The organism is Spirosoma agri, assembly GCF_010747415.1.
Lineage (GTDB): Bacteria > Bacteroidota > Bacteroidia > Cytophagales > Spirosomataceae > Spirosoma > Spirosoma agri.
Genome location: NZ_JAAGNZ010000010.1, coordinates 1 through 47,451 on the forward strand (window position 1 = coordinate 1; position 47,451 = coordinate 47,451).

Annotated in this window: 39 protein-coding genes; 26 read left to right on the forward strand and 13 right to left on the reverse strand. The window is 51.8% G+C overall.

Annotation, left to right across the window (positions count from 1 at the left end; translation table 11 throughout):
* The first annotated feature begins 659 nt into the window (after nt 1–659).
* The 4 genes from GK091_RS28450 (at nt 660) to GK091_RS28465 (ending at nt 4,245) form a co-directional block, all read left to right on the forward strand.
* Nucleotides 660–959, forward strand: coding sequence for an ArsR/SmtB family transcription factor (locus GK091_RS28450; protein ID WP_164044143.1), 300 nt, complete (start codon nt 660–662; stop codon nt 957–959).
* Between the two features lie 15 nt (nt 960–974).
* Nucleotides 975–2,081, forward strand: coding sequence for an NADH:flavin oxidoreductase (locus GK091_RS28455; protein WP_164044144.1), 1,107 nt, complete (start codon nt 975–977; stop codon nt 2,079–2,081).
* Nucleotides 2,082–2,332: 251 nt separating this feature from the next.
* Complete coding sequence (locus tag GK091_RS28460; RefSeq protein ID WP_164044145.1) at nt 2,333–3,286, forward strand: ParA family protein; 954 nt, start codon at nt 2,333–2,335, stop codon at nt 3,284–3,286.
* Between the two features lie 14 nt (nt 3,287–3,300).
* A complete protein-coding gene (locus GK091_RS28465) occupies nt 3,301–4,245 on the forward strand; it encodes a ParB N-terminal domain-containing protein (RefSeq protein ID WP_164044146.1) in 945 nt (314 codons plus the stop codon).
* Nucleotides 4,246–4,838: 593 nt separating this feature from the next.
* Here GK091_RS28465 and GK091_RS28470 read toward each other — a convergent pair.
* Nucleotides 4,839–7,070 carry a B12-binding domain-containing radical SAM protein gene (locus GK091_RS28470; RefSeq protein WP_164044179.1) on the reverse strand — a complete coding sequence of 744 codons (2,232 nt, stop codon included), beginning with the start codon at nt 7,068–7,070 and terminating at the stop codon, nt 4,839–4,841.
* 462 nt (nt 7,071–7,532) lie between these two features.
* Between GK091_RS28470 and GK091_RS28475 the strand changes: the two genes are divergently transcribed.
* A complete protein-coding gene (locus GK091_RS28475) occupies nt 7,533–8,474 on the forward strand; it encodes a hypothetical protein (protein ID WP_164044147.1) in 942 nt (313 codons plus the stop codon).
* Between the two features lie 174 nt (nt 8,475–8,648).
* Here the strand turns inward: GK091_RS28475 and GK091_RS28480 are convergent, their stop codons facing one another.
* From GK091_RS28480 to GK091_RS28495, 4 genes are all read right to left on the reverse strand, one after another.
* A complete protein-coding gene (locus GK091_RS28480; protein WP_164044148.1) occupies nt 8,649–10,667 on the reverse strand; it encodes a M13 family metallopeptidase in 2,019 nt (672 codons plus the stop codon).
* Between the two features lie 681 nt (nt 10,668–11,348).
* Nucleotides 11,349–11,723, reverse strand: coding sequence for a hypothetical protein (locus GK091_RS28485; protein WP_164044149.1), 375 nt, complete (start codon nt 11,721–11,723; stop codon nt 11,349–11,351).
* A gap of 179 nt (nt 11,724–11,902) precedes the next feature.
* Nucleotides 11,903–14,200, reverse strand: coding sequence for an FdhF/YdeP family oxidoreductase (locus GK091_RS28490; RefSeq protein ID WP_164044150.1), 2,298 nt, complete (start codon nt 14,198–14,200; stop codon nt 11,903–11,905).
* Between the two features lie 345 nt (nt 14,201–14,545).
* A complete protein-coding gene (locus GK091_RS28495; protein ID WP_164044151.1) occupies nt 14,546–15,640 on the reverse strand; it encodes a catalase family protein in 1,095 nt (364 codons plus the stop codon).
* Nucleotides 15,641–16,363: 723 nt separating this feature from the next.
* Here GK091_RS28495 and GK091_RS28500 point away from each other — a divergent pair.
* The 3 genes from GK091_RS28500 (at nt 16,364) to GK091_RS28510 (ending at nt 18,630) form a co-directional block, all read left to right on the forward strand.
* Nucleotides 16,364–17,059, forward strand: a complete 696-nt coding sequence (locus GK091_RS28500) for a recombinase family protein (RefSeq protein WP_164044152.1) — start codon at nt 16,364–16,366, stop codon at nt 17,057–17,059.
* Nucleotides 17,060–17,371: 312 nt separating this feature from the next.
* Nucleotides 17,372–17,893: a hypothetical protein gene (locus tag GK091_RS28505; protein ID WP_164044153.1), complete on the forward strand. Its 522-nt coding sequence runs from the start codon at nt 17,372–17,374 to the stop codon at nt 17,891–17,893.
* Between the two features lie 317 nt (nt 17,894–18,210).
* On the forward strand, nt 18,211–18,630 hold the full coding sequence (locus GK091_RS28510) for a hypothetical protein (RefSeq protein ID WP_164044154.1): 420 nt from the start codon (nt 18,211–18,213) through the stop codon (nt 18,628–18,630).
* Nucleotides 18,631–18,892: 262 nt separating this feature from the next.
* Here GK091_RS28510 and GK091_RS28515 read toward each other — a convergent pair whose 3' ends face one another.
* The 3 genes from GK091_RS28515 to GK091_RS28525 all read right to left on the reverse strand — a co-directional run bounded on the left by GK091_RS28515 (nt 18,893) and on the right by GK091_RS28525 (nt 23,261).
* Nucleotides 18,893–20,092 carry a DUF3800 domain-containing protein gene (locus GK091_RS28515; RefSeq protein WP_164044155.1) on the reverse strand — a complete coding sequence of 400 codons (1,200 nt, stop codon included), beginning with the start codon at nt 20,090–20,092 and terminating at the stop codon, nt 18,893–18,895.
* A gap of 306 nt (nt 20,093–20,398) precedes the next feature.
* On the reverse strand, nt 20,399–22,054 hold the full coding sequence (locus GK091_RS28520) for a S41 family peptidase (protein ID WP_164044156.1): 1,656 nt from the start codon (nt 22,052–22,054) through the stop codon (nt 20,399–20,401).
* Nucleotides 22,055–22,415: 361 nt separating this feature from the next.
* Nucleotides 22,416–23,261, reverse strand: coding sequence for a S41 family peptidase (locus tag GK091_RS28525; protein ID WP_164044157.1), 846 nt, complete (start codon nt 23,259–23,261; stop codon nt 22,416–22,418).
* 1,100 nt (nt 23,262–24,361) lie between these two features.
* Between GK091_RS28525 and GK091_RS28530 the strand changes: the two genes are divergently transcribed.
* Nucleotides 24,362–25,468 carry a replication initiation protein gene (locus GK091_RS28530; protein ID WP_164044158.1) on the forward strand — a complete coding sequence of 369 codons (1,107 nt, stop codon included), beginning with the start codon at nt 24,362–24,364 and terminating at the stop codon, nt 25,466–25,468.
* A 95-nt stretch (nt 25,469–25,563) separates the two neighbouring features.
* On the opposite strand, the gene GK091_RS28535 is transcribed toward GK091_RS28530, so the two are convergent.
* On the reverse strand, nt 25,564–25,830 hold the full coding sequence (locus GK091_RS28535) for a hypothetical protein (protein ID WP_164044159.1): 267 nt from the start codon (nt 25,828–25,830) through the stop codon (nt 25,564–25,566).
* A 424-nt stretch (nt 25,831–26,254) separates the two neighbouring features.
* Nucleotides 26,255–28,048, reverse strand: coding sequence for a 7TM diverse intracellular signaling domain-containing protein (locus GK091_RS28540; protein WP_164044160.1), 1,794 nt, complete (start codon nt 28,046–28,048; stop codon nt 26,255–26,257).
* Nucleotides 28,049–28,290: 242 nt separating this feature from the next.
* Here GK091_RS28540 and GK091_RS28545 point away from each other — a divergent pair, with 242 nt between their 5' ends.
* From GK091_RS28545 to GK091_RS28580, 8 genes are all read left to right on the forward strand, one after another.
* Entirely contained in the window at nt 28,291–28,452 is a 162-nt protein-coding gene (locus tag GK091_RS28545) for a hypothetical protein (protein ID WP_164044161.1), read from the forward strand.
* A 158-nt stretch (nt 28,453–28,610) separates the two neighbouring features.
* On the forward strand, nt 28,611–29,300 hold the full coding sequence (locus GK091_RS28550) for a hypothetical protein (RefSeq protein ID WP_164044162.1): 690 nt from the start codon (nt 28,611–28,613) through the stop codon (nt 29,298–29,300).
* Nucleotides 29,301–29,639: 339 nt separating this feature from the next.
* A complete protein-coding gene (locus tag GK091_RS28555; RefSeq protein WP_164044163.1) occupies nt 29,640–29,804 on the forward strand; it encodes a hypothetical protein in 165 nt (54 codons plus the stop codon).
* Between the two features lie 150 nt (nt 29,805–29,954).
* Nucleotides 29,955–30,740, forward strand: a complete 786-nt coding sequence (locus GK091_RS28560) for a bestrophin-like domain (protein WP_164044164.1) — start codon at nt 29,955–29,957, stop codon at nt 30,738–30,740.
* Nucleotides 30,741–30,753: 13 nt separating this feature from the next.
* Nucleotides 30,754–31,149 (forward strand): SLC13 family permease, encoded by a 396-nt coding sequence (locus GK091_RS28565; RefSeq protein WP_164044165.1) that lies wholly within the window; start codon nt 30,754–30,756, stop codon nt 31,147–31,149.
* Between the two features lie 523 nt (nt 31,150–31,672).
* A complete protein-coding gene (locus GK091_RS28570) occupies nt 31,673–32,932 on the forward strand; it encodes an MFS transporter (RefSeq protein ID WP_164044166.1) in 1,260 nt (419 codons plus the stop codon).
* 59 nt (nt 32,933–32,991) lie between these two features.
* Entirely contained in the window at nt 32,992–33,777 is a 786-nt protein-coding gene (locus tag GK091_RS28575; RefSeq protein ID WP_164044167.1) for a bestrophin-like domain, read from the forward strand.
* An 87-nt stretch (nt 33,778–33,864) separates the two neighbouring features.
* The gene (locus GK091_RS28580; RefSeq protein WP_164044168.1) at nt 33,865–34,857 is read left to right on the forward strand and encodes a hypothetical protein; all 993 of its coding nucleotides are present in this window, start codon (nt 33,865–33,867) and stop codon (nt 34,855–34,857) included.
* A 128-nt stretch (nt 34,858–34,985) separates the two neighbouring features.
* Here GK091_RS28580 and GK091_RS28585 read toward each other — a convergent pair whose 3' ends face one another.
* Nucleotides 34,986–35,993, reverse strand: coding sequence for an AraC family transcriptional regulator (locus tag GK091_RS28585; RefSeq protein ID WP_164044169.1), 1,008 nt, complete (start codon nt 35,991–35,993; stop codon nt 34,986–34,988).
* Nucleotides 35,994–36,270: 277 nt separating this feature from the next.
* Between GK091_RS28585 and GK091_RS28590 the strand changes: the two genes are divergently transcribed.
* The 7 genes from GK091_RS28590 (at nt 36,271) to GK091_RS29490 (ending at nt 43,567) form a co-directional block, all read left to right on the forward strand.
* Nucleotides 36,271–37,314: an NAD(P)-dependent alcohol dehydrogenase gene (locus tag GK091_RS28590; protein ID WP_164044170.1), complete on the forward strand. Its 1,044-nt coding sequence runs from the start codon at nt 36,271–36,273 to the stop codon at nt 37,312–37,314.
* Between the two features lie 88 nt (nt 37,315–37,402).
* Nucleotides 37,403–38,062 (forward strand): (2Fe-2S)-binding protein, encoded by a 660-nt coding sequence (locus GK091_RS28595; protein WP_164044171.1) that lies wholly within the window; start codon nt 37,403–37,405, stop codon nt 38,060–38,062.
* Nucleotides 38,059–39,078, forward strand: a complete 1,020-nt coding sequence (locus GK091_RS28600; RefSeq protein ID WP_164044172.1) for an FAD binding domain-containing protein — start codon at nt 38,059–38,061, stop codon at nt 39,076–39,078. The genes GK091_RS28595 and GK091_RS28600 overlap by 4 nt, the downstream gene beginning before the upstream one ends.
* 2 nt (nt 39,079–39,080) lie before the next feature.
* Entirely contained in the window at nt 39,081–41,318 is a 2,238-nt protein-coding gene (locus tag GK091_RS28605; protein ID WP_164044173.1) for a xanthine dehydrogenase family protein molybdopterin-binding subunit, read from the forward strand.
* Nucleotides 41,319–41,378: 60 nt separating this feature from the next.
* Entirely contained in the window at nt 41,379–41,939 is a 561-nt protein-coding gene (locus GK091_RS28610) for a sugar O-acetyltransferase (protein WP_164044174.1), read from the forward strand.
* Nucleotides 41,940–41,968: 29 nt separating this feature from the next.
* The gene (locus tag GK091_RS28615) at nt 41,969–42,490 is read left to right on the forward strand and encodes a (R)-mandelonitrile lyase (RefSeq protein ID WP_246202463.1); all 522 of its coding nucleotides are present in this window, start codon (nt 41,969–41,971) and stop codon (nt 42,488–42,490) included.
* A 75-nt stretch (nt 42,491–42,565) separates the two neighbouring features.
* Nucleotides 42,566–43,567, forward strand: a complete 1,002-nt coding sequence (locus tag GK091_RS29490; RefSeq protein WP_212593024.1) for a carboxymuconolactone decarboxylase family protein — start codon at nt 42,566–42,568, stop codon at nt 43,565–43,567.
* 118 nt (nt 43,568–43,685) lie between these two features.
* Here GK091_RS29490 and GK091_RS28625 read toward each other — a convergent pair whose 3' ends face one another.
* Both GK091_RS28625 and GK091_RS28630 read right to left on the reverse strand, forming a co-directional pair.
* The gene (locus tag GK091_RS28625; RefSeq protein WP_164044176.1) at nt 43,686–44,279 is read right to left on the reverse strand and encodes a phosphatase PAP2 family protein; all 594 of its coding nucleotides are present in this window, start codon (nt 44,277–44,279) and stop codon (nt 43,686–43,688) included.
* 280 nt (nt 44,280–44,559) lie between these two features.
* Nucleotides 44,560–44,961 (reverse strand): hypothetical protein, encoded by a 402-nt coding sequence (locus GK091_RS28630; protein ID WP_164044177.1) that lies wholly within the window; start codon nt 44,959–44,961, stop codon nt 44,560–44,562.
* A gap of 674 nt (nt 44,962–45,635) precedes the next feature.
* Here GK091_RS28630 and GK091_RS28635 point away from each other — a divergent pair.
* Both GK091_RS28635 and GK091_RS28640 read left to right on the forward strand, forming a co-directional pair.
* The gene (locus GK091_RS28635; protein ID WP_164044178.1) at nt 45,636–46,382 is read left to right on the forward strand and encodes a hypothetical protein; all 747 of its coding nucleotides are present in this window, start codon (nt 45,636–45,638) and stop codon (nt 46,380–46,382) included.
* Nucleotides 46,383–46,407: 25 nt separating this feature from the next.
* Nucleotides 46,408–47,058: a hypothetical protein gene (locus GK091_RS28640; RefSeq protein ID WP_246202465.1), complete on the forward strand. Its 651-nt coding sequence runs from the start codon at nt 46,408–46,410 to the stop codon at nt 47,056–47,058.
* Nucleotides 47,059–47,451 lie beyond the last annotated feature (393 nt).

A 47,451-nucleotide genomic window follows, 5' to 3' on the forward strand; every position in this document is an offset into this window, starting at 1 on the left:
TTCGACCCGTTGGTCGAAGCGTTGTAGCGATAGCTTGTGAAGCCTGCCCGGCAAAAGTAGAGAATCGAGAACCACGTCGGTTTGTCGATCTTACTCACTGTTGGTTGGTGATTACCCTACTTTTTCTAGGGAGCCTATCAAATAACAACCCAATCGGCGTTCATCGTTCCCGATTAATAAACTTTTTTTGAGTATTATCTAACGGGCTGACTGTCTGACTACTTACGTTTGCGGGCGGATTTTCATCACTGTTGAGCCCACAAAACGCACAGGGAAGCAACCCGTGGAAACCGGGTAGGGTTCCTTTATCGCAAAAAAAAGATTGGGATTTATCTACATCGTTCGGTTAACCGACTGAGGTGTCGGATCAATGCTCGACCAGCCCATTATGAGTCACACCAATCCTTGACACTGAAGCAAGGCGGGTCGATTCGATTCGGTAGTTTCTACCCAATGCTACTAGTATCGTACGCGTCTTTAGCGTATGTTTTCCATTCCGGGGTAGCGGTTGAACTAGGTTGGTCCAGCCAGCCATTTTCCGAGCAAAACCACCTGATGGGTTGAGCGCAGGACACATTGTGACTGTCTTGCGATCAACCTGTTTTTCGTAAAGAGGCTGAATAGTTCTATATATCGGGAAAAGTCGATATCTTTGCCACATGGAACAGGTTGACATCTTCAAAGCGCTGTCCAACAAGACGCGGCTGCAAATGCTGGAATGGCTGAAAGAGCCCGAAATCAACTTTCCGGGTCAGAAAGAATACGGATATGAACAGGGCGTCTGTGTCGGACAATTACAGGCGAAGGCCAACCTCACCCAGTCAACCGTTTCCGAATACCTCTCAATCCTGCAACGGGCCGGACTTGTTCAGGCGACCCGCAAGGGGCAATGGACCTATTACAGGCGTGATGAAGCGGCCTTTGAGCGGTTAAGTAAACTTATTTCTTCATCGTTATAATACAACCACAAAAAAATGAATACTCAACGTTTGTTCAGTCCCTTTCAGTTAAAAACACTGAACCTAAGGAACCGTATTGTCATGGCGCCGATGACGCGATCGTTTTCGCCCGATGGGATTCCCACCGAACAGGTAGCCGCTTATTATCAGAAGAGAGCGGAAGGGGAAGTAGGCCTGATTCTGTCAGAGGGTACTGTCATCGACCGACCTTCGGCTTCCAATGATGCCAACGTACCGCATTTCTATGGTCAGCAGGCGATGGCGGGCTGGAAGCATGTTATTGATGAAGTCCATGCGAAAGGCGGGCAGATGGGACCGCAGATCTGGCACATGGGCATTATGGACAATCACCGGTCGGGATGGGTGCCACCTGTTCCTTTCGAAGGACCGTCGGGGCTCAACCGACCCGGTTTTACCAATGGCTCGACCATGTCTCAAAAGGACATCGATGACACGATCCTGGCCTTTGGCAAAGCCGCAGCCGATGCCAAAGCAGCGGGGTTCGATTGTGTTGAACTTCACGGGGCGCATGGTTATCTGATCGACCAGTTCTTTTGGGATGCCACCAATTTGCGTACTGACAGTTATGGCGGTAAAACCCTGGCCGAGCGTACCCGCTTTGCTACGGATGTGATACAGGAAGTCCGGAAACAGGTCGGCGAAGATTTTGCCGTGATCATCCGGCTGTCGCAGTTTAAACCCGCTGAATACACCCATAAGCTAGCCAAAACACCGCAGGAAATGGAAGCCTGGCTTCAGCCGCTGGTGGACGCTGGTGTTGACGTGCTGCACTGCTCACAACGTCGTTTCTGGGAACCCGAATTCGACGATTCTGATCTCAACTTTGCGGGTTGGGCTAAAAAGTTGACCGGCAAAACCACCATCACGGTGGGTTCTGTGGGCCTGACGGGTGAATTTTTCGGGGCTTTTGCGGGCGAAAGTTCCCAGCCAGCCTCCCTCGACGAGCTGAACAGACGGATGGACCGGGGCGATTTTGACCTGGTAGCCGTGGGCAGACCGATCTTGGCAGACCCTAATTGGGTAACCAAAATACGAACAGGCCGCACCGACGAGCTGAAAGGCTTCACCAAGGAGGCTTTCGCGGAACTGGTACTCGATTAAGGGCATGCCAAATCACGCGTGGCTCGTTCGCCACCAGTACAGAAAAAGCTCCTGACGGGGCTTTTTCCGTTTACCGGTTTTCCCGCTTGTGGTTGGCAGTAACCAGAACTGACTTTGTTTCGAAACGCCCGTAGATGCGACATTTACGGTTGACTCCGGCAGCCAGGTCAGTACCATTGTCTAATTACATTGACCATATTGTTGATTTAGTGCGAAATATGTCAGATTTTTAGGACAAATCGTACCTCCTCATGATCACGAATCAAGAAGTCATTGATTTCTTAAGCGCTAAGGCAGCCCTCTCCCTGGCAGCGATCGAAAAAGAAGCAAATCTGTCGGCCAGTACGCTTACCAAGGCAATCTCCGGTCAGCGGGTACTCAACAGCAAACACCTCCAAGCCCTGGAACCGGTCCTTATTCAATATGGATTGAATGAATACAAAAACCGGAAAGCGCGCGTTATCTCCATCGTCAATCACAAGGGCGGTGTTGGCAAAACCACCACGACGATCAATTTTGGCCGGGCGCTTAATTTACTCGGCTACCGAATCCTGATGATCGACATGGATTCTCAGGGGAACCTCTCGCAGAGCCTGGGGGTCGACAGCCCCGAACAGCAGCTGTTAGAGTCACTTGTTCATAACCAGCCGCTTCCCATCACGGCCATCAGCCCCAACTTCGATTTGGTCCCGAGCAATCTTCAGCTAGCCAAGTATGAGCGTGATTTAACGCATTCGCCAAGTGGAGCCCTTCGGCTCAAAACAGCCCTCAATGCGGTCCTGAGTCAATACGATTTCATTCTCATTGACTGCCCGCCCGCCCTCAACATCTTCACGAATTCAGCCCTGATCGCGTCTACGTCCGCTCTTGTTGTCCTCGAACCGGAGACATCCGCCGTGAAAGGGGTCAATAATCTGTTTGAACTGATCGAGGAAATTCGCCAGTTTTTCAACGAACGCTTAGCGATCGATGGCATTTTGATGACGCGCGTGGATCGCCGGTTGTTATTGCATAAAGAGATCATTCAATCTGTCCGGAAGGATTTGGCCGCCTTCACCGTTTTCACGACGGAGATTCGACTCAATGCTGCCCTGAAGGAATCACAGTACGCGCAGGAAGACATATTCCGCTACAATAATTCCTCGCCGGGTGCCCAGGATTACAAACAACTGGCTGCTGAATACCTGGCCATTCACGCTCATTAAGCTACCGACCACGAATGAAAAAGCGATTCGATCAAATTGGGCCGAAAACATTAATCCGTAAAGAGGCCGGGTCATTGGTCCAGCAGGAAGAAATAAAGGGGCTCATCAAAATACTTCCCGAATTTGAGGCTCTCATTCCACCGCTGCTGAGCGAAGAGTATGCTCAGTTGGCACTCAATGTGCAGAAAGAAGGGTGCCGGGAACCGCTGCTTATCTGGCACACGACCCAAGCAACGCTCGATGGATCCGACGATTTATCGCCGGCCTATGTATTGATCGACGGGCACAACCGCTATGCCATTTGCCAGACCTTTCATCTGGATTTCAAAATTTTACTCCGTGAGTTTCCGGGCAAAGAGAATGTCCGGGATTTCATGATCGATAATCAACTGGGAAGACGAAATTTAACGCCTGAACAAACCGCCTACTTACGTGGCTTGCGCTACTTACAAACTAAACGACAGACCGGTCGTCCCGCTAGTTCAACTGAACACGAACTGGTAGATAGCCCACCGGCAATTGATCTAACAACCGATTCGCCAAAAACAGCGAATCGTACTGAAACTACGTTGGCGAAGCAGTTCAATGTTAGTGCCAAAACGATTCGGCTGGATGCCAGCTACGCTAAAGGTCTTGATAAACTGGCCGAGCCACTGAAAAAACAGGTCTTAAGTCGTCAGGTAAAACTTGGTAAGGGGCTCCTCATTCGATTGGGTGACCTACCGCAGCCGGTTCCTCCCGTAGAATCAGTTGATCAACTCAATCGTCTGCTTGCAGAACCGCCAACACCGAACGGCGAGCCTTATACACAGCCTGTTATACCAGAAAAAACGCAGGAGCACATTACTCAGGTACTACAGCTGGCAGCCAATCTGAACGATCCAGACGCTGATATCAGGGCTACCTGTTTGCAGTTAATCGATCAATTACAACGTATCGTATCACGTATGGATCAATGAGAGAAACGGAGCCCGGCGATAATGTGGTAAAATTTACCACATTATCGCCGGGCTTTCCAAATCGTGTCTTTCATAGATTGTCCGATTTTTTGTTTCGAGATCATCTTTGTCTTTCCCTACGTAAAATTTAGACAGCCTCTTATCGATTAGCAAAAACAGCCTCGTACTTAATGTGGTAAAATTTACCACATTAAGTACGAGGCTGTCGACGTTTTGTCTTTCGTTGACCAGTACAGGCGGTAGCGCAATTAATGTGGTAAAATTTACCACATTAATTGCGGGCCTCCAGAATCGTGCTCTTGTTATTTGGGAAAAACAGTGTTGCGATTAATGTGGTAAAATTTACCACATTAATCGCCGGGCTTTCCAAATCGTGCCTCTTGCTAACTGGTAAAAGTGATGTACTCATAAATGTGGTAAAATTTACCACATTTATGACGGGCTTTCGGAATCGTGGTCTTGCTGTTCAGTACAACGGTATCGTCGTTAATGTGGTAAATTTTACCACATTTATGAGTAAGCGCTCAAGCCGGATAATCAGTCGAACTGAAGTAGGAGCTATCGGCAGGAATCCCTGGAGATAAATAGCTGGTTTACAGTACCAATAACCCATATTCCCGCCAGTCGGACCAGCCTTCGGTCTGTTGAAACGCGACGAAACTGCCCAACCCAGCCTGCTCAAAAGCAGCTCCTACCTGTTGGATGGTTAGGGGCGTTGTTGCTTTCAGGCTAAGCTGGGGCCATTGTTGAACCACCCATTGACCCAGTGTCAGGGGTAGGTCCATCACCAGATCATCCTGCCGCCGGGCAAACGTCAGTTCGGCCTGCGGCACCGCGCGAACCCGTTGGGATGACCGCCGTTCCCGCCGTGGTTCTACCATCGATAGCGTCGGCGCGTGACCTGGCCAGACCACCAGCGCGTGGCTGCGCACTACGTCGTCGGTGGTGTCGGCGATGGCCTCTTCAATGTAATCGGGCGGCACAGTAGTAGGTGGCACCCGAAACGTGAACCAACTGGCCAATGGACTGTCCAGCCCTACGCCGTGCATGTAATTGAATAATGATCGGCGCAATCCCTCGGCAAACCGGTCATGATCGGCCCCCAGCGGATCGGCGTGGTCCAGATCATTATCGGCGAAGAGACCATCGGCGGGACCTATGCGCTGCACGTCGAAACCAGCCGGGTGAAGGCCCACGGGACTATGAGCGGTCATGGCGAATCGATGCCAGAAGCCGGATTGTACCGCGCCGATGGCAAACAACTGGCGCACCATTTCCAGTGAGTCGATGGTCTCCTGGGTAGTCTGCGTCGGAAAACCATACATCAGATACGCATGGACCATGATACCCGCCGTGGTGAAATGGTCGGCCACGCGGGCCACCTGAGCGACCGTCACCCCTTTCTTCATTCGCTCCAGCAAGCGATCCGAAGCCACTTCCAGCCCACCCGAAACGGCAATACAACCGGACAGTTTGAGCAGTTGGCACAAGTCAGCCGTAAAAGCTTTCTCGAAACGGATGTTGGTCCACCAGACAACCGTCAGCCCCCGGCGCAGAATTTCCAGCGCTACGTCCCGCATCAGGGCCGGTGGAGCGGCTTCGTCCACAAAATGGAATCCGTTTTGTCCCGTCTGTGCCATAATGGTTTCGATCCGGTCGCAGAGCAGCCCAGCGGTTAGGGGTTCGTAGCGGGCAATATAATCGAGTGATATGTCGCAGAACGAGCATTTTCCCCAGTAGCAGCCGTGGGCCAGGGTGAGTTTATTCCAGCGGCCATCGCTCCACAGCCGATGCATGGGGTTGGTCACCTCGATCACCGACAGATAGTCGTTGAGCGGCAAATCGGCGTAATCGGGTGTGCCGGTGTCGCGCTGGGCTACATCCCGGTCGGTAGCACCGTTCTGGTACACCACCTGCCCGTCAACTCGCATGAATGTCCGCTTCAGGAAGGCCGCCTGCCGGTGACCGCGCAAATGGTCGATTAGGGAGCGCAGTGGGGCTTCTCCGTCGTCCAGACTTACAAAGTCCACGTAATCGAACAGCCGCGGTTCCCGCAGACTACGAAGCTCGGTATTGGCATACCCACCGCCCAGCACTACCCGAACCGTTGGATAGTGTTGCTTCAAATGCCGCCCGCATAGTAAGGCCCCGAACAGATTTCCCGGAAAGGGCACGGTCAGGCAAACCACGTCGGGTTGAAACTGAACCATTTTCTGGTCCAGCAGACGCAGTAGCGTTTGACCGACCAGGGTATCGGGTGCCGTCAGTGCCGCCTGTAGTTCGTCAAAATGCGTAGCACTTCTGCCAAGGCGCTCGGCGTATCGGCTAAAGCCAAAGTGAGGGTCAATAGCTTCCGCCAATAGATCGCCAATATCCTCCAGATAGAGGGTTGCCAGATGCCGTGCTTTATCATGGAGACCCATGGTTCCGAAAGCCCAATCCAGTTCATCGACTTCGGCAAAGCGGGAGGCTTCGGGCAGGTAGCTCCGGTCGGCAATGGCGTGGGCAAGGGTAGGGTTTCGGTGCTGCAAAAACCGGATTGTCGGCTCAATCGTGGCTATATAATCGGCCTGTAGTCGCAGGATTCGCTGGCTGTTCTGGCTCAGATTCCCCACCGTGGACGCGGTGGCAAACAGGGCCGCCATTCCCTGGGTCGAGAAAAGGCTCAGAATCGTTTCGATACCCAGGTCTGCCTGATTAGCCACCACCGAACCACCATCAGCAAGAGCCAGCGTGTTCAGGTAGCCTTTCAGGTAGGCGGTAGCGGGGTAGGGTGTATTGAGTTGGGTAAATGGCGGAGTCAGCAGCAGCAGGCGGGTGGTCATGAGCGTCTCGTAGATTGGCATTCCAGGCGTAAAGGAACAACTCCCCAACGAATACGACCGGCATATCATTCCAGCAGGCAGGTTGATCCCTGTACGGGTACAGATACACGAAAGCAGAAGGGTTCGATTCGACTTCCTTCAACTCAATGGGCGATTGCGGTATCTTTTTTTCTTAGCCGTTGACTTTTCAGTACGTGCCGGGACTTAGTTCTGGCACTTCGGGTAAACGAACGGAAACCGGCACCAGGCACCTTTTCCGGGTAAGTCGCCCTATATGATGCCTTTGTTCAACGTCTGTCGGTTTGTCCGCTCCAGAAACAGGTCGGCAACTACCTCACGACCCAGTACTCAATCGACCTGCTACAGAAAATGAATCCTGCTGGTGGGAACCCTACTGGAACGACAAGTCGTAACGCGGCCTGTGTCGTATCTTTCCGGGCGTAAGCCCGATATTCGTGTCGTATGAAACTAAGTAAAAAAATAAGACAGTTCCTCATTGAACCGCTGCAAGCGCAATTCCAGCAGCAAATCCAACAAGTGCAGGACCAGCTTAGCCAGGCTAAAGCCGATAACGCGGCTACAAAATTAGTGATGGGGGCCGCGCTGGCCAAACTGGTGAAGCAGGCTACATCCATACAGGAAGCGGAATTTAAGGTGTTCTCCCAGTTTGGGGATGACGGCATTATTCAGTACCTGATCAATCACGTCAAACCGCGCGTGGATACGTTTGTTGAGTTTGGCGTTGAAGATTACGAAGAGGCCAATACCCGCTTCCTGATGATGAACAACAACTGGAAAGGGTTGATCATCGATGGTTCGCCAACCTTTATCAATTACATCAAGACGCGGACGTTTTTCTGGCGCTACAGCCTGAAAGCCGTTGCGAGTTTCATCACGGCCGAAAACATTAATCAACTGCTGATTGACAATGGCATTGTTGGCCCGATCGGATTACTTAGTATCGACATCGACGGGAACGATTACTGGGTGTGGAAAGCCATCACGGCGGTCGAAGCCGACATCGTGGTGATCGAATACAATAGTTTGTTCGGATCCGAGCGAGCGCTCACGGCCCCGTACAGACCTGACTTCAGGCGGGAGAAAGCGCATTATTCGTACCTGTATTTTGGCGCTTCGCTCCCTGCATTATGTGATCTGGCGATCGAAAAAGGTTATGCCTTCGTGGGCTGCAATCAGGCGGGGAATAATGCGTATTTCGTGAAGAAAGAGAAGTTGAACGGCTTGCCCGCCTTGTCCGTCGAAGAGGGGTATGTGTACTCCCGTTTTCGGGAAAACCGAAATCAGGAAGGAGTTATGTGCTTTTTAGATGGCGCCGAACGAAGCGCCCTGATCGAAGGGCTTCCCGTCATCAACACCAGAACAAACCGGGAAGAGTACCTGTAAGTTGCGGTCTGCTCTTTACTGAATTGTCACGCACGATCCCTGCGCCCGCCCTAGGAATTTTGTTCAAACGGAGCGGTGTTTTCGTTTTTCGTTTCGATACGCCGTATCTCCAAGATACGGCGTATCGAAACGAAAAACGAAAACACCGAACATCCTCTTTTTCAGGTCACCCGTTTACCAAACGACTATTCGATCCGTCTCGGGCTTGTACATTTTATCCCCCGGTTGTACGCCAAAGGCGTTGTAAAACGGGGTGAAGTTCATCAGCGGACCATTGACCCGCCACTTGGCCGGAGAGTGCGGGTTGGTGTTTACGTACATGCCCATGAACGCATCCCGGGTTTTCACGCGCCAGATTCGGGCTATCGAGATAAAGAACCGCTGATCAGGGGTAAAGCCATCCAGTTTCGTCATGCTCTTGCCCTGCTCGGTCAATTTAAACGCGTCGTACGCAATGGCAACGCCCGCAATATCGGCCGTGTTTTCGCCCACGGTCAAGGCCCCCTTTACGTGCACCGAATCCAGTACGGTAAACGAATTGTACTGGTTGATCACCTGCTGGGTTCTGGCTTTGAATTTGGCATAATCAGCTTTGGTCCACCAGTTGGTTACGTTGCCGTCTTTGTCGTATTGAGCACCCTGATCATCGAACGAGTGCGTTATTTCATGGCCAATTACCATACCAATGCCCCCGTAGTTCAGCGCATCATCGGCATTGACATCGAAATAAGGCGATTGCAGGATACCAGCCGGAAAAACGATTTCATTCAGCGGAGGATTGTTATATGCCGTTACCGTAGGCGGAGTCGTATGCCATTCGGCGCGGTCGACCCGCTGGCCCACCTTAGCCAGGTTGTAATCGTATTCATTCTTCGTAGCTGCCAACCGGTTTCCGAAGTAGTCATCTCGCCGTACCGCTACCGTCGAGTAATCGCGCCACTTATCGGGGTAACCAATCTTCTGGTTGAAGGCGTACAGTTTTTCTTTGGCTTTCGTCTTGGTGGAATCGCTCATCCAGTCGAGCTTGTTGATCCGCGCTTCGAAGGCTGTCTTGAGGTTATCGACCAGGGCAGCGATGCGCTTTCTGGCCGCTTCGGGGAAATATTTTTTTACGTACAACTGAGCCAGGGCATCGCCCAGCGAACCATCGACCGCCTGCGTCATTTCTTCGGCCCGTGTTTTCTTGACCGCCTGCCCGGTCAGAATTTTTGCGTAGTTAAACGACGCATCCACAAACGGCTGGCTCAGAAAATTGGCATAGTTTGTCAGTGCATGGGCGGTCAAATACACTTGCCAATCCCGGATAGGAACCGATGTCAGTATCGAGTTCAGCTGGTCGTAATAAGCCGGTTGCCCTACATTGACCGAATCCGCCTTCACGCCCAAATCACCGAGCAGGGTGGTCCACCGTAAAGCAGGCTGTTTTGCGGACAGATCAGCGACAGCCATCTTGTTGTAGTTCGCCTTGACATCTCGGCGTTCTATATTGGTTTTATGGGCACGGGCTAACTGGTTTTCGATGTCATAGACGAGGGCTGCGTTTTTCCGGGCGGTCGCGGGTTCAGTACCGATCAATTCGAACAGGCGGGTGAGGTAGTTGCGGTAGGCGTTTTGAATGGCGCGGGTCGAGGAATCGGTCTTAACATAATAATCCCGTTCGGGCAAGCCAATGCCGGTCTGACTGAATTGAGCAATGTTGATCGTACTCCGTTTATTGTCGGGGCCTACGTAGAAGCCTAAAATAGACCGATCACCAACTTTTTGTTCGTCAGCCACGACGGTCAACAACGACGGCACATCCGTCACCGCATTGATGCGGGTGAGCAGGGGCTTGATGGGTTCGTACCCGCGTTTGTTGATCGCGGCTGTGTCCATACCTGAAGCATAAAAATCGCCTACTTTCTGTTCGATGCTCCCGGCCGCATTCCGACTGGTCGAAACGCTGTCCAGAATCGCCTGCAACCGGATGCGCTGGGGGTAATTTAAGAACGAGTATGATCCTACTCCGGTCTGACTGTCGGGTATCCGGACAGTATCATTCCAGATACCGTTAGCGTAGGCAAAGAAATCATTCCCCGGCTTTTTGGTCGCGTCGATCCCGGTCAGGACTACGCGTTTGGTGTTCGGAACTGAAGCGCGCTGACAGGCTCCTGCCATAAACAACGCCAGTGAGAAATAAAGTACTTTTTGCATGGGTTGAACTGAATAGGGATTGGTCGATGGTGATTGCTGTGCATCAGCTCGCGCCCGTCAACAGCAACGCTAAACGAGTTACGTGACGTTGACGGGGTAGAGCCTAACCGCAAATGAGCCTACAAGCGTTCTGTAGAGTTGCTGTTTCGCGGGCACTTCCAAAGCTAGTCAATAAGGCCCACGGTTGCTAACAAACCACCGGTTGCCTGGTGTTCAGCGAGAGTCTATCGCGTGATTTTCACCAAGATTTGATCAGGGTTCACGCTGAAGTTAATCGGTCACCGCTCGTGGTTTCACCAATACAGGCTGTTTGCTTGGACACCGAACGCAGGGGAAGAATAGCGGATAGGACAGAAACTTGCCGGAATCTAAGCCCTACATTACCCGGGAGGGAGTCTGACCATTAATAAATCCACGCTAGAACGCTACCAACATGAGGAGTAGCGGATTGGACTGGGCTAAGTGCCAAAACGCGCATCAATTTTTAGAGGCAAACTCACTAAGTAAAGCACTAGTCAGAGGCTGAGGATTTTTATTCCCTTCATCGAATGGACGTTTTTTAGGTCGTTCACACGATGAAGGGGGTACATGAACTGCACCTGGCAAGGCTGCGAAACACCGCGCTAATCGATTCATCAGCGAACCGGCGTTAACCTCAATAGTGCCTGGCCTTGCGGTCGCTTACTGCTGATCGATCGGCCATTTGTAGGGCTTTAGCTGCCGGGCACACCAAAGATCGAGGGTCGCGATGGCAACGACGGCGACCAGTGAAACACCAACCGCTTTTCGGGTGGCGGCATTGTTCTGGTAGGTCAAGCCCAGTGCTCCCATGTTCAGGGCATCACCCCCCACACGCGCCCAAAGCCAGGGGGGTGCGGGCTTGTTCGGCGCCAGAATACCCACCCCAGCCACGAATTCACGCAGGCCGAACACCCGGATAATGCCCGTATGTGGGGTGCCTAAAACCCGCGCCAGGGGGCGGGGGGCCAGCATCTCAACCAGGCCCAGACCGATGCTAAACCAGCCCAGCCCGCGGGCAACTTTGTCTTCATTCATTGCTTTATGTCAATTATCGTGAGTCTTACCGTGTCCTTTACGTAGGGTTTGTTACCTGCCTGATCGATCATTAATTGAGTGCCGACTGATTCAGCGAAGTCTGGCCATTTGCCCGGTGACCAGTGCACATCATCACTGCCTGTTCGTTTTATCGGCCTCTGTACACGTACCAGCGACGCTTACTCCTGGCTTGGGCTTATCCGCACCACGATCGATTTAGAGATAGGCGTATGGCTCTTCTCAGCCATTTGATCGATGGGTACCAAGACGTTGGTTTCCGGAAAGTAAGCCGCCAAGCAACCACGGGGTATGTCATAAGGCACTACCAGAAATCGATGGGCCGTTCGCGTTACCCCATCATACCGGCTGTGCAGATCAACCGCTTGTCTGGCCTGTAAACCAAGATTCGCAATATCGTCGGCATGCATGAAAACGACTCGCCGTTCGTTGTGGACGCCCCGGTATCGATCGGCGTTTTTGTAGACGGTCGTATTGAACTGGTCGTGGCTGCGAATGGTCATCAGCAACAGTTCACCCGTTTGCAGGTCATGGGGCGTGGGGGCGTTGATCGTGAAATGCGCCTTTCCGTCACTGGTTTTTGCAAACTCCCGCTTGCGGGGACCGTTGGGCAAGTAGAATCCCCCCGGCTGCCGCACCTTCTTGTTGTAGTCGGCAAAGCCTTCGATAGTTTTGCCAATCAGCTCCCGAATTTTATCGTAATCACCCATCAGGCTATCCCAGTCGACCGTTGATTTCCCGTTCAGGGTTGCTTTAGCGAGCTGGCAGATAATGGCTACTTCACTTTTCAGATGGGGCGAAACCGCATCCAGAATACCATGGGACTGAGCTACCACACCGGTGGTGCTTTCACAACTGATAAACTGCGGCCCCGATGCCTGAACGTCGTGATCCGTGCGGCCCAGGCAGGGGAGAATCAAGGCCGTTTCACCATGAATCAAGTGACTACGGTTGAGCTTGGTCGATACGTGCACGGTCAGTTTGCAGTTGCGCAGCGCTTCACCCGTGTAATTGGTATCTGACACGGCCATGGCAAAATTACCGCCCAGGCCAAAGAAGACGCTGGCCTTGCCTTCGTGCATGGCTTTCACCGAAGCCACCGCGTCATAACCATTGTCCTGGGGCGGGGAAAAGTGAAATACTCTTTCCAGGGCTTCCAGCAATTCTGGTTTGGGTTTTTCCCAGACTCCCATCGTGCGGTCACCCTGTACGTTGCTGTGTCCGCGAATGGGGCTAGCTCCTCCTCCTTTGATCCCGATACTCCCTTTCAGCAGCAGCAAATTGATAAGCTCCTGAATGGTGGCCACGCCGTTTTTGTGCTGCGTAAGGCCCATGGCCCAGACGATCACCAGCTTGGGGGTGTACTTAAACTGATCGACGGCTTCCTGAATCTGGGCGACGCTCAGGCCGCACTGGGCAGCTAACTCGTTGAGATCAAACTGGTCCAGGCTTTTCACGAACGCTTCATAACCCGATGTGTGGGTCGCGATGAATGATTGGTCGAGGACTTTACCCGGTGTTTTCTTTTCTTCCTCCAGCAGTAGCTTGCACATGGCTTTCAGCAACGCCAGATCCGAATTGATGCGAACCTGTAGAAAGACGTCAGCCAGTTTTTCGCCACCGAGTAGCATGTCGCGTGGACTTTGGGGGTATTTGAAGGCCAGCAGACCGGCTTCATGCAACGGATTGACGGCAATGATCTTACCACCCTTGCGCTTCATCTCTTCCAGGGGCGTCAGCATCCGGGGGGCTGTCGTACCTGGGTTCTGGCCCATGATCATCACCACGTCAGCGGTTTCGTAATCCTCGTAGGTTACCGTTGCCTTCCCCAATCCGAGCGTTTCGGTCAGGGCGACGGTAGTCGATTCATGGCACATGTTGGAACAGTCGGGCATGTTGTTGGTGCCAAACATCTTGACGAAGAGCTGATAGACAAAAGCGGCTTCGTTGCTGGCGCGGCCCGAGGTATAGAAAATGGCCTGGTTGGGCGATTCGAGTGCATTGAGCTGATCGGCGATGAGCCCAAACGCTTCTGACCAGTCGATAGGCACGTAATGAGTAGCACCGGGTCGTAACACCAGCGGCTGGGTCAACCGACCTTGCTGGCCTAACCAGAGATCGCTTTTTTCCGTTAATTCGGCAACCGAGTAGCGTTGAAAAAGCACGGGTGACGCGGTATGCTTCGTCATGACCTCATCGGCCACGGCCTTGGCCCCGCTTTCGCAGTACTCGGCAATGGGCGAACGCTGGCCATCGGGGTCGGGCCAGGCGCAGGATGGACAGTCGAAACCGTCTTTCTGATTCAGGTTGACCAGGGCCTTCCAGCCCCGGACGAGATTGGTTCCCCGTAAAACGTGCTCAAACGATGCCGTAATGGCCGCTATACCGGCCGCTTCTGTTTGGGGTTTATTCAGGTCAAGATCACCGGTAAACTCCTCAGGGGGGGTATTCTTATTCATAGATTATTTAGACAAGATTGATCGATGATGCAGATTACCGGTATGACCACCTGTCTTATCTGCATAAAATACGGCTGAACTGGTTCAGAAACGAAAACTTGGTACGCTGGTGGCGTTCATGCTATTGACGATAACCGCCCGTATCTGCCACGTTTCAGGATATATTACAGACGATACATACGTTAACTGGATAGCACTGAATTCGTTTAAGGAATTGCGCCAAAACCAACATAGCAAACGTGGTATCCTGTTGCCAATTACAGCTGGGCCATAAAGCAAGAAGGCTGCAAAAAACAGCCTTCTATTTGTCATACTTCGGTGAAGTGTGAGTCTGCAAGGCTGCCGTTAGTTGACTTCCTCAGGATTCTCCGCCTTACCGTACATCGTACGGCGGAATTCAGCCGATGCTTTATAGGTCGCGTTGCGTGCCCGCTGAATGACCCCCAGCGGCCGGTGAGCCGCCAGACCATGCCATGGACTAAAATACATCTTGTCGTTCACTATAGCCGTCTTGTCTTCCGTCCAGGATTGCTGTGGGGCAATCGTTACCTTGGCGACGGACAGGTAAGGGCTTTCGTCCTCGGGCCATTCCACCGACGCATCCTCCAGTGGCATCTTGTCGATATCGGTCGATAGCTGCACGCCAAATTCCCACTCCCCGCCATTGGTAGCAAAGAAATCCTGCAATAAGTGGCGCAGGGCGTCATCGTCGCTATCTACATCGATTGGTTGATCTTTCAGCGAAGTCAGGGCAGGCGTCACCGGCGTCAGGGAAAACTTGGCCATATAGTCACCATACAGATAGGCCCCCTGCGAATAGTAGGTGTCGCCCATGGGGTGAGTAGCCAGCTGTCCGCCCATACCGGGCATCACGCCCGCGTCAGACCCAGTCACTTTTTCAACGACTTCACCAACGGCACGCAGTGTTTTGGACAGCCCTTCCTTGAAGCCCTCGGCCTTATTAGTCAGTAGATCGAACCGTTTCAGACCACTCAGAAAATCCTTCAACTTCTGGGGGAAAACCGGACTGTTGACCAGAATAAAATCCTGGGTCGTCAATTCATCCGCGCCGGGCAGGTGCTCGCCGTCAACATTCCCTACTTTGAACGAGATCCCTCGGGGAGTCGATACGCTATCGGGCAGCACATCTCCCGGCTGGGTAGAAATACGCGCGACAATCGGGTAGGTACCGGGTTTGGCAAATAAGCCCTGCGCGAGGTAAGGAGGCAGGTTGTCAAATACCTGTAATTCACCGGTTAGAATAGCATGCCCTTTGGCATGTACACTCCGTATAGCATGGCCCTGGGACTGATACGTTTTGCGCTGAATGTCGGCCATGGTATCAATAATCTCCTGAATGGTTTTAGCTTCATCGGGCTCCGGTTGTTCATACGACGGATCGTAGGGCAATGGGTTAAAATTAGCGGGTGCCTGGTTCATAGGACAGTAACGTTTAGGGGTATGAAAACCGGTTCCAGGCTAGCATATACGTGTCTGGCCGTGAATCAGATTCACCCTGATCCCTGACTGGACTAGCTAGTGTTACTAGAAACAGTTGTTCAGAGATAATACATATGACAAGAATTTGTTTGACAAAATAACGTTCAAATTCGAGCTATTTAGGCAATGACATTCATCTGGCACGCTATCAAAAAAAAGATCAGTTAATTAGGCTTGTGCAGAAGCCAGATTGGCATTTATGTGAATCAATCTTCAGCTCCGAATGAACGGAGTCAAGCACTCAGTTCATAGTACCAGCCTGAGAGGTGAGACTAAAGCGAAGACTGAAATGGGTCGTCTACTCGTACATAGCCTACCTTGTGGGAACTCTCTCATTGACCAGTTCGTGAGCGACTGGCTACTTTCGTTAAAAATCACCAGGATGACGATAAAGGTGGGAACTGTCAACTTGACAGTTGGATAAGTGTATGCTTATTCAATGTAACAAACCCATGACGCTCGTTATGCGCTTGTTACATTCCTTTTTTCAATCTACATTTAGGCTCTATCATTAACATAGCCGTGACAGACACAGAGGAGACACAGCAGAGAACTCGCCTGGGCCAGATGGCTGCGGCTTGATGGAACTACTAACAACGCCAGCGGCTCGTCATTGGATCTGAATAACCCGCGTATTCGTCAATTTATTGAATCCTTCCCTCTATGAACGCAGACAGCAGGTATGTTCTCTACTTCCGGGTGTCTACCAAAAAACAAGGTGAATCGGGGTTAGGACTGGAAGCCCAACGGGCCTACATCCAGCATTTCTATCGAGACAAACCCATACTGGCTGAATTTACCGATGTCCGATCCGGGAAAACGATCCACAAACGACCCGAACTGCAAAAGGCAATCGCCCTCTGTAAAAAGGAACGGGCTACGCTGGTGGTGGCCAAGATCGATCGGCTCAGTCGAAACACGGAGAACGCCCTGCATATCTACAAGGAACTGGGTGAACGGCTGGAGAGTTGTGACATTCCCAATCTGGATAAATTCACCCTAACGCTGTTTATGGCCATTGCCGATCGGGAACGGGTGCTGATCAGTATTCGCACCCGGCAGGCGCTGGAAGCCCGGCGTGTTCGGGTGGGCGAATGGCGGGTGGGCGGCCCCAATGCCCGGAAAGCAGCGGCCGGTTTGCTGGGGTCTCAACTGGCCAAGGAGATGGCTGAGGATAATGAGAATAGCCGTCGTGCCTCCGCCCTGATTAGCATGCTGCGTTCAGATGGGAAGACCTACGAAGAAATTGCCCAACAACTGAACGTGGCTGGTTTTAAAACGCCACGCGGTTCTGACTTTCACAAAATGCAGGTTCAGCGGTTGTACAAACGAATACTCGCCAGTAAAGCGGTGGAATAGATTAGTGTTCTCCTCATTGGGAGATGAGCGAAAGCAATGCCTGCCCGAAGCCGATCGCAGTGACCTCGTTGCAACGCTGACGCAGCACACACGCGAGTTGATCAATAGCCGAATCAAGGCCACACTACGGGCGAACGTTACTTGAGGACATTACAATGGACAGACTCAAGAACTTGACTGGTAAGTCCCAACGAACGGGTGTATTTACCAACGCAGACCAACTTACCATTTTCTCAGTCCTTTTCCGCACTTTAAACCTGGTTAAACAGTTAGCTGTGTAGGGTACACCTCGTCCCCGTTTCTTTCGTTTATATGCTTTTAGTTTTTGTGACAATGGATAACGAGGGCCATTGTCGTCCCTTCTCCTGTCATGTTCTCCAATTAGAAGGCGCTTTCGATGTGCTCAGCGGCATTATCACAGCGGGTGAGTCACTGGTAAGCGTTGAACTGCTTGATCTGTCGACCGGCCAGCGCACCTCTTTACCGTCCGAAGCCTTCGACGGTGAACCAATCCGGGCTCATATCGAGCAACTCGAAGAATCATGGCAAACCCTGTTAACGGTATCGGTTGATTCAGAACTTACGCAGAAACAGCTACTGACGGCCTATTCTGTGCGGCTGTATGAAACGTATCAGACTCGGATTCGTTGCCTGGAACGCGCTGTGCGAAAGACGGACGCGCATCGTCAACGGGTTTCTCTGACTCCTCTTTGGGAATCGTCCTGCATCCGCCTTGATATGCAATTGGCCCAGTACCGGAATCAGTTGGAACGGGCACAGGCTGGAAAACGGCGTGTTTGTAAGCGGTTGGCCCCCTACTTGTATTGCCAGTAAGCGAATACCGAACAGATCGCCCGGCACCGGACTTCTTCACTTGACCGGAGAGACTTTCCAGGCGAATCAGACCCTGTTTCCAACGCTGACTTTCTCGAAAAGAGCGCAGCGAAGGACTGGGTGCAATTAATGCAACTTGCCGGTTCACGTCCTTTTTCTAATTTGTAGTCAGGTCTATCGTTGCTATGATCCGCAGTTGGGCTGAGCTTTGAATTAATTTAGCATTAAAGTGACTCATTCTAAAACCTTTAGCGCTCCACACAAAGTTGTTGTCCTGATTAGTTTATGACAAACCCCTAATCAATAAACTCAAGGTTATGAAAAAAGTGATGATACTGGGAGCGATGCTAGTAGGCATAGCAACCTTCAGCGCCCAGGCGCAGACGACAGGCAACGGTGGTACAGGCAGTGGCACAGGAAACGGAACCAATGGATCGGCGTCCCAAAACGGGTCATCGACCAGCGGTGGCAGTAACAACTCAACCATGGGCACAGGTAGCACAACCGGCTCGGGATCGATGAATAGCAGCAGTCAGAAAGGTCGCAGCAAGACTAATCGTTCGGGTTCGATGAGTGACGGTTCGATGAGCGATGGTTCGACCAACAACGGGAATAGCCGTCAGGGCAACAATTCGATGAACACCCAGGGCAGCACGTCAACGTCTGGCCAGGGCAATATGTCGGGCAAAAGTGGTCGCAAAGGAACGATGACAAAGATGAGTTCGACTTCGAACTAACTGCGGCAACAACTCAGGACAACTACCGTTTGCATCCTCGTTATTACCCGAACCAGCCGTGGTTCGGGTTTTTTCATGAACAGTATCATGGCGCATTACGCAGTTGGTAGAGCAAGCTCGTCGGGTATCTGTCATCAGCCAAACGAGTACGCCTGATCGTGTAAGGGTTGACAATCGAAGGAATCCCGATAGCGACCTTCAGTAGGAAATTATCAATACGATAAGCAGGAAGGCACCAACGATTATTCCCGGTTTTTGATCCTTACTTACCGGTATCCAATTCGGTCAGGGGAGGATCAGTCAGCAACTGGTTTAGGTTTGCATACTCTTCCCGGTCCAGGAGATCAATCGCTCCGCCGGTCGCTAAACGAATCCGCTCCCGACACTTGCGTATTCGTGACAGCAGCGGTTGAATGATGGTGTTGCTATGGTTAATGAAGTCATACAGATCGCTTTCGCAGGAGGGAATCTTGTAGCCTTTGGTGCTGCTGGCAATGATGACGCCCGCATCCCGCAAGGGAGCAATCACCCGCGTCTGAAAATAATGCAGGGTGGGTGAATTTCCCCGGCGTTCTCCCATATGGGCCATGAGCTCCCGACTGGAGATGTAGCGGCTCGGATCGACGTGGCGAAAATGAAACAACAGGTACTGTAAACAAGTCACCTGGTCGACCTCCTGGGGCGAGCGACTGGCCAGCTTACGATGCAAAAAATCCTGGCCTAAACCAACGCACAACTCGGCCAAACCGGCATTGTAATTGGTCTGTTCAGGTATGCTTTGTGCTACCACGGGCGTAAATACATCCGGCCAATATTTCAGGGTAAGTAGTTTAGGACGAAGCAGTTGTACGAAACTCGTTCGTTCGGGTGATAATACTGTTTCGTCATAGCAACGAGCTAGCGTACCCGCCACGAAATCAGCCGTCTGGACCAGTACGCTGGCCTGACTGTTGACGAATCGAAAACTAGCTTGGTTGAACAGCGTGGGTACGTGTCGATCATGAACGTACTGCACAAAGCCCTGCATAAAACGCTCATCCCCGTGTCGACCGGCCACCAGTTCCAGGTTGGGAAAACTGCGGTAAAGTTCGCGGTCGGCCAGACCATGCAGAAACTTGTAGAACGAGCTTTTGTGATAGAACCCTTCTCCCCGCAGCTCCCGCTTATCGACGACCAAGGCAAAAATCTGAAACGGAACAGTGAGTAGCTGTTCCAGAATTGAACGTCGGAGTTTGTCATCACTGCCCACACTGGCTGACTCGATAGCCCCCGTCTGAAAGAAGCGTTGCCGGACTGCTTCTACTTGTGACTCAGCCTCGTGCAGCTGTTCTTTGCGTAGCGTGATGGCGGTGACAATAAAATGGGTGGAAACCGGTCCGCTCTGGTCCGAACGGCGGCCCGGCGGGGTAAAGTCAAGACCGTTATCCCCCCACTCCGCCAGGTAAGCAATGTAATCATTCATAACGTATCGGACTAAATAGCCGGCAAGTTAACCAGATGGGTCGACAGTCGGGTACTAGCCTGGGCTGTAGCCACCAGTTCGACCAGCCGGGAGCATCGTTGGGCAAGGCGTATCTGGCCCCCGGATCGGATCAATCGAACGAAGTGTTACCGTGAAACGATGCGCTTCTTAACCAGTCTCAGCTGTCCCGGATGATTGTCGCCGGGTGGAGCTTTACCCGTCAACGATCTTAACTACGAATAACAGCGGCCGGTTTACAGCCTGTGGCGATAGGTACAATTGATCGGGCTACTCGACTGGGTATGCTTATTGGCTGATCCAATCGATAGCGGCTTGCAAGGCTCGGTCAGTGCCGTTCAAAAGGTCGTCACGAGTCGGTATTGCCTTCATGTCGATGGGTACGCCCGGTCCTTGAATCAACTGCCCGTCAACAGTATACACCCCCCGGCCACTAAAGCGGGTTTGGTACCCACCCGGAAAGTGAACATAACAAACATCCCCGTTTGCCCCAGCCGATGGACTGCCAATGATCTGGGCTCGGGGAGCCGTACGCAGGGCCATACACGTCGATTCAGCGGCACTTTGCGTATGGCTGTTACAGAGAATAGCCACTTTACCCCGATAGTAAGCCGCGTTGTTCCGCCCAACATGCTGGATTGCAGGTTGCGTAAACACCCCCGGAAAGGATAGATCCGGTTTGGTGTAGCGCGCAAACCCCCTCGGAGCCGGATTTAGGTAGGCACACAACCGCTGGAACGATACGCTAGGGTAATTCCGCACGTCAAAAATAATTCCTTGACGATCTCGGTATTGATCCATTACCCGTTTTATATCCCCCACCGACAAGGTTCCCAGGTCAATGTAACCAACGGTTGGCGGAACGGTTTTCGAACGCGCAGGGAGCGGGGGACGATACCCAAACCGCTCAAATACATAGCGGTGCATTGTTTTACGGAGTCGCTGGCCGTCGCGAATCAACTCGATCTCAACCAGTGGCTGTGAACCGGCCAGCAGGCTCGGTAAAAGCCGCTGAATCAGTGCTGATCGGTTCGACGCAGAAATATCCTGCGCACGCTGATCAATGCATTCCGCGACCGATTGACCGCCAACCCGAAGGATACCGTCTCCCCGGCGAATGTCATCAAGTTGGCATAACGAGTCGTTGAATGATCTGACTACGAGAAGGGTATCGTTGAGTAGACGGTAATCAAACGGAGGATACAGAGTCGGTTCGGGCGAAGGAAGTCGATACGCGAGAGGAATAGTCAGTTCGGCGTGCCCATCCTGAATCGTGCTGATCAGCTGTTGCAGAACGCGCTGATAACGCAGCGTATCGGTAGCCTGTTGAAAGCGGGGCACAAACTCGGTCAATACCTGAGCCCAGTTTCGGGGCAGGGCGTACTTGGTGGGGTGAAAATAGTTGATACTGTTCCAGTAGCGAAACAGGCCCAGCAGCCGGTATGAGGAGTTGGGCAGGGCCATGGTCGAATAGTCCGCTTCCGAAAACTCCAGTCGGTTCCGGAAGGGGTTCCAGCGGACATAGTGATTGGTTCGTTGGTTGCGGTTGGCGGCAACGTACAGTAGCTGCTGGCGAAGGGGTTGACTGAAGAGCGATGAGTCGGCCAGCCAGCTCAGATCCAGATTTTTGGTAAAGGCCGTCGAATCGGGGATGGAGCAGCTCGAACAGGCCTTAACGGGTTCCAGTTGACTGATCCAGCTAAGCAATCGGGCAGACAAGGCTTGTCTGGACGGGATGGCAGCTGATTCGTCAATGAGTTGAATAAGTTGTGCATCCCAGTCAATTTTTCCGGTAGCGACCTGAGGATGGTAGTATTTGAGAAACCCCCATACTTTCCCGATCGTGACCAGGTTCCGGGTGTGTACACTATCCGAATCGGATTGACTAAATGAAGACGAAAAAGACAACAGGTATACACCCAGCAGCCAAAAACAGCGCGTCATAATCAGGAAGGAGAAGTTCAGTGGCAAGAAGCAGGAAATGGTGCGTTTATCGTCACGAGCGCATCGGCTTTAAGAAGAATTAACAGTCGCTCTGATCCTAGCATATGTCATTCTCACCAGGCTCAGCAGCCCGGTTATCCTGGTCCCAGAATAGCCTGTTTACATAAAGCCGCAGCAACAGGACAATGCCAAAATAGCTCTTCGCTATCTCGCACGTTGAGCCCTCCGACAGGCAGCGTTGACGCGTAGAACAAGGCGACAGCGAACCACACCGCGGGTAAATTTAGATCAGTTGTGCAGCGCCCGAACTGGTGCAGTTCCCCAATCGTTCGAAATGGTTAAACAACTCTTTATGTGGTCGTTAACGATAAAACTGACTGCTCAGGTAGTTGTATGTTACAGCACAGTGTTCGACAACACGACCCGCCTGATCCAATACGACTAGAACCGTTTCGCCTTTCCCCGCGCCTTGGCTCAAGTGAATACGAACGTACTTTTTATCGCCCAAGCTGATGTGATGAGCAATCGTTAATCGCCGGGCATTCCGCCTGACAAATGGCCAACGCATCCGGGACCGAACAGGCGGGTGGAGACTGACGTAAAAACGACGTCTGATGTTTTGGTGATAAAAACTCGAATCCGCACCCTGTTCTGCCTGAATCCGTTGCTGAACCTGATTTTCGTTCGCCATTCCCCGGAGCGAATAGCACGCGTTGACAAAAGGAGTCAGCAAGGTGGCATCCTCTTCAACTAACCCCGTCGAGTAGGCCGTCACAGCATCGTAGGTCCTGGTTACTAGTAAACTGTCAACGTAAAAATCGAAGGCCAGCTGCTCATAGCACCGGGTTTGTTGGGCTAACTTAGCCTGATGGGCTGACAGAAAACGGAAAGCCTCATCCAGACCAGGATCGAGCCTTTTCAGCAGATCGCCACAATGGTGAGTAACCGCTACATCGACTGGTACACCTTCGGCTTCGTAACTGATGCGTTTGGCGCTGACTGTCTGGCCATTGGACAGAGCCACCTGCCAGCCGCTAGGCAGGCGTTTTCCCAGCATGGGAGAAAATATACCGTTGCTTCGTTCGCCCAGCAATTTCACGTACGGCAGTCCTTTGAGGTAGAGCGCACAGTCACCCGCACTAATTGTAGCGCCACTGGTCAGTAATACCGTGGGTTTGAGCAGCTGTTTTTTGCCTTCAGGAGCCACGTAATAAGCCGTCCACAGCGTGTATTCCTGCTTGGGCTGGCTAATTCAATAGTTGCCAGAATGCCTCAAAATTACGTTCAGGGCTCGTTTTTGGTAGCGAAACAGCAACTCCCGATAAGGAATTAACAAGAATCAGCAGAAGCGAAAAAAAAAGTAGCTTTCATGGGCTAGTGATGGCCAGAATCTATCAAACTTGCTCACAAATTGATTCAGACGCTCAAATAAGCCCGCTGAGCGACTTTCTTTACCCAAGGTATACATTTATACTGCTGACGTGATTTAGTGCCCTGACAAGCCTGTATTCGATCAGAACGGCTATGCTGGTAAAGATTGAACGACTTTTCTTTTTACTATTAGCCAAATTCTGGTTGACCGTTGACGAGTTGAACCGGCATTCTGGTGCTTACTTTCCACTAGAAAAAGAAACATCTGCCCTTCCAATTGTTCTTTCGCCCGCAGTGGTCATAGAGCACAAACCAATATTATAGGCAGTAAAGTTTACTAAAAAAGTAAATATCTACATTTATTCGATGTTTTTTTCTTCCCTTTCCAATGAAATCAACGCTTTGATAAAACTTATCAACTTTATCAATAATTCCTTTTGATTGATTTAAGAGGCCTTGTAAGTATCTGATAAACAATGCGTTGCAAACGCAAATAAGAGGTTTGAAATAAGTAAATAAGAGGTTTGAAATAGATTAAAGAGGTCTAAATAAGAGGTTTGAAATAAGTAAATAAGAGGTTTGAAATAAGTAAATAAGAGGTTTGAAATAGATTGCAGTGTCAACTAGGAGGTTTGAAATAAGCGATAAAACTCGACTGTGGAAAATGTGGAAAAGTCTGTTTTTACCGTCCAAAAGTGCGCCTTTGAGCCCATTTTCGGACGCCAACTAAGAGGTTTGAAATAAATCAACCTGTCAAAACAGGAGTCCTATTGGTTAGTCATCTTATTGCCTGTCAGCTTATTAACAACAGTTATAGCCTCTCTCAGCAGGTTATGATTCTACGTACATGTGACGAGGATTTACAAATAAGAGTTTCCTAAAGCGACTTCTTATTTGTAAATTTGGTCTGTAACTTGCTTCCTGAGCATTCATTCTATGAATCCACTTATCAGTTCGAAAGATCAGTTAGCACCGTTGTTTCAAAAACGGCCCACTAATTATCAGCCCAATGTATTCACGGAGTCCAGGCAGGAGTTTACCGAGCTAGAGAAGAAGATCGTAACGCTTGTTGTCAATCAGATTGGTCATATGTCCCTGAAGGGCGAAACAATAATTGGATCCAACCTGGTCTTTAATGTACCCTTCAGCGAGCTGACAAAGAACAACCACAAACAGATAGCTGATGCAGCCGAATCACTTCAGTCAAAGCGACTGGCCTACCGGGATGATGTGAAGAAGGAGTTTCATTACATAACGCCTTTCCCCAGCGTGCGATCAGCGATGATCGATGGCAAACGGGTGATCGAGTTGATCATGTTCTCCGCTGTAGTTCCTCATTTTGCCGAATTAGGGCAGCGTTACACCAAGTATGACATTGACATGATGCTAACCATGTCTTCGGTCTACTCACAGCGAATGTTTGAGATTGTCAGCATGTACCAGAGCCGGGGACAGTACCAGTTCAGCTACAGAGTAGATCGACTGATGGAGATACTGAATTGTCCGAGTCAGTACATCTTCAATGACTTCCGACGAAATGCGCTCCTGATCGCGCAGCGGGAACTGCGGGAGAAAGCGAATATACACCTTGACTGGGCCGTACAAAAAGAGGGAAAGAAGATTGTAGCGCTCGATTTCACGACAAAAACTACGCAGCAGCTGGCCACTGAAGCAGTGAAGCAGGATCAGCGGCAAATCAATAAAATGGCCATCAACGAAGCCGTTACCACCGCCTGGCAACTGATGAAAGGCTACAAATTAAAATCCTGGCAGAAAGACCTCATCATTTCGGATCACAGTTTACTGGAAACGTTTTATCGGGTTGATTCCGAGCTGGCTAATGGGCTACGGACTAATATCAAAAGCCCAACGGCCTACCTGGTCAAGTCACTGGGTATCGACCAGAAAAAAGACGCCAAAAATCTCAAAACACTTGATTCCAAGCAATTGCAGATTCCCGGTCTATCGACCGAACTCGATGCCCTTACCAATGTACCCCAGTCACTGGCGGCCATTTTTGGCAATATGATTATGAATGAATAAGAGCGCAGCGAAGCCTGTAGTCTGTGATTGCACAGCGCTACGATCAGCCTAAAACCGAGTACGATTCGCAGCCTTGGTGCTCTGGGTCTGGCCCGTCAAGTCGTAACAATACGAACCGATTTCCGGCGGGTCAGTTGCTCTACGGTAGGAGCTAGTGAATGAAGATTCGTATCCGTGTCTACCCGAATCAAACGACCCGTTTTTTCGTCACAGCATACGTCCGCGTAAAAATCGTTAAGTCGGTACAAACTATGTGTCCGCCCCCTATCTACCCAGCTGGTCAAGGCGGTTCCCCACAAAAGCAAAGCGCCCTGTTTGATTAATAATGGTTGACAGTCGAAGTTTTCAAGAGTGATGTACATAGCGTTAAAAAATAGGAGGAGCGCGTACGTAGCGTACAGTCATTCGGCGGATGATCATCCGCCGATGCCGACAAATTCTACTTCCAGAGAAGCGTTATAACTGGACCATACCGGAAGCCGTTTGGATCGCGGTTTACACCCGTAGCGAACGGTTATCTGAGTGCTTGATCCAATTAGCTGAAAATTGATCAGCTGGTTAGGCTGGGCCAAGCGCCAGAGTCACCCAATAACCGACACACAAAGGCCAATAGCACCCAGAACGGACCACTCGTAAAAGAACACGGTCGCGGAGAAACTGTCTAAACGCGACCGTAGACAAAGTGTGTACAGGTTGGCTAACACACTGACTATCAGAAATTTTTACACAGAAAAGTCTACAGATCATCCATCTCCTGCGTGCGAACGCCAAGCCAGGCTAGGCTACTTACTGATCCGCAGAATCAGACGGCCTGTTCGATTCTGAAAGCGCCATTTTTTTGTACAATCGGGTTTTTGCCCGACGGACGCTGGCCGGATCAATATTCAACAGCGCAGCGATCTCTTTGGTGGAAAGGTTGATGTGGAAATAGGCGTAGAGCCGTATTTCGTATTTGGTTAGCGACGGATGTTTTGTCAGTAAGTTATCAAAAAAATCAGGGTGTATTTGTTCGAAATGTATCTTGAATTTTCCCCAGTCTGCGTCCAGATACAGGTTGCTTTGCAGAATCGATTCGATGCCCTTCAGCCCCTGTTGGTTTATGGTCGGATGCTGTTTGTGGAGCGTCTGTAGCTGGGTCTTCAAACTAGCCAGTAACTCGTTTTTCTGGACAATGTATAAGGTCGTCGACGCCAGTTCGCGCTGGTTGATTTCCAGCCTTTCCTGAAGCAACTCATTCTTCGTTTTTTCGTGACGGATATCCGCATTGATCCGTTGATTCTCCAGTTCGGCCAGCCTGTGTTGCAACGCCATTTCCCGCATTTCAAACTCAAGTTGCCGGGTCTCTACCGTCCGGGCGGCCAGTTCATTTTGAATGAACTTTGTTCGGGCGACCAGCGCTATTGAAAAAGCAAGCGCGTGCGTAATACTTGCCAGGTCGGGTAGCAGGGATGGTTCTGTTTTTTTGAAACTAATGAACACGTGAAACAACGCGGTGGCCAGCATGAAAGCTAATGGCAGACTATTCGCCAGCAGAAAGGGAGTAGCAGCCGGTAAGTTTCGTATATACCCTATCACACAAGTGTACATGATACTCGAAATCAGGGCCAGCGCCACGATGTTATGGTACCACAGGGTGGAGTCTTCCAGGTAAAAAAAACAGCTGTTGATCACCATCAGCGCACTGGACAACAGCGCGTAGGTGTACAGGCCATACTTGATTACGGAATCCAGTGTAGGTAAGGTCACTGACGTATTCAGGTAGGCCCGTGTCAGCTGCGCCTGGCCGTATAAAATAAGCACAATACTACTGTGTTGCAGTAAATTACCCAGATCGAAATAGTGGACCTCTCCGGCCGGCGACAGTCCTACCGTAAACACCGGACAGGGGAACAGAACGTTGAAAAACTGTTTATAATCGGTTATATAAATCATCCCGCCGACCTGCGCCAGAAGGTAGTACAGAACAATTCTATCGTTGAAATTAGCGTAGATGAACAGATTATTCAAGAAAAACAGGACCAGTACCGACAGCGACATAATCCAGGTGACCATCATGAACTGGTCGGTCTTGTTGGTACGACTCTGACGCTCGATAGCGAGTACGGGCTTAACGGCACGGCCGATCGCCTGCAACCGGCGCACGTCAATTTTTACGTAGAGAACCGTTTGGGTTTGCCCTTTGGCAATGAATGTTAACAGGTTTCGATCTCGCTGACCGGTAAAAGGAGCATCGGCCCCCGCCTGGTGAGCTCTCCACTGCTGCCCACCAGCATCAAGCGTGTACAGGGTATTATTCAGGGACGGTTGTATCGACAGATTGTACGATTCGTCGTAGTAAGCAGGGTTGACCACAATCAGTCGGAGCCAATACGTCTGCGTGCTGGCAGGACGGAGCGAATCACCCCGTATAAATCGCAGGGTGGTATCGGTCCTGACCTTATCCAACGTATAACCGTGATCAGGCAGCAAAGCGTACGCGTCGATCGGTGCCGTTGAGCGGTCCTGTAGTGTGTACACAGACTGGGCCGACACGACTGCTGTAACGAAAAAAAGAAACAGGAAAAGAAAGAGCTTGCTCAAATACGCTTACTAGTTAATGCCTGATACAGCAATCGATTGTATCCCGATGGCGATACTGTCTACTGGTCCTCAACAAGAATGCCACGTCTAGGGTACAGACTGTATCATCGTCTATCGAACAGATCAGCCCGCTCCGGAAGAGACTAGAAAACGTTTCTGGTTTCCGGTTAGTATCAACCAGCCGCCGAGTCCGCTAGCCGGCTTATCAGTCGGTTGCTCAATCCGTGTACGAACGAGATCCTATGGCTACCTATGATCAGTGCATGGAGGCACAAATCAGTTGCGGGCAACCCAGAGTAGTTGCCAACAGCTCCTCCCGACGGTTTCCTGTTGACGGAGCGAATGCGGGGCCCATTATTTTTTCGGTCTTTCAGGTAACGTTTGTGGCCGATATGCCTGACTGAAGGCCCGTTTATCCTATACCAGAACCAGCAGACAGGATATTCAGGCGCTCTGTTGTCGATGGTCGTCACAACACCCGTATATTTAGCCGGTGTAAACGAAAAGGCGACGATCGGCAGTAGCGGGCACACCGCCAACTTACCACAATTCCCATCTGTAAATGGCCCCAGTCAAGTGGCTCCTGAGCAGGCTAACCAGCGCATTCGCTTTAGCCTTTTTAGTCGGCTGTCGTGTAACGGTTCCGCAGGGATCGCTGGACCCTGATTTCTACCGGATCAGCCACAGCAGTCGACCGGATTCGCTTCAGCAGAAGGTGTACGTACTTGATACGGGCGATTCTCTGCAACTGCTTAACCCGCTCAATGACCAGCGTCGGTTCGTGCAGCGATCGACCTTTCAGCCCTGGACATTTCAACGAGCGGAAATTGACGTCGATGTTTTCACGCTTCCCTTCAAGATCAGACCGGCACAGGCAGCCCTGCCAGCGCAGTTGAATTCAAATTTCAACGCAGCGCTTTATTTAGGACGTCGCATCGACCTATACAATTATCGATGGAAAACCATCAGCCCGACGTATGCCGTTCGTCAGCTCCAGAGTCGGGGCTTTGGCTACGGTTTATTTGCGGGTATCGGGGCGGTGGCGATCAACGACTTCGTGACACGGATACCTCTGACTATCGAATACGAAGGGGTCGTTCTCAACGCGGGTGTTGCGGCCATCTATGACGCGCGGATCTTTAACATTGGCCTGGCGGTTGGCCTCGATCACTTGCTGGATAAGAACCGGCAGCACTGGATTTATCAGCACAGACCCTGGTTTGGCGTTTTGTTCGGGTTGAATTTAAATTAAGGTAAGAGGCTTTTTGGGACATCGACTTGTCGGGTCGTAACGGCTAGAACGCCGTTAGGGTGAGACAGCCAGGCGATACTACGGCTGTCTATTGGCCTGGTACCGATCGTCAAACCAAGTAAGTCCTGCTAGTTGGACGAAGACGGTTCTTACCTTGTCGATCGGTTGGATCGTGCACAACTAGTGCTGTACACGTGACGCAAAATGACTCAACTTGAGTAAAAACACCTACACATAGTAGTGAGTACATTCGTATTAACAAGGAACACCTCTTGATTGACAGAGTCTTACAAACAGTTGGTAACTATGGCATGATTTTTACGCAAGCCATCGTCAGTAATGCTTCAACGCCAACCCGAAACCATGCCGGGTGTGGCTCTTTCGTACGTCATTCAATTCCCCGAAAAGCGCAAAACCGACAGGCCGACTATGTACAAAACCACCTGCCAAACGTATTGGCATGCCCAAACCCCTTCGACTGTATCCGGCCCCGACGCTGTATAGACTGAAATCACCCGCTAATTTTCTAATTAATCCGCGACAGGAACTGACGAAGACGATGCAGGGCGGCCTGCTCTTTCTAATATCGACTGTGATCTGTTCCTTCTGCTACTACCCGATATGATTCATCCGGTGTATGATCAACAACCCCTTATGCTTTGGCTTTATGATTTGCCGACCTGGCTATTTGCGCTGATAACAATTGTCTTCTTCGTCGTGCTCGGACTAGGCGGCTTGCTGTTGACGCACCGACGCATCAACGAGGGAACATTTGCCACGCTGATCGACAACGGTACGGTTGGCTGGTTTTTCTCGGGCGTGACCGTTCTGTATGGCCTGCTATTGGGCCTGCTGACTGTGGCAACCTGGAGTAATTTTACGCAGGCAACCGGGTTAGCCTCCAGAGAAGCCGCCACCATTGCCGTTCTCTACCGGAACTTTGACGGTTACCCGCCGGAGCAGCGCGTGCGTCTGCAACGTCGCTTACGAACCTATACCGAGTTTATCGTTCGCGAATCCTGGCCACTGCAACGCAAGGGCTTGATCCACGACGGCGAATCGGATCGCCTGATCCAATTGCAAACCGAGATTCAGGCCATTGAACCGGCAACGGAGGGCAAAAAGATTTTGCAGGCAGAGTCGATCCGGGCGTTTACGGCGCTTGTCGAGTTACGTCGGTTGCGCATGGAGTCGATTACGGGTAGCGTACCCGGCGTTATCTGGTATGTCGTCCTGCTGGGGGCTGTGTTGACCCTAATTTTTTCGTACTTTTTTCTGGTCAAAGACATCTGGTTTCATGCGTTGTTGATCGCTATGTTAGCCACGGTTATCGGATTACTAATTTTCCTCATTGCAGCTTTGGATCATCCCTACCGAGGAGCTGTCAGTGTCGAATCGACCGCCTATCAATTGGTGCTCGATAAGGTAATGAAGCCGTAGGCCAACGACACATGTGACTTCTGTTTCTATCTGGATTATTTCCTTCGTGTCCATTGCGAGCGTAATCGCCCAGCCCTTCAAAACGCCGGAACTTACCTGGGCCGCAGCGGGGGCTGTTGTTCTATTGCTACTTGGCTTGATCATCCCCGCCGAAAGCCGGGTGGGGATGACCGAAGAGGCCGATGTCTACCTGTTTCTGGCGGGTATGATGCTACTGGCGGAAACGGCCCGTTCGGAAAAATTATTCGACCGGCTGGCGGCTCATGCAACCAATCTCGCCGAAGGGTCGGCCAATTACCTTTTCGGGCTCATTTATCTGGTGGGCAACGTTATAACGGCTTTTTCGTCCAACGACGCCACTGCCTGGCTACCATACGCTGGCTGGTTGCGCTGCGCCGGGAAAGACTGAGCGTAAGCACCTGAACATTTCTTAAACTCGGCATGCTGGTTATGACAGTTCCGTTACTCATTACGCTGGGCGCGATCTGGCGGTATCACGTTTAGTTCTGACCCGGTGTCAGACAACTTTAGAATAAGTATGATCAGGGATTAAGAAAACTTAATTCTTTCTTCAGCACGACCTCACCTGAGCCCAATAGCTTTGCTTTTACAACCAATCCGTTTCGATTCTAAAGTGAAAAGCCAGGGGGCATTGCTGCCTTTGCTCGCTAGCGGGACCGTTCGCTGCCTTTCGGGGCTCATATTGGCATTTCACCTAAACCAAGTGCACTCTGCGTATTTCCAGCAACAACACTAGGTATTTTTCTCTACAAACCCGTTGGATTACCCATTAAGAATTGTGACCCCAGTACCCGAAGAAGGGGGTTGATCCTGCCGTTTGCCAGCTCGATTCAGTACGGTACAATATTTACACAAGATGAATGATGATCAGTCATCGATCACTTTACACAACGTTAGTCAGTCATTAAAAAATGGTTAAATTATCGCAGAACACTATTACTCGCCAACCCAGCTCGACCAGTTTACGCGCACTCGACACGGCCAATTTCTTCCTGGCCGATGTTCGGGACGGGCTTGGTCCCTATCTGGCTATTTACCTGTTGACCACCCTGCACTGGGATGCGCAGAATATCGGGATTGCCATGTCGGTTATGGGCATTGCTACTGTCGTCGCGCAGACCCCCGCCGGCGCTCTGGTTGACCGAACCCGCCGGAAGCGTGTGTACTCGATCATTGCATCACTCCTGATTGCGTTTGCCGCCATCATTACGATTACCGTGCCAACCTTTTCGGTCATTATGGGTGGTCAGGCCATTATGGGCGTAGCGGCCGCTTGGTTTACCCCCGCTGTAGCCGCCATCACACTAGGCATAGTCGGCCCCAAGGCGCTGGACAAACGAGTTGGCCGCAACGAAACATTCAACCATGCAGGCAACGTATTTGCGGCCCTGCTGGCGGGTCTGCTGGGTTACTACGTGAGCACAAAAGGGATTTTCCTGCTGCTGGCGGCTATGTCGCTCCTGAGTAGTTTGTCCGTCTGGCGCATCCGGGAAGAGGACATCGACCACCAGCTGGCGCGGGGTTGTTCAGACGAAGAGGAACAGGCCAATACTGACAAGCCTTCGGGTTGGCGGGCCATTCTGGGCAACCGGTCAATTCTCTTTTTTGCCCTGGCCTGTGTACTGTTCCACTTTGCCAACGCGGCTATGCTGCCTCTACTCGGTCAGCGACTGGCGCAGGGAATCAACGCGGGTGCGTCTTCGGCCTACATGTCGGCTTGTATCATCGTGGCGCAGCTGGTGATGATTCCCGTCAGTTACTTCACCGGTAAGTTAGCGCCTGGTGGCCGTAAGCGGCTATTACTCATTGCGTTTGCCGTACTGCCGATCCGTGGTCTGCTATACACCCTAACGGGCGATCCAACATTACTGGTTGCCATTCAGATTCTGGACGGCGTCGGCGCGGGGATCTTCGGCGTATTGTCCATCCTGATCGTTTCAGATCTGACGCGGGGCTCGGGCCTGTTCAACACCACACAGGGTGCCATTGCTACAGCCGTTGGTCTGGGGGCATCGCTCAGTAATGCGTTTGCCGGGACGTTATTGCAGCGAACGAACTACAACGTTGCTTTCCTGACACTAGCCTCTCTGGCGGTCGTTGCGCTGGTCGTACTCTGGTTCTTCGTACCCGAAACGGCTCCATCAACGCAGCCGGTTGCGCGCGAAAACTGACCTTCCGGGGATTAATGATTGTGTATCGGACCGTAGAGTCCTGATTAACCGGCTTTTCTGTGGATTGGATTTACGCGTTACCAAACTGGTTCTTCTTTATTTTTTGCTGCGGGGCAACCCTTCTGTTTTCGATGGTTGGTCTGGTGCTGCTCCGTCCGTGGGTCAGGGCGCACGTAAGTGACTCGGCAGAGCACAATGATCTGGTCAGCTATTTCCTGGGCTCTTCCGGCGTTGTTTATGGCATACTGCTTGGCCTGGTGGCGGCTGGCGTGTGGAGCAATTTTCAGGCGTTGTCGGCTCAGGTAGACGGTGAAGCGACGATTACGGCTGCGCTGTATCAGGACATGGCTACGTACCCACAACCCTACCGCCACCTGTATCAGCAAGAGTTGAAGGCCTACGTGCGGTCGGTTATTTACCAGGACTGGCCCGCTCATAACCGGGGCGAAGTGCCGCAGGAAAGCAGTAAAATTCTTCGCTCGTTCAAAAACAACCTCTTTGATTTTGTGCCCCCCACGCCCCGACTACGGGTTGTTCATGAGCAGGCCATCAATCAGCTTAATGAACTGCTGATTGCCCACCGCTTACGGTTACGGGGCGATCAGGCCAATCTGCCCGAACTGCTATGGTGGGTCATCATTCTGGGAGCGTTAATCAACGTAGCCATCTCCTGGTTTTTTGTGGCGAAGGATATCACGCATCAGGTGGCCTTAACCGCGTTGATTGCCTTGCTCCTGGGATCACTTTTATTCCTGACAGCCGCTATGGACAATCCGTTCCGGGGCGGCTTCAGCGTGGATGCCAGCGCCTTCGAATCCGTACTTTACGAAATGGTCAATTACTAACCGCTGGCAGGCTGATTGACATAGCATTGCCAGCAGTCAATCAATCACATACAATACCCAAATCACAACCGTTCAAACGATACAACCATGACGACACATCGACTTCATTTACCTTTACTCAGTCTTCTTTTACTGGCCATTACGCTAAGCGGCTGCCTATCCAATCGCCAGGCTAGCTCGACCCTAAATCGGGTAGCCAGCGACAATTGCAACATCGACTCCAGCGGCACGTCGGGTTACGTGTTTCACCCGATCAATCTGGTGCCTGGCTCACCGGATGATTTGTTGCTTCGGCAACGCTTTGGTGAACGCGGTCTTCGCATGGCACAGGCCGTGGGGCTTACGCACTTGCTGGTGCAAATGACTCAGCTGGAGCAGCAAAACCCCGATCAGCCGCCCTCCAATCAGTACCTCGCGATACGGCAGAAACTAACCGACCAGCTTCAACTCGCTAACTTCGACATAGCTACCGCAGCGGCCCTGGTCGATTGTGACAGCAAGCGCGCTACGCTAACGGCCACCCTGCTCACCCGCCGGGAAAACAGCCGGGAAAAGCGCATGACCATCAGTGCTATCACCATCGGTGCTGTGGCCATCATCGGTGCCAGCCTGCTAAATTTGCACGAACAGCACCAGACCGCCGACTGGCTTCACATTGCGGGGGGTGTGGGCGAAGGTGGACTGGGTGTGCTGGCGTTACGACAGAAACCACCCCATGCGGAATACCGCCATCCACGTAATCCACTGCGCGACATCTGGAACAAATCCAAAACATCAACCGATTTTCCGCCCCTGGTCTGGTACTACCTCAACAAGCCAAAATCAGGCAACAGTCCCTCATTGGTCGATGCCCTGCGCAGCCGTTGGGAACTGCTGGTGGCGCTGGACGAAAAAGCGGGTCGCCCGCGTAAACACACACGTCGGGAAGTGGCTTATTTTAGCGATGGAGACACCTACACCGCTGAAGAACTGACCGTTCGGGCGGCTATGCTCGGGCAGCTGGAAACCGAACTCCGGCTTATGAACAATGACCTCACCATTCTGCTCAACGAAATCGTCCGGCCGATTACGAAGCGGTAAAACGACTGGGTAGTCAGACCAGCAAGTGGCCCCATCACCGGATCAATTCCGACGTAAACCGATCTGCATCCGAACGAGGTCTCGTTGGTTTCTTACTCATTGTCAATGACTTATTGACCAGATTAAAATTAACCCTCGTAATCCGGAGCGATCGGTGATCGTCGGAATTCATTCGGTGTCACGCCCACGTAGTTTTTGAAAAACTGGCTGAAGTTAGGCTGATCGGCAAAGCCGATGATCTGACTGATTTCCTGCAACGTCCAGCTGGTTTGAATTAACAGTGCCTTACTTTCTTCAACCAGCCGGTTTTTGATGAGCGTACTGATCGGCTGTCCAGTATGCTTTTTTACCAACCCATTCAGGTAACTGGCATTAAGGTTCAGTTGCTGCGCATACTGCTGAGCCGTCCGCATCCTGATGGGCCTGTCGAGGTTGGCCAGGTTGGTTTCTTTTTCGAGCAACTCGAAGAAATCGTGCACGTGCCGGTATTCATTGGTAATCGCGCCGGTCGGTGCATACTCAGTACCTTTCAGACTTTCCACCAGGATGAGCTGAACGTAGGCTTGCATGGCTTCTTCGGCCAGTTCTCCGCCCGAAGCCGCTTCGGCTTTCATCTGGGTGAGCAGGCCGTGAATCATACGGGTCGATTGCTCCGACAGGCGCAGTATTTTTTTCTCGGTGAAAAATTTATAACGGTCAATGACCAGCTTCAGGGAAGGGTGCTGATCCAGATACCGCTTCTTGAACATGCAGAAAACACCCCCGCCCACTTCAGGGGTCGTGTTGCGCCAACACACGATCTCGTTGGGGTGTAAGAACAGAATGGTTCGCTCGTCGATGTAATAGTTGTTCTTACCCATCGTCTTGAAACCCGTGCCGCTGGTCATCAGCATGATCTTGTAAAAATCCCGCCGGTTCGGCGACAGGTAATTATCACAGCCACTTTTCTCGCGATCAACAACCTTGATGTTCCAGTCCTCATAATAGAGCCGGCTCACGGGCGTTGTGCCAGGCGCCAGCAGAGAGGGAACATCATACACCATCGTGATGGGTTGTGCATCGCCGGTCCGCCGTAGTCGGGTTGCCGCATCACCGGCATTCTGTGGTCCGGCATTCCGGGGCGGTTGTGTTTTCATAATTTTTACAACTTTTTTACGTATACAAAGTTTATCTGTCTAGTCAACGAACATCTCTTTCGAACGTTCTAATGTACTGTCTTTCAGAACAAAGTTAAAGAATTAAGACGTAATTGTCTGACTGGCATCCGAAATGATTGGTAAACAAAGAAATGCGTTATTCATAAAAAAAGCTGCGGTTTTGCTATAGAATCCGCCGTGGCTTACGGCTAACTTTGTCGATTGAATCGGTATCATACTCAGTTCGTTACTTGACGTTTATAAAAACAAGATTAGCATGATCGCAACAAAAGGGTATGCAGCCCAAACCAAAGAATCAGATTTAGCTCCCTGGAATTTTCAGCGTCGTGAGCTTGGTCCCCACGATGTACAATTTGACATTCAGTACTGTGGCGTTTGCCATTCGGACCTTCACCAGATCAAAGACGAGTGGGGCGGTAGCATCTTCCCAATGGTGCCCGGCCACGAAATTGTCGGTAAAGTCGTTGCCGTTGGTACGAACGTGACCAACTTTAAAGTGGGCGATCTGGCGGGCACCGGCTGCCTGGTCGATTCCTGCCGCACCTGTGAGTCCTGCCAGCAGGGGTTGGAGCAGTACTGCCTGAACGGTAACAGCCAGACCTACAACGGGCTGGAACAGGACAAGAAGACACCTACGTATGGTGGCTATTCCAACACCATCGTCGTCAGCGAAAATTTCGTGCTCCACATACCCCAGAACCTGGATCTGGCGGCCACGGCACCCCTACTTTGCGCTGGCATTACCACGTATTCACCCCTTCGCCACTGGAAAGTAGGACCGGGTCATAAACTAGCCGTACTTGGACTAGGTGGTCTGGGTCATATGGGTGTGAAATTCGGTGTCGCTTTGGGCGCTGAAGTTACCGTTCTGAGCACGTCGCCGAAGAAAGAGGCCGATGCCAAAAAGCTGGGTGCTCACCATTTCGTGGTAACGAGTGATGCGGCTCAGTTCGAAGCGGCAAAAGGACAATTTGACTTCATCCTCGACACGGTATCGGCGGAGCATGATTATATGGCGTACATGTCACTGCTGAAAGTTGATGGCGTGCATATTTGTGTGGGTGCGCCCCCAACCCCGTCGGCTGTACACGCGTTTGGCCTCATTATCGGTCGGAAAAGTATTGCCGGATCAAGCATTGGCGGCCTTGCCGAAACCCAGGAAATGCTGGACTTCTGCGCGGAGCACGACATTGTTTCCGACATCGAGATGATCGACATCAAAGACATCCACCAGGCCTACGATCGCATGGTCAAAGGAGATGTTCGTTATCGGTTTGTCATCGATATGGCTACCTTATAGACCGACCACCGTAACCGGTTTCCCTTGGCACGGAGCGACAATCCGTGCGTAGCGAGCGTGGTTTTACCAACATCAATACTTCTGTTCTATGGCTGAAAATGAAACGAATGGGAACGAGTTAGACAGCTCAAATTCCTCCCGACGGATTTTCTTGAAACAATCCTCCGCGCTGGCGGCTTTGGCCATGACCCCGCCAGCCGCTGTGACCGCCATCGATAAAGGATTGGATGAAAAAGTGGCCGCTGCCTTCGAGCAGATGCCGCTGCAACTAACCATCAATGGGAAAGCCCGGCAGCTCAGCATTGAACCGCGTGTGACGCTGCTCGATCTGCTGCGCGAACAACTCCACCTGACCGGGACCAAGAAAGGCTGTGACCACGGCCAGTGCGGAGCCTGTACGGTACACGTTGACGGGCAGCGGGTGAACTCGTGCCTGACGCTGGCGATGACCACTGAAGGATGCGCCGTGACGACCATTGAAGGACTGGCGGAGGGCGGGGAGTCGGGTGATGCCGCTACTGCCCGACTTCACCCCATGCAGGAAGCGTTCATCAAACACGATGGCTTCCAGTGCGGCTACTGCACACCGGGCCAGATCATGTCGGCGGTGGCTTGCATTCGCGAAGGCCACGCGAACAGCCCCGATGAAATCCGCGAATACATGAGTGGAAACATTTGCCGATGCGGAGCCTATGCTAATATTGTCGATGCGATTATGGACGTAAAACAGGGAGGAGCCAAGGTATGAACCCATTTCAGTTTACGCGGGTTACGACCCCCAAAGCCGCTATTTCGGCCATTACGAAAGAGAGTGGCACCTACTTTCTGGCGGGCGGCACCAATCTGATCGACCTGATGAAGCGTGAGGTCGTCGTTCCGGAACGCCTGATCGACATCACTAAATTACCCCTGGCGACGATCGAAAAAACGGCGACGGGCCTGCGGATCGGGGCGATGGCGAAGAACTCAGCCGTTGCGGATCATGAGCTGGTAAAGAAACACTTTCCGCTGTTGTCGCAGGCGCTGAACGCGGGAGCCTCAGCCCAACTTCGGAACATGGCTACGGTGGGTGGGAATATGATGCAGCGTACCCGCTGTGCGTATTTCTACGACAATTCGATGCCCTGTAATAAGCGTAGCCCCGTGCAGGCAGGACCCGACAAAGGACAGGCTAACGGGCCGTCAGGATGCGGAGCCATCGGTGGGGTCAATCGAATGCATGCCATTTTTGGTAGTTCCAGCAAGTGTATTGCCGTTCACCCCAGCGATATGTGCATTGCTCTGGTGGCTTTAGATGCCACGGTAAATGTATCAGGTCCGAAAGGAGATCGCCAGATTCCGTTCAGCGAGTTTCACCGCCTGCCTGGTGATATGCCACAGAAAGATAATACGTTGTTGCCGGGCGAACTGATCCTATCCGTTGATCTGCCAACCAACACGTTTGCCGACCATTCGCACTACCTGAAAGTCCGCGACCGGGCCTCGTATGCGTTCGCGCTAATATCGGTGGGTGTGGGCATAGCGATGAAGGGTGATACCATTCAGGACATCCGGCTGGCCATGGGCGGAGTAGCGCATAAACCTTGGCGACTGATCGAGGCCGAGCAGTTTCTTAGAGGCAAACCAGCCACTGATGCCAACTTCAACCAGGCCGCTACCTTGGCCATGAAGGATGCGAAAGGCTACGGCGAAAACGATTTTAAACTGACGCTGGCTCCCAACTCGCTTATCGAAGCCCTGAAAACCGCCACAAAAACCGCCTGATCATGACCAAAGACATCAAGAACCCGCCTATCGATCGGATCGACGGACGACTGAAAGTGACCGGCGGGGCTAACTACTTCGCTGATTTTGAGTTGCCCAACACAGCCTATTGTGTTCTTGTCGGCAGCGAAATCGCCAAAGGGAGCATCACCAGTCTGGACACCAAAAAAGCGCAGGGCGCACCGGGCGTGCTGGGCGTATTCACTCACCAGAACATGCCACCCATTCCGGGCCTGGACGCTCCCGTGGGTGGTGAAGCCGATGGACCGGCACCCAAGCAGAAGACCGAAGAAACCTACCGCATCCTGAGTAGCCCGAAAATTCTCTTCGATGGGCAGCCTATCGCCATTGTGGTGGCTGATACCTTCGAGCGAGCCACCTACGCGGCTTCGCTCGTCAAAGCAACTTATACCAAGCAGGCCGCTCGTACCGATCTGCACAAACACGTTGCCGAGGGTATTGCCCCAAAAGGGGCCGAGGGGGGTAATTATTTACGTGGCAAAGCCGATGCCTACCAATCCGCGCCGGTTACGCTGGAGGCCAACTACACCATTCCCATTGAGGTGCATAACCCGATGGAACTGCACGGTATTCTGGCCCACTGGACTGGTCCGGCCAACTTGATGATCTACGCCAAAACGCAGGGGGTAAATGCCACCCAGCAGGCGATGGCCGAAGCCTTCAAGATCGATCCGAAGAACATTCACGTACACACCGAGTTCATGGGTGGTGGCTTCGGCATGGGCCTCCGGACCTGGCCGCAGGAAACGGCGGTCGTGGCGATTGCCAAGAAAATTGGTCGTCCCCTGAAACTGGTCATGAACCGGAGTCAGATGTTTACGCTGGTGGGTCACCGGCCCACTACGGTGCAGACGATCAACATGGGAGCTGACCAGGACGGCAAGCTGGTCGGTCTGGCCCACGCGGCTACCGCTGAAACAGCCAGTTACGAAGATTTTACAGAAGCTACGGTCAACATGACCAAGTTCATGTACGCCTGCCCGAACGTAAGCACCCGCTACCGCATCGTGCGGCTCGACCGGAGCGTTCCCATCTGGATGCGGGGTCCCGGCGAAGCGACGGGCGCGTTTGCGCTGGAATCGGCGATGGACGAAATGGCTCATAAACTGAACCTCGATCCCATTGAATTTCGGCTGCGCAACTACACCGAAACCGATCCGGAACATAACCGGCCGTATTCGAGCAAGCACCTCAAAGAAGCTTACCAGCGCGGAGCGGAAGCGATCGGCTGGAGCAATCGGAAGAATGAGCCGGGTAGTCAGCGCGACGGGAATTGGCTGGTTGGTTACGGCATGAGTACGGGCGTGTTCAGCGCCTTTCGCTGGGAAGCCAGTGCCCGCGTCCTGCTGAAAGCCGACGGATCATTGACGGTACAGAGCGCCGTGACTGACATTGGACCCGGCACCGGAACGGCCCTGACGATGGTCGCTCACAACGTGCTTGCGGTACCGGTATCGCGCATTAAGGTTGAGTACGGCGACACATCGTTGCCCAAAGCCCCTACTCAGGGTGGATCAGCCATTGTGTCGGCGGTGGGGTCGGCGGTGTTCGATGCGTGCACCAGTATCAAGCAGACGTTGATCGAACTGGCCACTAAAAACGGAGGTCCGCTGACCGGTCGTCAGGCCGATGAATTGACGCTAACGGATGGCATGTTGTCGGTCGAAAAAGAGCCGGGTAAAAAGGTGTCCGTGAGCGAGTTGATGAAGGCCAATAACCTGACCGTGATCGATAAAACGAAAGAGTCGAAGGGCGGACCGGAACTGGGCAAGTATTCGATGTATTCGTTCTCGGTGCATTTCGTGCAGGTGCGGGTCAATCCGCTGACGGGTGTCGTGCGCGTTTCGAAAGCTGTCAGCGTAGCGGATTCGGGACGTATCGTGAGCCCCAAAACGGCTGCCAGTCAGATGATCGGTGGCGTAGCGGGTGGCATTGGCATGGCCCTGACCGAAGAGGCTACCATCGACCACCGGTTTGGCCGGTTTGTGAATAACAACCTGGCCGACTACCACGTAGCAGTCCACGCCGACGTGCCCGCTATCGAAACGATCATGATCGACAAGCCCGACCCAATCATCAACCCGATGGGTGCCAAAGGTATGGGCGAAATTGCCCTGGTCGGTTTTGCGGGAGCCGTGGCCAACGCAGTGTTCAATGCTACCGGCCAGCGCGTCCGTGATCTGCCCATCACACCGGATAAATTGCTGCGAAAAGCGTAACGGTGCTGCGGTCGGAAACCAGCGAGTATGGCGGGTTCCCGACCGCAGTATACTAACTCAATGAATAACGATATTTTTCAGCGGATGCGGGCTAGTCAACCGCTTCGGAAAGAGGATGCTGAGTATGCCCGGTTTGCCGAAGTCGTTTCGCGCACTATCAGCTTGTGCGCAGCGATGAACGCGACCGCAACCGAGCTTGATCAGGTACGCGAAAAGCTAAGTGAGATCATCGGTACAAGGATCGACGAGTCAACCACGATTTTTCCGCCCTTTTACACCAACTTCGGCCTGTTCATTAAGCTGGGCAAAAACGTGTTTATCAATCACGCCTGTTCTTTCCTGGACATTGGTGGCATCACGATTGAGGACGATGTTCAGATTGGGCCGCGAGTCAATCTGACGTCCGAAAATCATCCGTTAGACCCCGCCGATCGTAAAACAGTCCTTCTTCAACCGATTCTGATCAAACGAAATGCCTGGATCGGGGCGGGAGCAACCATTTTGCCGGGCGTTACGGTTGGCGAAAACTCAATTGTAGCAGCGGGGGCGGTAGTAAGTCGGGACGTACCGCCCAATACAGTCGTTGCTGGAATTCCGGCGAAGGTGGTGAAGACAATCTGACACCAAACCATCGTACAACGTTGATCATCATGAAACCATCGTTTGCATTCATCGCTGCCCTGCTGCTGACCGGGACGGTCGTATCAATGACGGCTTGCGTTGGCACCAAACAACCTAAAACTATGACCGCTGATCCGAACACGTCTCTTTTTCCGAAAGGGGAAAAACTAACGAATGACTATTTTACGGGCAACGCCTATCTGACTCCCCTTGTAGCGAGGGACAAGAATAACGAGTATGCGATGGGTAACGTGACATTTGAACCCGGTGCCCGAACAAACCGCTCGGCGGTCCGATGGCACACCCATCCCAAGGGACAGGTGTTGATCGTTACGGAAGGATCAGGGTTTTACCAGGAAAAGGGCAAACCCGCCCGGCGGATCAACAAAGGTGATGTGGTCAATATCCCGGAAGCGGTAGAACATTGGCACGGCGCATCGGCCACGAACAAACTGGTTCATATTGCCATCACGAATTACCAGGGCGACGACAATGTGGTTTGGCTTACCCCGGTTTCGGATGACGACTATACTAAGGTCAACTCCCATTAATTGACGGCGATGATGCGCAAAACCAGACGGTATTTAGGCATACTGCCTTTTGTTCTTTTACTATCTATAACAAACATGAAGGCTCAGCCAAGACCCGCTACCAGTCAGGATCTAAACCCTCAGCAACAACGCATCGTCGCCATTGCTGCGTTGACCGCCACGGGGGATTTAGACAAGCTGAAAGAGCAGTTGAGCGCGGGACTCAATACTGGTCTGACGGTCAATGAGATCAAGGAACTACTGGTGCAGTTGTACGCTTATTGTGGTTTTCCAAGAAGCCTGAATGGTATCAGTACGTTCATGACGGTGCTGGAGGAGCGAAAAGCAAAGGGCCTTCTGGACCCGCCGGGAAAAGAAATCCGGTTGCCTGATAGCCATTCCGACAGGTATGAGCAGGGTAGAAAAGTGCTGGAAACCCTCACCAAAACGCCCCAGCCCAGGCCAGCACCCGGTTTTGGTGAGTTCGCCCCGCGAATCGATGCTTTTTTGAAAGAACACCTGTTTGCCGATGTGTTCGATAGTGATGTGTTGACCTACCAGCAGCGGGAACTGGTAACCATATCGGCGCTGGCTGCCATGCCCGGCGTCGCATCCCAGCTACAGGCCCACCTGAACATGGGGCTGAATACCGGCCTTACCGAAAGCCAACTGGTTCAGGTTGCGGACCTGATCGAAATGTACATCAGCCGAACTCAGGCCAATATTTTACGCAAAGCACTGAATAAGCCCACTGTCCCCCTCATCGAACCGGGCATGATGGTACGCATTGCTGAACTCGACATCGTGCCGGAATATCTGGACGACTATAAGGCTATCCTGAAAGAAGAATCGGCAGCGTCGGTAAGACTGGAGCCAGGGGTCATTGCCATTTTTCCGATGGCGGTGAAGGAGAAACCCACCCAAATCAGGCTAATCGAACTATACGCAAATCCGGCGGCTTACCAGTCGCACATAAAATCACCGCATTTTCAGCACTACAAAACCGCGACGCTGAAGATGGTCAAGTCATTGACGTTGATTAGCATGGACAGTCTCGACCCGGAAACGATGCTCTCGCTCTTCAAAAAATTAAATTAAGTCTCGACCGATCCGTCGATTGACTTGACAGCTTCACTCTAAGACGTTTCCCGAAGCGGAGTTCTGTTTTGTGTCCGGCGTTTTCGTTTGTGTGCGATTTCTTGGCCTACAAAACGTCTTACCGGATATAGCCGTAAAAACCAGCCCCAGCCAGTAGCCCCAGCAGGGCCCCTACAACCAGTTCCGTCAAGCTATGGCGGCTCAACACCAACCGAGATGCGGCTATCAATAGAGCCAGTATTCCCATGCCCACCCCCAGCGGCAGACTGATCAGACGAAGTGCCCAGACCATGAAGAACGAGATCGAGGTGTGAAGCGAAACTTTACAAAAAAAGTTGATCCCGTACGAACAGACCACGAGCAGAAGCACGCTTAAAAAGCCGATACAAAAGGGACGGGGTTGTTGGGTTACGAACAACAATGTGGTCACCAGTCCCAGTAGGGCGATTAATATTGGGTAGAACCGGTAACGCTGCTGTCGATCCGAAACGTCGAAATTGGTGTACAGACCACGTTTCGTCCGTTGATAATTTTGCCAGGTCACCGGCCCGATCACTCCGCCAAGAAGCAACCCCGAAACCAGCAACGCGTTGAGCGTGGTTAGTTGATCGAAGGCTACAGCGAGGGTAAACAACGAAGTCACGAACAGCGGATGGCCGACTGCCGATACGATGCGAGCAGTTTTAGTGAGCCAGGGAGAAACAGATTGCACGGATAGCCGTAGTTCAATTGACGAATAGGGCAAATCTACACCGAATCCCCGTATCCCCCCGTGCGTGCGTACCGGATCACCCATGTACCAAACTGAATGTGCTCTACTAGGCTGGTCACCAGCGGTTATGCCCAATTCCGTCAATTAACTACCTCCCGCGGTACAGGCTCTGTTCAAAGGGATAACCGCAGCTAGGACATCAGCTTTTCCCGCAGACGCTCGTTTGTGGCCTGAGACAGGCAAGCGTTGATCCGCACAAACGAGCGTCAGGCACTAGTGACTACTTTCGGGTCGTCAGGATGATTTGCCCGTCTGGATACAGCACATCGGCATTGTCTTCTGCCGTAATGAAAACCGTGCGGGGTTCAGCGATAGTGGTAGCTTTTAGTTCTGCTTTCAGCACTTTACCGGTCGGCACTAACTGTCCCAGCTTTTTGGCAGACTCCTCACTCGATTCTGCCCACACCAAATAGATGTTTTTAGATGGCGTGAGCTTACTGGCCTCGGCCAGATTTTGGACATCCACACTCACGATATAATTCTTGTTCTTATCCTTCTTTACGTGTACTTCTCCGGATGCCGCTGGAACGATAGATGACGTGCCAAACATCATTTTGGGCGTACATGAACTGAGTGCTATAGCTATTGCCAGCGTCAAAGCGGCAGCATGAATTGTTTTCATTTGTTCAGTGTGTTTAACAAAAGAGAAACACCAGAATTTCACAGATGTTCAATTGACTTGCTGCCAGGCACCGGCTCTTACATACTTTTATACCTGTTTTACCAATGCCAAATCAAACGCAGCAGCATAGGGGGCTAATACGGAAGGTCATCTCGCGAGTGAGCTGGGCGCTGCTTAGGTCCGGACTGGCTGGTTAGGGTACGGCACACCGTTCATTTGCTGATTCCAGCCTATTTCCACAACCATTGACCTGCTTGCATGTCTTGATCAGGATAAGCCATTTTCTGTGTACCCTCCCCTTCAGCGCTAAAAGTAGCCTGTGTCATCAACGGAAACAAAGGCAACGAAATACGCTGACTCTCCTGAGATTATATACCCCATACCTGAGTAAAAATACCTACATACAGCCAGTAAAATAAATACATAACGCATAGATAGTCGACTGTTAGCTAGTCAGTTAGGTTTTACCTAAACCAGTTGGTACAGTTTTCTCTCTACTAGATGACTTGGCCAACATAGTTACGGATGACCATGTCGGTGTTGATCCGGCTATCACTTCATGGCTAGACCAAATATCGACACGCAGCAGTATTCAACTCAACCAAAATGAAGGGTATCTCCCGGAGTTCCCTGTTTACCGGAGCCCATGTCTCCGCGCTCTTTTCCCTGACACGATGAAAATACGCATTGGCTATTTAGCCCTTCTTCTGTTACTGGTCGGAATTCCTTGGTTGACGTATGGGCAGGATTCACTAAAGGTTACGGAGCCTTTTCGAGCCCGTCACATGGTATTTGCAGGACTACAGATCCCGCTGAACTACACGGCGGGCTATCAGTTCCAGTTCAGTCGGCGGTTTTCCGTACAGGCGCAGGGGGGCGTCATTGCAGCTCCTTTCGATCAGTACACGCTAAAATTGCTGGAAGGCTTTGGCCTGGACCCTAACCTGAGTCGGGTTATTGACCGTTCGTTTCGGGGAGGTAGTTCAGCGAGCCTGGGCGTGACCGTGCACGCGAATTCACCCTGGTACGGAACACTGTACGGACAGTATATCCATTTTACGGCGGGCCCAATTACACCGGCCGATGGTCTGGGTGTTTACTTAAATCGGGACTTCTCTGGCTTTGGCCTTCTCGACTCATCAGCGTTCGTCTTTACGTTACAATCGAATCTTTGGATCACCGGAATTCGAGTGGGTCGTTCGTTTCAGTTCCGCAATTCCCGTTTCGGCCTGAACACTGAACTGAGCCTGGGCAAGATCGTAAGCACACAAAACACGTTTTCGTCAAACCGGCCGGGAATAGACCGGCTAGGCGTGACCCGGCTGCTATACGGCAATCTGGACGAGGAAATTGACACCAAACTTCGCCAACACGGTTTTCTACCGACGCTCAACGTATTACTTACCTATCGACTTCACTAATCACGTTTACAAAACCAGTTCATTCATGCAACTCATGCGATTACGGATCAACTTAGCTCTTCTGGCCCTTCCCGTCCTCCTTTCCCAGTGCGGGGTCAACCGACAGGTGCAACAGGCAAAAATGTTGAGCAAAAGCAAGTACGCTATTCACTCGGCCGATAGCGTAACAATTGCGGGCTACGATATACAGGACTTTAAAGATGTCCGGCAATTAGACGATGTTAACCCGCTTAAATACCCCAGAATTACGGCCGGACTCCTCAGAAAAGACGTCCCTTTCAACGCGACCGTCAACCTGGAAATTGTCAATCCAACGAACGAGGTTGCTGCCATTAATGCGTTTGACTATCGCTTGTTGCTGTCCGGAAACGAACTGGCTACGGGCACCGTTCAACGGCGGGTAGAAGTTCCACCAGGCGGAGGGAAGGTGATCGTACCGATTCCCGTCAATGCCAATGCGTATGGGCTAGTGACCAGTTCATCAACCCGCAATGCCTTCGTTAATCTGATTCGCAATTTAGCCGGTGGTAGCCAGACGGAAGCGTCCCGTATTACGCTGAAGATCAAGCCGACGATCATGCTGGGCAACAAATCCGTTCAGTACCCCGGCTACATCGACATTGACAAAGACGTTACCCGTGACTTACTGCTGACAGCAAAAAAAACAAATCCGTGATTGCAGGGAGTGAGCCATACTACCCGAATGAAGGACAGAACAAGTGCTCAGAATCAAGCGAATACTTTACTAAGTTGATTTAAGGCTGGAAATTGGTCAACCTTTTGGCTGGATTAAGTGCCGGATACACCTTTATAAGTAGAGCAACTGTTTTGGCTGGACCAGGTATCAGCCAAAACAGTTGCTCTTCGTGTTGCCATTGTGCTGGTTCTTTCGCCTTTCAGCAGCATCAACGCACGGAACAGAAACAAAAAAAGCCACCCCGGTTTGGGATAGCTTTTCGATATTTTTTACCTGTATCGGTAAGTAGCTTTGTGCCGTTCGAGTAAAGAAGGTAAACCACCAGTAACAAAACATACGCGTCCGGGCTCATTAGTACGACTCAGCTCTATC

Bases quoted from the DNA above. Each gene is read 5' to 3' on its own strand.
- GK091_RS28580 (WP_164044168.1), top strand. From the start codon at position 33,865: ATGACGACACATCGACTTCATTTACCTTTACTCAGTCTTCTTTTACTG.
- GK091_RS28450 (WP_164044143.1), top strand. From the start codon at position 660: ATGGAACAGGTTGACATCTTCAAAGCGCTGTCCAACAAGACGCGGCTG.
- GK091_RS28585 (WP_164044169.1), bottom strand. From the start codon at position 35,993: ATGAAAACACAACCGCCCCGGAATGCCGGACCACAGAATGCCGGTGAT.
- GK091_RS28465 (WP_164044146.1), top strand. From the start codon at position 3,301: ATGAAAAAGCGATTCGATCAAATTGGGCCGAAAACATTAATCCGTAAA.
- GK091_RS28640 (WP_246202465.1), top strand. From the start codon at position 46,408: ATGCAACTCATGCGATTACGGATCAACTTAGCTCTTCTGGCCCTTCCC.
- GK091_RS28495 (WP_164044151.1), bottom strand. From the start codon at position 15,640: ATGAACCAGGCACCCGCTAATTTTAACCCATTGCCCTACGATCCGTCG.
- GK091_RS28470 (WP_164044179.1), bottom strand. From the start codon at position 7,070: ATGACCACCCGCCTGCTGCTGCTGACTCCGCCATTTACCCAACTCAAT.
- GK091_RS28555 (WP_164044163.1), top strand. From the start codon at position 29,640: ATGCTTCAACGCCAACCCGAAACCATGCCGGGTGTGGCTCTTTCGTAC.
- GK091_RS28595 (WP_164044171.1), top strand. From the start codon at position 37,403: ATGGCTGAAAATGAAACGAATGGGAACGAGTTAGACAGCTCAAATTCC.
- GK091_RS28515 (WP_164044155.1), bottom strand. From the start codon at position 20,092: ATGAATGATTACATTGCTTACCTGGCGGAGTGGGGGGATAACGGTCTT.
- GK091_RS28530 (WP_164044158.1), top strand. From the start codon at position 24,362: ATGAATCCACTTATCAGTTCGAAAGATCAGTTAGCACCGTTGTTTCAA.
- GK091_RS28510 (WP_164044154.1), top strand. From the start codon at position 18,211: ATGAAAAAAGTGATGATACTGGGAGCGATGCTAGTAGGCATAGCAACC.
- GK091_RS28610 (WP_164044174.1), top strand. From the start codon at position 41,379: ATGAATAACGATATTTTTCAGCGGATGCGGGCTAGTCAACCGCTTCGG.
- GK091_RS28500 (WP_164044152.1), top strand. From the start codon at position 16,364: ATGAACGCAGACAGCAGGTATGTTCTCTACTTCCGGGTGTCTACCAAA.
- GK091_RS28615 (WP_246202463.1), top strand. From the start codon at position 41,969: ATGAAACCATCGTTTGCATTCATCGCTGCCCTGCTGCTGACCGGGACG.
- GK091_RS28600 (WP_164044172.1), top strand. From the start codon at position 38,059: ATGAACCCATTTCAGTTTACGCGGGTTACGACCCCCAAAGCCGCTATT.
- GK091_RS28590 (WP_164044170.1), top strand. From the start codon at position 36,271: ATGATCGCAACAAAAGGGTATGCAGCCCAAACCAAAGAATCAGATTTA.
- GK091_RS28570 (WP_164044166.1), top strand. From the start codon at position 31,673: ATGGTTAAATTATCGCAGAACACTATTACTCGCCAACCCAGCTCGACC.
- GK091_RS28455 (WP_164044144.1), top strand. From the start codon at position 975: ATGAATACTCAACGTTTGTTCAGTCCCTTTCAGTTAAAAACACTGAAC.
- GK091_RS28485 (WP_164044149.1), bottom strand. From the start codon at position 11,723: ATGAATGAAGACAAAGTTGCCCGCGGGCTGGGCTGGTTTAGCATCGGT.
- GK091_RS28535 (WP_164044159.1), bottom strand. From the start codon at position 25,830: ATGTACATCACTCTTGAAAACTTCGACTGTCAACCATTATTAATCAAA.
- GK091_RS28520 (WP_164044156.1), bottom strand. From the start codon at position 22,054: ATGACGCGCTGTTTTTGGCTGCTGGGTGTATACCTGTTGTCTTTTTCG.
- GK091_RS28630 (WP_164044177.1), bottom strand. From the start codon at position 44,961: ATGAAAACAATTCATGCTGCCGCTTTGACGCTGGCAATAGCTATAGCA.
- GK091_RS28550 (WP_164044162.1), top strand. From the start codon at position 28,611: ATGGCCCCAGTCAAGTGGCTCCTGAGCAGGCTAACCAGCGCATTCGCT.
- GK091_RS28475 (WP_164044147.1), top strand. From the start codon at position 7,533: ATGAAACTAAGTAAAAAAATAAGACAGTTCCTCATTGAACCGCTGCAA.
- GK091_RS28545 (WP_164044161.1), top strand. From the start codon at position 28,291: ATGGCTACCTATGATCAGTGCATGGAGGCACAAATCAGTTGCGGGCAA.
- GK091_RS28490 (WP_164044150.1), bottom strand. From the start codon at position 14,200: ATGAATAAGAATACCCCCCCTGAGGAGTTTACCGGTGATCTTGACCTG.
- GK091_RS28460 (WP_164044145.1), top strand. From the start codon at position 2,333: ATGATCACGAATCAAGAAGTCATTGATTTCTTAAGCGCTAAGGCAGCC.
- GK091_RS28605 (WP_164044173.1), top strand. From the start codon at position 39,081: ATGACCAAAGACATCAAGAACCCGCCTATCGATCGGATCGACGGACGA.
- GK091_RS28635 (WP_164044178.1), top strand. From the start codon at position 45,636: ATGAAAATACGCATTGGCTATTTAGCCCTTCTTCTGTTACTGGTCGGA.
- GK091_RS28560 (WP_164044164.1), top strand. From the start codon at position 29,955: ATGCTTTGGCTTTATGATTTGCCGACCTGGCTATTTGCGCTGATAACA.
- GK091_RS28505 (WP_164044153.1), top strand. From the start codon at position 17,372: ATGCTTTTAGTTTTTGTGACAATGGATAACGAGGGCCATTGTCGTCCC.
- GK091_RS29490 (WP_212593024.1), top strand. From the start codon at position 42,566: ATGAAGGCTCAGCCAAGACCCGCTACCAGTCAGGATCTAAACCCTCAG.
- GK091_RS28480 (WP_164044148.1), bottom strand. From the start codon at position 10,667: ATGCAAAAAGTACTTTATTTCTCACTGGCGTTGTTTATGGCAGGAGCC.